The organism is Paenibacillus macerans (genome assembly GCF_050565405.1).
In the GTDB taxonomy this organism is placed as follows: domain Bacteria; phylum Bacillota; class Bacilli; order Paenibacillales; family Paenibacillaceae; genus Fontibacillus; species Fontibacillus macerans_B.
In genome coordinates, this window is the sequence record NZ_JBNYYG010000015.1 from 1 (window position 1) to 57,671 (window position 57,671).

Below are 57,671 nucleotides of genomic sequence, written 5' to 3' on the forward strand. Positions count from 1 at the left end.
TTGGATACCAAAACCATTACGGAATTAAACGCTAAGGTGGATGTCGATAAAGAAGAGTACGAGGATGTAGCTAAAGAGTACTACGCATAGTGGCCCTCGCCCTCCTGGAGGTGCGGCCAGATCCGCTTCTCGGCGATCAGCCGCATGAACGGATACGCCTCGAGCAGCCGGGCGATCGTATCTTCGTTTTCGCGGCGGTTAAACGTGCAGGTGGAATAGGCCAGCTGGCCGCCCGGCTTCAGCATCGCCACCGCATCCCGCAAAATGTCCCATTGCCGCGCCGCGCACAGTTCGACCGCCGCCGGCGACCACTCAAGCATCGCCTCGGGATCCTTGCGAAACATGCCTTCGCCCGAGCAGGGGGCATCCAGCATGATCCGGTCGAAGGCGAGCGGGAAGCGGACGGACAGCTCCGGCGGGGCCGCTTGCGTCACGACGGCGTTGCGGATGCCGAGGCGCTCCACGTTCTCCGCCAGAATCCGCGCGCGCTGCGGATGGATCTCGTTGCTGACGAGCAGGCCTTGTCCGGCCAGCTTGGCGGCGATTTGCGTCGTTTTGCCGCCGGGGGCCGCGGCCAGGTCGAGCACCGCTTCGCCCGGCTGCGGGTCCAGCAGCTCGACGGCAGACATCGCCGAGGGTTCCTGAATATAATAGATTCCGGCGGTATGATACGGATGCTTCCCCGGACGGGTCGGCTCTTCATAATAAAAGCCCGTCTCGCACCACGGCACCGGCCGCATGCCGAACCGTTCCGCCAGTTTGGCGGCCGCCGGCGAACCCGGCCGTATCTTCAGCGTATTCAGCCTCAGTCCATAGGTGCGGGGCATGGCATAGCTGTCCAGTACCGCCTCCGCTTCGGCCGGGCCGAGCATGGCCAGTACCGCCTCCTTGTAAGCGGCTGGCAGGGATGGGATGGTCATGAGGGTATGCTGCTCCTTCCTGATAAGAAAAGCCAAACCGAAATCCTCCTAATGGACCTGTGGGCCGTTATTACGGCGAAATCGAGCGGTTGTAGAATGTAACGGACCCCAGCGCCCTTATTCGGCAAATCAAAGCATGTTTTTAGCTATTTTCGGGCAAATAAGGTCTTCCCGGTCCGTTAGCGAACAAAGCAGGGCGGTTACTCGTTCCAACAGCCGGTCATCAAGCGCCGATTTTTAAATTAAGCCTTCCTTGATCTTTCAAAATTCCGGTTCACTTTTACTACAGCAGTGTACCATATTGCTTTTTATTCTCAAAAGGGGTAGTTCAAAAAGTCATCTTTTGAAGATATAAGAATGCATAGCATCTCGGCACCAGCTTCCTTATATCGCAAGAAAAACCACCGCTAAAGGCGGTCTGGCTTCTGAGCATTTTCATCGATCAAGTTTTTCTTATCACGAAGCTCATGCAAGGAAGCAGATTCGGCGTCGAATCTTGAATTCAGCCGGGCCCTGCGTTGCTCACGTAGCTTCCAGCTACGCTCCGCTACTTTCGTATCCAACCTTCTCGGTGCTCAAAACCTTACTTTTTGAACACTCACTAAAAAGGGGAATGGATGTTCCTTCCTGCCTATGGCATAATGGAAAAAGAAGCGGTCTTTTTCGCAAAACCAGAACGACATGCAAAGGAGAACCTCTATGAAACTGCTGCAGGCTTTATTCTTCCCGCCGGAACAGCCCGGGGGGGTATCTTCGATGATTCCGTACCTGCAAGAACGGTTTAATCCTCCCCATTGGGAGATGGAATTATTTTCTTTGCCGAAACGCATCCGCTCCAAAGGGAGCGACCCCGTCATTTTTCATACCTTCGATTGGCAGGAATTCGCGGACAGCCCGATCGTGCAAAAATACGTCCAAACGTACCGCGACTACTTATGGTGGACGAAGTTGCGCATCAAGCAGCCTTACGACCTGATCCACGCCCATCATCCGATCGCCGGGCTGGCGATGAAGGAGGTTTTTCCGCAGACCCCTTTGGTTCAAAGCATTCACTCCAGTTATGAAAAAGAATTGATCCTGAACGGCCGGATCCGGAAAAACGGGCCGGAGCACCGGTTCCTCACCTCGCTGTACCGGGAGCTGGAGCATCGCACCGACCGGCTGTTTACCGTGTCGCAGTCCTTTACCGAATATTTGGCTCCCTACGTGGACGATCCCGGGGCCATCGGGGTGATCCCGAACGGGTTCGACGAAAAGCGGTTTAAACCGATCCCGCATGAAAACGAGGTCGCCCAACTGGTGACCGTCTGCCGCCTCGTGCCGGCAAAAGGGCTGGATACCCTGCTGCATGCCTGCGCCGAGCTGAAGCGACGCGGCCACAATTACGTGCTGCACATTATCGGAGACGGTCCGATCCGCCAGGAGCTGGAGCAGCTGGCGCAGGAGCTGGGCATCTACGACGAGACGATTTTTTACGGGTATACGCTGCATCCTGAGGAATTCATGCCTTTCTTCGATATCTTCGTGCTGCCGTCGCGCGCGGAAGCGTTCGGCTCGGTGTTTGCCGAAGCGGCGCTTTGCAGCCTGGCGCTGGTCGGGACGGCCGTCGGCGGGATCGCCGAGCAGATCGAAGACGGCGCGAACGGACTCCTGGTGCCTCCGGAGGACGCGAAGGCGCTGGCCGTCGCCCTGGAGAAGGTCATCGTCGATCCGGACTATCGTTACCAGCTCGCGCGCAGCGGCTCGGAGAAAGCCAAAAACCATTATTCGCTCAACCGCGTCGTGCATGAGCTGAAAAAACTGTACCTGCAATTCAAATGAGAAAGAGTTGGATAAAAGTGAATTCATTTCGTTTTCTTCACGCGGCCGATTTGCATCTGGACACCCCGTTCTCCGGGATGTCCGGCGTGCCGGATCGGCTGCGCCGTTTTTTGCGGGAATCGACGTTTGCCGCCTTTGACCGCTTGATCCGGCTCGCCATCGCGGAATCGGTCGATTTCGTCGTGATCAGCGGGGACATTTACGATGCCTCCGACTCGTCGCTGCGCGCGCAGCTTCGGCTCCGGGAAGGCTGGGACAAGCTGGGCAAGCACGGAATTCCGGTCTATCTGATCCGCGGGAACCATGATCCGCTGTCCAGCCGGCGGCTGCGTTTGGCGCTGCCCGGGCACGTGACGGAGTTCGGTCCGCAAGCGGAAAGCGTGACCGCGGTGCGGCGCAGCGACGGTCAGCCGGTGGCGGTGGTGACGGGAACTTCCTACCCGACCCCGGCGGTCACGGAAAACCTGTCGCTGAAGTATCGCCGCGAGCCTGGCTCACCGCTGTATCATATCGCCCTCTTGCACGGGAACGTCGACGGCCAGGAGGGGCATGACGCCTACGCGCCGTGCTCGCTCCGCGATTTGCAGGCGTCGGGCTACGACTATTGGGCGCTGGGCCATATCCACAAGCGGCAAATTCTGAGCGAGGCCCCATGGGTCGTCTATCCCGGCAATATTCAGGGCCGGAGCTTGAAGGAAACGGGGCCGAAGGGATGCTACCTCGTCGATGTCAGGGAGAACGGCGAAGCGGAGCTCTCGTTCCGGCGGCTCGATGAGGTATTGTGGCTGGAAAGCGGCCTGCCGATCGACGGACTCGCCTCCGAAGAAGCCTGGAAGGCCCGCGTCGATGAGCGGATGGACGAGCTGCGGGAGGCTGAACCCGGTAAAATCACCGTCGTCCGGCTGACGTTTACCGGACGCGGGCCGCTGCATGCGCTGCTGCAGTCCGGCCAAGAGGCGGCGGAGCTGCTGCAGGAGCTGCGGCGGCGGGAAAGCCTGCGGCTGGAGGAAGTGTTCCAGGGCGCGGGAACGGAGGTACCGCCGGCAGGCATCGTGTGGCCGTCGGGTTTTAAGCTGGACACGGCGCTGGAGATGGATCGCGATTTGCTGCTGGAAGAGGACAGCTTTCTGGGCGAGCTGTTCCGGCTTGGCGGGAAAGCGGCTCGGGAGCCGGAGCTGCTCGGGGATATCGCCGAACAAGCGCTGGCCTCGCTGGCTGACAACCGCCAGCTGCGGCGGCTGCTTCAAGAACTCGGCCCGGAGGAGCGGCTCGATTTGCTGCGCCGCGCCGAAGAGCTGGCCGCGACTTTGCTGGACGACGATGGGCCGCGCGACGGGAGGACATCCTCATGAAGATCGAAAGACTGCAGGTGAGCGGGTTTGGTCATTTGAATGGCCTGGACGTGGAGTTGCCGGGCCAGGTGACCGTGCTGTACGGCCCGAATGAGGCCGGGAAAAGCACGCTGCTCGGCTTCGTTCGGGCGATGCTGTTCGGCATCCCGTCCCGGGCGCTGGCCGCGGAGCGGTTCGAGCCGGTGCGCGGCGGCACCCACGGCGGCGCGTTGACCCTTCTGGGCGACGATGGAGCCCGGTGGTTGATCGAGCGCTATGCGCAGCCGCCGGAGGGGCGGAATTTGCCGGGCACGCGCGGCGACCGGCTGCGGATCACGCGCAGCGACGACAGCGGACGGCTGCTGGAGGTCTCGCAGGAGGAGATGCGGCGCGAGCTGCTAGGGAGCTTGTCCAAAGCGATGTTCAAGCAGTTGTTTGCCGTCTCGCTCACGGAACTGCAGGAGGTGGGCGCCTTGCAGTCCGAGGAGCTAAGCCGATTCCTGTTCCACGCCGGGATCGGCGGCGGGGCGGCCGTGCTGCGCGGCGAGAAAAGATTGGTCCAGGAAATGGACAAGCTGTACCGGCCGCGCGGGCGGACGCAGGAGATCGCCCGGATCCTCCAGACGGTGGAGCGGCTGGAGCGCGAGGCCGAAGCGGCCAGGGCGCTGCTGCCCCGCTACAACGGCGTGCTGGAGGAGCTGGAGGCGCTCGCGGCGGAGCTGACAGCCTGCGAAGCCGAGCGTGCGGCGCTGGGCCTGGAGGCGGGCCGGCTGCACAAAGCGGCGGCAAGCCGGGCCGACTGGCTACAGCGCGAAGCGATCCGCGCGGAGCTGGCGGCCTTGCCGCCGGCCGCGCGCTTCCCCGAGCAGGGCGCGGCGCGCTGGCAGGGACTGCAGGCGGAGAAGGAACGCCTGCTGCTGGAGCGCAGCGAATGGACCCGGCGGCGGGAGGCGCTCGCGGCGGAGCTCGCGCGGCACCGCCCGGATGCGGCGGTGCTGGCGCGGGAGGCTGCGCTGCGGCAGCTGGCCGGCCGCCTGCCGGGCTACGAGGCCCGGCGGCGCGAGCTCGCGGAGCTTGCGGCGGAGGCCCTCCAGCTGGAGGGGCGGCTGGCCGAGTGCCTGCGCAGCATCAACCCGGCCTGGCGCGCGGCGGACCTGCGCGCCTTCGCCGGGACGGTCGGCGAACGGGAGAACGTTCGCCGGTTTGGGGCGCGGTTCGCCGCGTACGACAAGGAGATGGAGCTGCTGCGGAGCGAGCGCTACAAGCTGGAGCGGGCCGCGGCGAACGCGGAAACGGCCCGCGCCGCGGCGGCCGCGCGGGCGGAGGACAGCGCGGCTGCGGCGCGCCGGCAGTTCGCGATGCTCGTCCCGCAGCAGCGGGGCGAAATCCGCGCCTTGTGGAGCGAGCTGCGCAGCGAATTGGATCGCTGGCGCGAGCGCTCCGCGTCGCGGATGGCCGAGCTGCGCGAAGAAAGCGTCGAGGCGCTCGCCCGGACGCGCCTGCGCGCGCTGTACCAAAGGCTGTTCGCCGCCTGCGGCCTGCTCACCCTGGCCCTGCCCGCCGTCCTGTGGCTGGCGGCGGATTCGCCGTGGAGCGCCGCGGCTACGGGCGCGCTCCTGCTGAGCCTGGACGCGTACCTTGCCGCAGGCGCGTTCCGCGGCGAGCCGGCGGGGCGGCCGCGTCGCCGCCGCTCCTCCACCGCGCCCGGCCGCGACCTCGGCTTCGCCGGGGAGAACGCCGGCACGGAGGCGCGCCTTGCGGAGCTGCTGTCCCGTTTGGTCCGCCATCCGCAAAGCGCCGCCGCCGTTTCCCGGGGCGGCTCCTCCGCTCTCCCGGGGGCGGACCGGTGGGACGAAGAGGAGCGGCAGCTGCGCAGGCTGATGGAGGAATGGCTGCTGTGGGATCAGCGCCATGCCGCGTTTGAAGCGGACGAAGAAACGGCCCGCAGCCAAGCGGCTGCAGCCAAAGCAGAACTGCAGGGCCTCGAGCGGGAGCTGAGCCGGCGGGAGACGGCCTTTGCCGGCCTGGCCGCGGAATGGGAACAGTGGCTCGAAGAGCGCCGCCTTTCCCCCGACCTGTCGCCGGAAGCAGCGACGGACGTGTTCCGCCTGGCCGAGCAGGGCCGGGAATGGCTTGGCCGGATCGACGTCCTGACGGCAAAAACCGCCGAGCTGCGGAAGGAAAACGAGCATTTCGAGCAGGAGAGCTTGGAGGTTGGCCGCATGTTAGCCGGCCAAGGATTTGGCCCTGACGTTGACCTCGCCGCCGACAACGGCATTGGAGCTGGTGATGGCGAAGGCGCCGGCCGGCGAACGGATGCGGTTAGCGCGCTGCAAACCGCTTTGGCATGGCTGGATCGCGAGCTTGAGCGAAAGAGCGCGTACGATCAGCTATCCGCCCAGCTTCTGCCGTTGGAGGAGGAAGGGCAGCGCCTGGAGGATCGCCTGCGGCAGGTAGCGGTGTCGGAGCAAGACTTGCTTGCCGAAGCGGGTGCGTCAAGCGGAGAGAATTTGCTTCGCCTCGGGGCGGCGGAGGAACGCCGTGAGGCGCTGCAACGCGAGCTGCGGCAAACCGAACTGCTGTTGTATGCCGGCCTGGACGCGGCGAAACGCGGCGAACTCGAACGGCTGCTGGAAACGGCGGATGAAGCGGAGCTGGAGCAACGTTTGGAAAGCTCCCGTTTAGCCTTGCAGAAAGCGGAAGCCCGTTGGAAGGAACTGCAGGAGAAGCGCGGGAGACTGCTGCAGGAGCAGGAGGATTTGGCGGCGCGGGGCCAGCGGGAGGATCTGAAGCAGCAGCTTGCGGAGCAGCAGGCTGCGCTGGCGGAAACCCTCGATCAATATACGGTGATGGCCGTATGCCACGAGTTGATCGGACGGGTTCGGCGGATTTATGAGGAGGAGCGCCAGCCGGCGGTACTGCAGGCGGCGTCGGGGTATTTCGCCCGGATGACGGGCGGAGCGTACCGGAGAGTCGTGATGAAGATGGGCAGTCAAGAACTGATGGCGGAGCATGCGGTGCACGGCCCGGTCGAAAGCGCCTTTTTGAGCCGGGGTACCGCCGAACAACTGTACCTGTCGATGCGGCTGGCGATATCCGAAGCGGTGATGGGACAAAGCCGGTTGCCGTTGTTGCTGGACGACCTGTTCGTCAATTTCGACGCCGCCCGGCTCGAAGGGGCGCTAGCGGTGCTGCGATCGGTGTCCGACCGCCAGCAAATCATTATGATGACTTGCCACGAGCATGTCGTTGATCGGATTAAGGCGGCTCTGCCGACCGCGCATATCGTTCAGATGTAAGGGGACGGTTTGCTCGGGGACCTCGGGTTGTTACGGCCCGGGGTTTTCTTTGCGCCGGTACAGGGCCAACATCAGCGCCCACAGCAGGCTGAACAGGCCAAATACCGGATACAGCACGGACAGCAGCGAGCTGAAGCCGAATTGGCTGGTGATGTAGCAAATAAACAGGATCGTGATGGAGATCAGCATCGGCGGCACCTTGATCCGCTGCTGCAATTGCAGGGTTACGCCGTACACGTCGGCGACGAAGGTGCTGAAGATTTCCATGAAAATGAGCAGGACGTAGATCAACTGGATGGTTGTCCCGAGCTGCTGCGCAATGCTGCCCATCGGGATTTCGTACTGCCCGATGCCCGGCATGTAGGCGGACAAAGCAAAGTGACCGGCCATCAGCATAAAACCTACCCCTGCGCCGCCAAGGATTCCGCCCGTGATGATGACTTTGCGGCTTTCGGTGTGGCTGCCGATCGGGACGAGGACCGCCTGGGCCATCGAAAGGTTAAAAGCGGAATACATCAGCGGCGACGCCCAGGCGGCCAACAGGGGGAAATCCGTTTCCAAGGTCAGGAAACGCGTTGCCCCCGGCGAGCCGGCGGTATTGAAGATGATTGTAAGCGAGAGGATCAGCATCAGCGGCACGACGATCGAATTCAGCTGCAGCACCCCGTTGATCCCCCTGCCGAGCAGCAGGTAGGTAAAAATCAAGGTGATCCATAGGCCTGTCTGATAATGAAAGCCCAAATGCTCCATGAAGACAGAGCCGGCTCCCGCGAGCATGACGCTGTTGACGCCGATCAGCACGACCAGGGTAAACAAGCTGAGGGCTTGGCCGATGCGTTCGCCAAACAGCCGACGGTTCAGGTCCTCGTAGGAGCTTGCTTTGATGTCGCGGGCGAGCAGCATCATTTTCGTGCCCAACCAAATGAACAGCATCGTCGATAACAATATCGTCAATATTCCCCATTTGCCGTACCGGGTGAAAAACGTGAGAATTTCCTGTCCCGTCGCGAAGCCGGCTCCAACGACGGTGCCGATATAGGTGAAAGCGATCTGCAGAACTTTTACGGCGTTTTTCATGGTTTTCCCCCCGGTTCTTGTGCTATATATAGTACAAGGTATGTTGTCCACCAACGGGACATGACTTAAACCTATAGAGAGGTAGTTCAAAAAGTCATCTTTCGATCACGAAGCTAGTCCAGAGGCTTAATCGACGTCGAATCTTGAATTCAGCCGGGCCTGCCGTTGCTCACGTAGGTCTGCCTACGCTGCGCTACTCAGTCCCTAGCTTCATCCAACCTTCTCGGTGCTCTAAACCTGACTTTTTTAACCTTCATCGAAAGCTGTAGTTCAAAAAGTCATCTTTCGATCACGAAGCTAGTCCAGAGGCTTAATCGACGTCGAATCTTGAATTCAGCCGGGCCTTGCGTTGCTCACGTAGGTCTGCCTACGCTGCGCTACTCAGTCCCTAGCTTCATCCAACCTTCTCGGTGCTCTAAACCTGACTTTTTGAACCTTCATCGAAAGCTGTAGTTCAAAAAGTCATCTTTCGATCACGAAGCTAGTCCAGAGGCTTAATCGACGTCGAATCTTGAATTCAGCCGGGCCTGCCGTTGCTCACGTAGCTTCCGGAAAGCTAACGGACACCAGAAACGCTATTGGCCCGCTTTGGGGCAGTTTCCGTTTCTAACGGACCGAGGAGACCTTATTTCGGTTAGAAGCGGCTAAATGGCTGCCATGAGAGCCAAATAAGGTCGCTGGAGTCCGTTACAGCGGGAAATAGCCGGGAAATGGGCAAATAAGGTCATTACGGTCCGTTACGTTCTGTCGCGCTACTTTCGTCTCTAGCTTCATCCGACCTGAAGCGTTTTGAAAAAACGCACTTCGGAAGCATACGCTTTCGGTGCTCCAAACCTGACTTTTTGAACTTTCATCGAAACGGTTGTCAAAACCCGCCTTTTTGAAACACGCACTATAGAGATTGATCTGTGGAGGAAAAAATATGGAGCTGTTAAAACAAAAGATCGTAGAGCAAGGCGTCATCGTCTCGGACCAGGTGCTGAAGCTGGATGGGCTGATCAACCATCAGGTAGATCCGCAACTCACGATGCAGATGGGCAAGGAGTTTGCCAAGCGGTTTGCCGATGCCGGCGTCACGCGGGTCGTAACCGTGGAATCGTCGGGCATCGCCGTGGCGTTTGCTACCGCTTACGAGCTGGGCGTCCCGCTGCTGTTTGCGCGGCGGAAAAAAACGCTGCTGGCCGAGCCGGATATGCTCTGCGAGCGGGTTCCGTCGTTTACGAAAGGGATCGTCACGGACATTCTGGTGTCGCGCGAGTTCATCGGGGAACAGGACCGGGTTTTGTTCATCGATGACATTATTGCCAATGGGGATGCCGCTCGCGGGCTGATCCGAATCATTGGCCGCGCCGGAGCCGAGCTGGTCGGAGCGGGCATTATCATTGAAAAATGCTTCCAGCCCGGAGCCCAGGCTATCCGTGGGCAAGGCATCCGGCTGGAGACGCTGGTGCGCATCGCGTCCCTGGAAGGCGGACGAATTACGTTTGCCGACTAGCCGGACAAACGGGCAAAGAAAAAATCGCCAATTTACGGTTAATCCTTTGCAGGCCCCCTTTTTTTCGCTATAATGAGGATTACTAGGGAGAGGAGGCTTAAAGAATGGGGAAAGAATTGGCAGTAGACGCGGAGTTCTTTATTTCGAAATTGTCCGAAGCGAAGGTTACCTTTGAACGTGCCCTGGATTGCAAACATACGGAGTTTGATGACCTTTATCCCTATATGCTTGAACATCCCCAGTTTTTTTGGTACAAACGCTATGTAGCATGGTCGCAATTGTTGACGATAACCGGGCTGTGCCAAGAGCTCGATGTGCCCTGGAAGGATCAGTTCAGTCCGCAGCAGGTAGGGTATTTGGAACAAAGGGTTATGTCGGCCAAGGTGCTTGATTTCTGGTTTGAGAAGAACGACAGCAAGGAGCATGCCTCGCGTTAAGCGGCGGTTCGGAAATATTGCCAACCGGCATGCAATAGCTTCAAGTATAATGCAGGCCCCGTCAGGTTTTGACCGGCGGGGCCTTTTTTTGGTGGAGCATTGCTAGGGAATCATAAAGCATGGGACGGACGGTGAACTTCACCCGACGCGTATGGCATGTTGCATGACAGCTGGGGGAGCGACGCTGGTCAAAGTGCAGGACGGCTAACGGACCTAAACGCCCTTATTTGCCCGAAAAAGGCCAGGGAGACGTGCTAAAAAGCTAAATAAGGCGTTCCGCTTCGTAACTTCCGTTTGTTCGGCGTGCGCTTTATTATATAATAAGTCACAGGAGGTGGGTGTTTCGATGATCTCGGATGAGGAATTAAACGAATTCCGATTGACCGGCGAAAAGGTGCGGGTGGTGCGCGACGGGATCGAAGCCAACGATGTCCGGGGCATCGTCGTAGCTTGGGACGACACGCATGTGCTGATTCGCAAACCGTCCCGCAACGTGGTGAAGCTGAACCGGAACTACATTTATCAACCCTCGCGGGAGCCGCGGGTTTCGCCGGGGGATTAAGCATATTTTTGGCCGGGCGGGACATCGTATAAGTGATCCCAACAGGAAAGGATGTTCCGCTCATGTCGCTGGTCAGCGATAAAATAAAAGCCTACAAAGACGAGATCAACCGTTTCGGGGAAGCCATGCCGAAGGTGACGGAGGCGTACCATACGTTTACCGGAGAAAGCCTGTCGGAAGGATCCCTGGACGCCAAAACCAAGCAACTGATCGCCCTCGGCGTCGCATTATCGACGAACAACGAAATTTGTACGTTTTATCATGCGGAGGAAGCGAAGTCCAAAGGGGCCACGGACGCGGAAATTCTCGAGACGGTTGCCGTCGCATCGGCCGCGTTGGCGGGCAACGCCTTGTCGCAAGGCGTTACCCGGGTACAGGAAGCTTTGAGCGTACCGCCTATCCAATAACGCGGCTAAGTCAAAGAAGGGAATCTTTAAGGGAGTTGTCTCGCTGAGGGTTCCCTTTTTCCGTTTGCTCAGGTGGGGGATGAAACGTTCGGCGCTCCGTCCCGCGCAGCCGTCGGGGCCGGTGGAATATGCGCCTTACCCGTGCGGCTCCCGTTGCTATCGCCGCTGCCGCCCAAATAGGCGCGCATTCGAGAAGACACTTCCCGCTGCAATCCGGCCCAGAGAATTCGCATTTTGCCGTGGAAACCGCGGCACCGGTATTCGGCCTGGATGCCGTTCTCATCCTGGCTGATGCGGTAAATTTCAATGTCCCGTTCGCGGAATTTGCCGTGAATCTCCGCGAGTACGAGCGTCACCCGGCGTTCGCCGCCGCGGATGAAATCGACGTACGCCTCCGGACTCTTCAGCAGCCCGCTTTGCTCGAGAATGCGGGCGTCCCGCTGAAACACCTTTTGTAAAAATCCAAGCAGCAGCGCGCTCTTGATCAGCGCGAGCTCATCCTCTTTAAGGCCGGGAACCGCCATATGAAAACACCGCCTTTATACGAACTTATGTTCTTATCATACTCCAATCTGGCGGTTTTAATCAAGAGTCCCCCTAGGATGATTTAGGATTGACTTTCGTCCTTGCCCCATGTTAAGATATTTTTTGCCGCTGTGAAAATTATTTTCGATAAAGCGGATGTTATGCGGTCGTGGCGGAATTGGCAGACGCGCACGGTTCAGGTCCGTGTGGGCTAACCCCCCGTGGAGGTTCGAGTCCTCTCGACCGCATCGGTTTCACGATGAACAAGCTCTTAAATGGCCGGATGGCGATTTAAGAGCTTGTTCTTTTTTGGGCGTTAGTAAAATTCGGACAAGATTGGCTTGATTTCGCTTGGTCCGGCCATTTCCGGGCCGAAGCAGGCCTTGGGTTGCCGGTCGTTCGTCCAGGGCTCCAGACTGCATGCGTCTTTCACGCCCCGGATCATCCATGAGCGAACCTTCTCGAAGGAGATTCCGGTATTGTAGGCATGGATATGATTGATCCAGACCGGTTCCTTGAGATTGATAAATTCGTGAGGAACCTTTAAGGCGTCGCGCCAAGTGATTTTCGGCGATTGGCCCTGCAGATACTTTCCGACATGATGGATCGTTGCGCCGTAGCTCGGCAGCCAAAAAAAGAATTTGCCAAGCCGGTTTTGCACGGAGTCGTAAACGTACCCATATTGGGGCACGAGGGCTAGCGTATCTTTTTTCGGCGTAAAAGCGTGCAGTTTTTGGATGAACTCCTTGTGGTACATATCGTCGCTGGACAAATAGACGCGATAGAAGCTGGGATAGCCTGCAATGTCCTCCGCGACATGGGCATGATACGCTCTGGGCGTCACAAAGCGAACGTTTTTCGGCAGCGGCCCGTAACGGCTCAGAACTTCATGAACCGTTCGTTCGGATGCCGGATCGTACAGAACATAACAGGAGAAATCCTGGGAGGTTTGGAGCCGCAAGCTTTTTAGCGTATAGGTCATGAATAGACCCAGCCTGTTTTCGATCCACTTCCGGGTGAGCCGGTCCGGCGTTCCGCCCCAATTGTTAAAGTGAATTTCGATAATCATTTTCTTGGGTTTCCGTAGGTTTTCCTGCATAAAGTATCGGCCTCCTCCAATTCATGCGGTGTTGCAAAACCAAGCTCTCTAGCATCTTATGCTAGCATGCTATCTTGGCATGGACGCATTCGTAGATTCGGCGATGAATTCCGCATTTAGCGGGCAGACGCATTTCGACGGGGGGACGTCACGAAACTAAGGCTTGACACCTTTTTGATTGCATGATAATATAAATCTCGTTGCCGCAAAAAAAGGCGATAACGTAATGAGCGGTCGTGGCGGAATTGGCAGACGCGCACGGTTCAGGTCCGTGTGGGCTAACCCCCCGTGGAGGTTCGAGTCCTCTCGACCGCATTACCTTAACAATGAACGAGCTCTTGAATTTCCTTCTGTGGAGATTCGGGAGCTTTTTGCATTTTCGGGATATGCAAGGTACTCCTCATCACTTAAAGCCGTCTTAGGCGAAGAGTCAAAATAATGCACGCCAGCGGGTCGCCAAACTATACCGTGCTTCACTATCCCCCTTGCTACAATAAAACTCATAGAGGTAGTTCAAAAAGTCGTCTTTCGAAGTTATAAGAAAGATTTGGCCTCTTCAGCACCAGTTTCCATATATCGCAAGAAAAACTACTGCTAAACGCGGTCTGGCTTCCTAGAAGCTGCCTCGATAGGTGTTTTTCTTATCCCGAAGCAGGTTTGCTGGAGTAGCCTCCTACAAGCTAACGGACACCAGAAACGCTATTGGCCCGCTTTAGGGCAGTTTCCGATTCTAACGGACCGAGGAGGCCTTATTTCGGACAAAGGCGGTTAAATGGCCGCCATGAGAGCCCAATAGGGTCTCTGGAGTCCGTTACAGCGGGAAATAGCCGGGAAATGGGCAAATAAGGTCTTTACGGTCCGTTACGCAGCTCCGCTACGACCTAAAGCGTTTCGAAAAAACGCGCTTCGAAAGTATACGCTTAGCGTTTTGAAAAAACGCAATCGGAAGCATACGCTTGGGTGCTCCGAACCTGACTTTTTGAACACGCACTCCTAGAAGAATTCTGTGCTGAGCTCCGATTGTAGACAGGGGGATTTTCTTTTGAAGAAGGATGAGCAGTGCTTGGCAACACTGGAAACGGATATTTTGGTGGCCGGGGGAGGCGTGTCGGGGGTGTCGGCGGCGCTTGCGGCGGCCCGAAACGGAGTGAAGGTTGTTCTATGCCAGGATCGGCCTGTGCTTGGGGGCAACGCTTCTTCGGAAATACGGATGCATATTGTCGGAGCGGCCAACTCCAAACGAGGAAAGGCGCTTGAAACGGAGGCGCGGGAAGGCGGCATTCTGGAAGAGATCCTGCTGGAAAATGCCGTTCGCAATCCCCAGCGGAGCGCCTCGATGTTCGACTTGATCCTATACGAGAAATGCCGAGCCGAGCAGAATCTGACGCTGCTGCTGAATACTACGGTCATTGACGCGGAAGTGGAGGGGGGACGAATCGTTTCCGCTCTGGCGATTCGGGAGAGCACGGAGCATCGGTTTCGAATATTAGCCAAAGTGTACATGGATTGCACCGGGGACGGGCGGCTTGGCAAGGAAGCAGGCGCGTTATATAAAACCGGGCGCGAAGCGGCAAGTGAGTATGGAGAGACGCTCGCGAATGAGCACGCGGATTCGTATCGGCAAGGATCGTCGCTTTTGTTCACTACCCGGGATATGGGCTGGCCCATGAGCTTTACGCCGCCTTCCTGGGCGCGCAAATTCACGGAGGAGGATCTGAAATTCCGCGGCCACTCCACCTGGGAATACGGCTATTGGTGGGTCGAGTTCGGCGGGATGCTGGACACGATCGCCGATAATGAGGCCATCCGCGATGAACTGCTGGCGATTATGCTGGGCGTTTGGGATCATATCAAGAATAGCGGCAATCATCCCGATTCGGAGAATTGGGCGCTGGACTGGTTCGGGTTTGTTCCTGGGAAAAGAGAGTCGCGCCGCTTTATCGGAAAATACCTGCTGACCCAGGCGGATCTGGAGCAAGCGGTACACTTCGAGGACGTGATCGCGTACGGAGGGTGGCCGATGGATACGCATCCGCCTCAGGGCATTGATGCCACCGAGCAGAACCCGGCCCGTCAGCCGTTTAGCCGGTATGTATACGGTATTCCGCTCAGCGCGCTGATCAGCGCCAATGTGGAAAACTTAATGTTCGCCGGACGCAACATATCGGCAACGCATATCGCCTTCTCCAGTACGCGGGTGATGGGAACCTGCGCCGCCATGGGACAAGGCGCAGGCACGGCTGCCGCATTCGCCGTTCAAGCCGGCTTGACGCTGGATGACGCCCTCCGCGATAAGGAGTTCATCCAGCGGGTTCAGCAGCAGCTATTGAAACAGGACGCCTATTTGCCGGGCATCGCGCCGGTTAAGGACAACTTGGCGTTAAGCGCGACCCTCCGCGCTTCTTCGGAACAGCCGGAAGGCCAAGCCGCCCACGTCACCGACGGCTATACCCGGGCGATGCATGGAGCGGGCGGCGCCAGACCGGAGCTGGCCGTCCCCGGGACGCACCGCTGGATGTCGCAGCCGGGCGATCCTGCCCCGTGGATCGAGCTGGAGTGGCAGGCGCCGGTGTCGATCAGCGAAATTGTGCTCGTGTTTGACACGGGCATGCACCGCAGACTGACCCTGACTCATTCGGACGAAGTATTGAGCATGATGGAATGGGGACCCCAGCCGGAGACGGTTAAGGACTTCCGGGTGACGGCGTTTTTCGCCAATCCCGGGACTCCAGCCCGCCAGGTGCTGTCCGTTCAGGATAACTACCAGCGGCAAATCGCCCGCCGGATAAACTTGGAACAAGTCGTGAAGCTGCGCGTGGACATCGCCGGCACCAACGGCCTGGACCATGCCCGCATATTCGAGATTCGCTGCTACGAATAATCGATCCCTCTAAATAGGCCAACCGAAATCGGTTGGCCTATTTGGCCTGCCGGAGGCGGTGAAACAGCTTCTTGCCGCATCGGCAACCGAGCAGGTCAAAATATTGCACATCAAGGAGTCGGAAGGCTATACCGTAATCCCCAAAGCCTCTTGCTACAATAAATCCATAGAAGAACGGCAGGCGAAGCCAGGCAAGGTACGGCTGCCGGGAAAGAGAGGCTCACATGGATAGTTATACGTTGAAAAGCAAGGAAATCCCGCTCCATTCTTCTTTTGATGTCATCGTTGTCGGAGGCGGCCCGGCGGGCTGCACCGCGGCGGCTGCGGCAGCCCGGGAAGGAGCGCGCACGCTATTGATCGAAGCGACCGGAAGTCTCGGCGGAATGGGAACCTCGGGGCTGGTTCCGGCCTGGTGCCCGTTCTCCGATAAGCAGAAAATGATCTACCGCGGCCTTGCCGCCAAGGTATTCGATACACTGAAAGCGCAAATGCCGCATGTACAAGCAGATGCGCTGGACTGGGTTCCGATTGAACCGGAGAAGCTGAAGCGGGTATACGATGATCTGGTGACGGAGTCTGGCGCCAGCGTGCTGTTTATGACGGCGCTTGCCGATGTGGAGCGTGGCGAGGACGGCAACGTGACGGCGATTGTGGTGCTGAACAAGGGCGGGCTTCAGGCGTTTCGGGCCAAGGTCTATGTGGACTGCACCGGGGACGGCGATGTTGCCGCATGGGCCGGGGCGGAGTACCGGAAAGGGGACGCCGTAACCGGCGAGCTGCAGCCAGCTACGCATTGCTTCATCCTTGGCAATGTCGATGAATATGCGTATCTGACCGGGCCGAATCTTCACGCCGATAATCCCCAAAGTCCGATTCACGAGGTCTTCCAGTCGGGAAATTATCCGGGCATTCCGGATACGCACCTGTGCAACAACTTGGTCGCTCCGCGAGCCGTAGGCTTCAATGCCGGCCATCTGTGGGGCGTCGACAACACGGATACGTTCACCGTTTCGAATGCGATGATCGAGGGGCGCAAGATGGCTGCAGCGTACCGGGACATGCTGGCGGACGTTCAGCCCGCTACATTCGGAAACGCCTTCGTGATGAGCACGGGCACATTGATCGGCACCCGCGAATCGCGGCGGATCCTCGGCGACTATGTATTGACGGCGGAGGATTATATCGAACGCAAAAGCTTCGAGGACGAGATTTGCCGCAACAGCTATTTCCTGGACATCCACGGTACGAAGGAGGAGCAGCAAAGCGGTACAGGCTCCAGCCTCACGATCACGCTGTATGGCCCGGGCGAATCGCACGGCATTCCGTACCGCTGCCTTACGCCGCGGGGCTTGCGCAATGTTTTGGTGGCCGGACGCAGCATTTCGTGCGACCGCCGGGTGCTGGGAAGCGTCCGGGTCATGCCGGTATGTCTGGCGATGGGGGAAGCGGCCGGACTGGCGGCGGCGCTGGCCGCAGGTCAGGCGGAGAACGACGTTCACGCCGTGGACGTTGCCTTATTGCGCAAACGGCTGAAGGAAGAAGGCGCCTACTTGCCGGATATCGAAGCGAAAAGCCGCGGAGGTGAACGCGAGTGAGCAGTGAACAAGTCATTGTGCAGAAGAGGGTCGCGGCACCGAAGAGAACGTACTGGACGCGTAAAAGACGGGAACAGTGGGCCGGGTGGTTTTTTATCGCGCCCGAGGTCATCGGCATGATTATCCTCTCCGTATTCCCGCTGGCGGCCAGTCTTTTCCTGAGCCTCACCGAATGGAATCTGGTCGGCGGGCTGTCGGCGATCCATTTTATCGGGCTGGACAACTTCGTCAATCTGTTTAAGGATAATCACTTTATTCTGGCGCTGAAGAACAATGTACTGTTTACGGCCGGTACGGTGCCGCTGACCATGCTGCTCGGCATCATCCTGTCGGCGCTGATCCATAAGAAGCTGTATGGCAAGGCGTATTTTAAAGTGGCGTTCTTCATCCCTTATATTTGTTCGACGGTAGCGATTGCGGCCGTGTGGCAGGCGCTGTACCATCCGTCCAAAGGCCCGCTGAACCAGATGCTGATGCAGCTGGGGATTTCCAGCCCGCCGCATTGGCTGGTCGATACAAGCTACTCGCTGATTGCGATTATGATTATTTATATCTGGCAGATTTTGGGATACCAGATAATTATTTTCCTGGCGGGAATGACGAATATCCCGGAAGAGCTGTACGAAGCGGCGACGATCGACGGGGCTACGGGGATCCAGCAGTTCCGGCGCATTACCGTGCCGCTGCTCGGGCCGACGACCTTTTTCCTGGCGATTACGAGCACGATTTCGTCCTTCAAAGTGTTTGACATGATCAAGTTCCTGACGAACGGAGGCCCGAACTACTCCAGCACGGTTATTGTGTATCAGATTTATGAGGCAGGGTTCGAGCGCTTTAAAATGGGGTACGCCTCGGCCATGTCGTGGGTGCTGTTCCTGATTATTATGCTTGTAACGTCGATTACCTGGATTACGCAAAGCCGGAAAGTCCACTATTAAAGGTAGTTCAAAAAGTCATCTTTCGATCGCGATGCAGGTTCAAGAAGTTTAATCGACATCGAATCTTGAATTCAGCCGGGACTTCCGTTGCTCACGTAGATCTGTCTACGCTCCGCTACTCCGTCCCTAGTTTCATCCAACCTTCTTGGCGCTCCAAACCTGACTTTTTGAACCCTCATTGAAACGGTAGTTCAAAAAGTCAACTTTCGATCACGATGCAGGTTCAAGAAGTTTAATCGACATCGAATCTTGAATTCAGCCGGGACTTCCGTTGCTCACGTAGATCTGTCTACGCTCCGCTACTCCGTCCCTAGCTTCATCCAACCTTCTTGGCGCTCCAAACCTGACTTTTTGAACCCTCATTGAAACGGTAGTTCAAAAAGTCATCTTTCGATCACGATGCAGGTTCAAGAAGTTTAATCGACATCGAATCTTGAATTCAGCCGGGCCAAGCGGATGCTTCCGAAGCAGGTTTCCTACACAGCCTCCGGCAAGCTAACGGACACCAGAAACGCTATTGGCCCGCTTTGGGGCAGTTCCCGATTCTAACGGACCGAGGAGACCTTATTTCGGACAAAAGCAGCTAAATGGCCGCCATGAGAGCCTAATAAGGCCTCTGGAGTCCGTTACAGCGGGAAATAGCCGGGAAATGGGCAAATAAGGTTATTACGGTCCGTTACGCAGCCCGCTACAGACGTCTCTTGCTTTATACGACCTAAAGCGTTTTGAAAAAACGCACTTCGGAAGCATACGCTTAGCGCTTTGAAAAAATGCACACCGAAAGCCTAAGCTTCGGTGCTGAAAAGCCGGCTTTTTAAACACGTATTACACGCACAATTAGTCCTAAGTGAAAGGAACCCATGCGATGTCACTCAAAAAAATAAAGACAAGCAACCTGATTCTGACCGTTCTCTTCGCCGTTCTGTCCGTCTTTTTCCTGCTGCCGCTGATCTGGATGCTGTCCGCCGCCGCAAAAACGGAACGGGATGTCTGGACGTTTCCGATTCAATGGATTCCGAAGGAATGGAATCTGGTGGGCAATTTTAAAGAGGTATGGCTGGGCGACGTTTCTTTCGACCTGTTCTATATGAACTCGATCAAGATTGCGGTGATCTCGACTCTGGCCACGGTGATTATCTCATCGATGGCTGGTTATGCCCTATCCAAGCTGGAGTTCAAGGGCCGGGCCATCGTGTTCAGCATGATGTTGGCGTTCATGATGATCCCGGAGCAGGCCACGCTCGTCCCGCGTTATATCATGATCAAAGAACTCGGGCTGTACGACTCGCACGCCGCCCTGATTCTGATGGGCATGTTCTCGAGTTATTTCGCCTTCCTGCTGCGGCAGTTCATGGCAGGCATCCATAATGATCTGCTGGAAGCGGCCGAGCTCGACGGCGCCGGATTCTTCCGCATCTTCTGGAGCGTGATGCTTCCGCTGAGCCAGCCGATTCTGGCGACAGTGGGGATTATCAAGTTCATCTGGACCTGGAACGATTACCAGGGGCCGCTGATCATGCTGAACTCGACGAAGCTGTATACGATTCCGCTTGGCATGCAGTTCTTCCAGGAGGAGTTCGGTACCCGCATTTCGGTCATGATGATGGCCGCTGTTGCAGCAATTATTCCGCTGCTGGCGCTGTTCCTGGCGTTGCAGAAGCAGGTCATAGAAGGGATTGCCATCGGCGGAGTCAAGGGATAACACGCTTGATTCGCAAAATCGAAGGAATCCGGGGACAACAGCGATCGTAAGAACATTTCACACGGTTGCCCTAATCCGTACATTTAATTGTTCAACTAATATAGCAGAGTACCGGCCAAGGTCAAAAATGTCTACGCGCATACCGCAAATCTGTACACGGTACGGGCGAAGATGAGATAGTATAATGAGCCTGCAGCAACCATTACAAGAGGTTGTTCAAAAGGTCAACTTTTGATGACGAGGTAACTCGAGAAGCTGATTCGACATCGAATCTTGAATTCAGCCGGGCCAAGCCTATGCTTCCGAAGTATGTTTCCTGCGGAAACATTTCCGTTGCTCACGTAGGTCCGCCTACGCTAGCTACTCATGCCCTTGCTTCATCCGACCTCAAGCGTTTTGAAAAACGCACATCGGAAGCATACGCCTCGGTGCCGAAAACCTGACTTTTTGAACACGCACTTACAAGGGGGAATTGATTTTGAAGAAAACATCAATATTGCTGGTCTGTCTGTTCATGCTCCTCTCCGTTACCGCATGCGGAAGCAATAGCGGCGGCAACAACAATTCATCGGCGACGAACGCGCCGGGAGCCGCTGAGCAGACCGGACAGCCGGCGGGCAAGGAGAAGATCAAATTCTATACCTTCAAATCGAGCAAGCCGGATGAGCCGATCTACAAGGCCGTTCAAGCGTACAATGAGTCGCAGGACAAGGTGGAAGTGGAATATGTCTCCCTGGTGCAGAACAGCGACAGCACGGACTTCATGAAGAAGCTGGACATTCTGATCGGGAGCGGCGAAGTGGTTGACGTGTTCATGACCGGCAACGAAGAAGAATTGCTCGAACGCGCTTCGCGCGGAGTTGTGGAACCGCTTAACTCGTTTTTTGAGCAGGAAAGTGTGAAGCCCGAAGATGAATACAATAAGGTGATCAAGCTGGACGGCAATATCTACGGCCTCCTGACCAGCTCGACCCAATGGTTCACCGTATTTAACCGCGAGCATCTGGAGAAGGCGGGCCTGCAGCTCCCTGAGATGGGGTGGACATGGGATGACTTCCGCGAATATGCCAAGAAGCTGACGATGGACGGACATTACGGAACCTACTTCCATACTTGGGGCGAATACGCCAACATCATCGCTTATACCGAACGTCCGCATCCGCAACTTGATGCCGATCTGAATCCGATCTTCGATGATCCGTCCTTCAAGTATTTCTTCGAGCTCCGCCGGGCGATGGAACAGGAAGACAAAAGCGCGGAACCGTATGCGGACGTGTTGGCTTCCAACTACCATGTGCTGCAGCAGTTCTTTGCCGAAAACGCAAGTATGCTGGTTGTGCCAAGCTATGCGGTAAGAGCCGGTCTGAATCTGGAGAAATTCCCGCATGATTTCCAAATGGTCTATGCGCCGGTACCGCGTTCTGTAGATTCGAGTGAAATCGGCATGACCAATATTGCCGGCGGCGGCATGGCGATCGGCGCAAAATCGGAGCACAAGCAAGCGGCGTACGACTTCGTAAGATGGATGACGAAAGAGGCTTCCAAATATACGAGAGAAATCCCTGCCTACAAAGGTGCCGACGGCGCTGCGCTGATCAATGAGTTTTTCAAGGAAAACGAGGATCTGATCGACACCGAATCCTTGGCAAATACGCTCTTTGACCCGCGCAACAAAATGCCGGATGCCTTCAGCGTGCCTTACGGCTCCGAGCTGAAGACCATTGTGGAGAACGGCATGTCAAGCTATATGCTGGATAACCGCAGCTTCGATGAGGTCAAGACAGAGATGACCGATGAAGTAAAAAAAGTCGTCGAGGCAAACCAGTAAAAGATAATGTCAGGTAATCGCGGCGGTAAGGGATTATAATGAAAGTATAACTACGGATATTTCAGGACAAGGATGATTACATCATGGAATGGCTAAGAAGATTTTCTTTCCATCGCAAACTGCAAATTTCGTTCCTGATCCTGATTCTGTTTCCCTTTATCGCCGTAACCTTCTGGTCGTACTCCTCCGTGAAGCAAAACGTAAGCGATAAACTGGCGCGTTCCAATAAGGAAACGCTCACGGTCATTGCGAATCAGATCGGGAAGACGATCGATAGCATCTCCTTTGCTTCGGTCTATTTCTCTCAGACTCACAATCCGGATATTCTGGAAAGCTTTCGGCATCTGAAGGATGCTGAAAGCTTTACCAATTTTGAGCTGTACGATTATTACTCCAGGCTGAAGTCAATGGCCGATATTTTGTTGGTGCAGTCGGCGGATGCCAACCTGAAAATGATGATCGTCAACAAGCAGAACCGAATTATTATGGGAGACGGCTCCGCCCCGGTGTTCTCGGAGCTTACGGAGCAGTTTTTGCGGGAAAGCGGCAGGCTCGACGAGAACGAAACGACAACGCTGCAGTGGTTTCCCTCCGGTGAGGCCCACTCCGACCCCGAATACTATTATGCCGCACGCATCATCATCGACCCGCGCAACCATGAGAAGCTGGCTACGCTGTTCATCGGGATTCCGAAAGCGTATTTTCACAGCCTGCTGGAAACCGGCAACCCCGACATCTTCTTCTTGCTGGGCGACCGGTCGGGCGAGATCATTGCCGTTAAGGGCAAGAGCGAAGCTGCGGCTTCCGGCGACATGCTGGCAAGCAGAGTCTCGATTCCGAAGACCGGCTGGGTGCTTTCCGGCGAGATGCCCCGGGGATTCATCGACAGCCAAATCAACCGGGAATTTTTGGTAACGCTTTCAGTCGTTGGCTTGTTTTTTCTGGCGTTTTTGATCCTGTCCATGCTCTGGGCGGGGCATATCAACAGGCCGATCGGCCTGCTCCGTTCCAGCGTCAAGCAGTATGTCGGCGGGAAGCGGGATGTCCGAATTCCGGTGAAGGGCAAAGACGAGGTCGCCGTTCTCTCCGCTGCATTCAACCAGATGCTGGACGATATCAACGGGCTCTTGCATCAGGTGGAAGGCGAACAGGAGGAGAAGCGGCTGCTGGAGCTGCAGGCGTTGGCCGCGCAGATCCGGCCGCATTTTCTGCTCAATACGCTGAATTCGATCAAGGTCAGCTTGCTGCTGGCCGGAGATGAACCGCATGGCGCCATGATCGATGCGCTGATGAAGCTGCTTCGCGCGTATGTCCATGTCGACGAGCCGCTGAAGCTGGCCGAGGAATGCAAGGTGCTGGGAAGCTATGTTCAAGTCATGCAAATCCGCAACCGGTTGAACATTGAGTTCAACTATGAGCTGGGCGAGGGAACGGAGTCGATCGAGCTGCCGAGGCTGCTGCTGCAGCCGATCGTGGAGAATGCGATCTATCACGGTTTTTCCTCGCGTCCGGCGGACCCGGCTATCGAGCTGCGCGCGTCGCTGCATCGCCAGAAGCTTGAGATTGCCATCAGCGACAATGGCAGGGGCATGACGGAAGACGCGATTGTGCGGCTGAACCGGCGGCTGCTCGGAATGGAGGACGAAACTCCCCGGCAGCAGGATAAAGGCGTCGGCCTGATTAACACGGCGCGTCGGCTGCAGGTGCTGTTCGGGTACCAGGCCCGTCTGACAGCGGCGGCCCGCGAGGGTGGCGGCATGAGTTTCACCTTATTTATTCCGATAGCAAGCGGCAAGGAGGCGGTTATTCATGATGACGATAATGCTGATCGATGACGATGTTCCGATGCTGGAGTATGTGGCGCATTTGCTGGGTGCGCTTGATTTGGAGCTGCAGCTTGTCGCTTCGGCTTCCAGCAGCGGTCAGGCGCTGGAGGACTTTCATGCGACGCTGCCGGATCTCGTGGTCATCGATATCGGACTGCCGGGAATGGATGGACTCGAATTGGCCGAGGCGTTTCGGATCACCAAACCGGAGGTCCGGCTCATCTTCCTGACCTGTTATGAGGATTTCCAATATTCCAAGCGGGCGTTCCAACTCGAAGCCGACGATTATCTGATCAAGGATGAACTATCGCCCGAGCAGCTTAGGCTTAGTTTGGGCAAGGCGATAAGCCGCTACCGCACTCGGGAGGAACTGCTGGAGCGTTATTCGTTCCGGCAGGCGATCGAACGCAATAAAGAGGTGCTGCGGCAGAGCTTCCTGAAACAATTGCTGTCTCCGGGCAGCGATGCAGCCCAGACGCTCTTATTGGGCGAACGTCTGGGCATCTTCTGGAAGCTGCCCTATTTCCGCCAAGGCTTCTTCCATATCGACACCGCTTCCTTGACGGAGCGCTACAGCTATGGGGATGTGCCGCTGATTCATTTTGCCGCCAATAATATTGCCATGGAATTATCCGCGGGGACTGCGGCGATAACGCCGATCCTGACCGAGGATATGGGGATCTATCTCATTTGGAACGTGTCCGAACCGGATGCTTCGTATCAGCCCTTGATTGATTTCATGGAATCGGTCCGGGAAAAGGCGGAGCAATATTTGAAGATTAAGGTACGGGGGTTCTATTCGGCGCAGACCGTGTTGCTGCAGCAGTTCGATGCCGTGTATAAAACGCTGAGCGAATACCGGGACGACAGCTTCTACGATGTGTACCCGGAGGCTAAAGCAGTTACCGCTGTGGAGCCCCGGGCCGCTTTCCGGCAAACGACGGAACGGAGATGGGATAAGGAACGGGCCATGTTGTCGATGGCGCTCGAGGAGGGCAATGCCACGTGGATCGATTTGGCGGTCAATTCGTGGACCCAGCATGTCGCCTCCGAGCGGCTGCTGCCCCGGATGGTGAAGGAAATCTGCGGCAACTTCGTCCGTCAGATGGTGTTTGAATCGAGCGGTGTTACCGAGAGCGGCTTTTTCGCCTGTCTCAAGCAGGCCGTGCACATCGATGAAACCGCTCGCTTGACCAAGCGGGAGCTGCGGAATCTGTGGAGACAGAACACGCTGGCGCCGTCCCCCGCCCAGGGGAAGGATATCCGCCTGCAGGCGATCGACCGGTTTCTCGACGAGCATGTCGACCGGATGATTACCTCCGTGGATATGGCGGAGCATCTGCATTTAAATGCCAGCTATTTCTCCAGATACTTCAAGAAGCTGGCGGGCGTTAATTTCACCGATTACGTCAACCAGTACAAAATTAATATGGCGATTACGATGCTGGGCCGGCAGAACGAAACGGTGGAGAATGTGGCGTATACCCTCGGCTTCTCCGACCGGGCGTATTTTTCCAAAGTATTCAAGAAATACAGCGGCAAGAACCCCAGCGAATGCAAAAATCAGATTTTCGCCTGCAGCGAAACGGAGGATTAAAGCCGAAAACTGTGCATGCAAACAGGCAATCAGACTACGAGGAGTGATACAAGTGAAGGGAAAAAGCAAAGCGATGATGCCCCTGCTCATTCTCGTCAGCCTTCTGCTGACGAGTCTGGTGTCAGGCGCGGCAAGCCCGGTTGCTGAGGCGGCGGGCACCACGTATTACGTGGATTCCGCGCTGGGCAACGACGGTGCGGCGGGAACAAGCGAAGCGTCGGCATGGAAGACGCTGACCAAGGTGAACACGGTGACCTTTAACCCCGGCGACCGCATTTTGCTTAAGGCCGGAGGCGTGTGGAGCAATCAGTATTTAGACCTGAAGGGGTCTGGGACCGAAGGGAGTCCGATTGTTTTAGATCGTTATGGAAGCGGTTCCAAACCGTTAATCCATTTCGGAAATACGAGTGTGGGCGGGGAAGGGGTTGGCGTCCGGCTGCGCAATGTGTCTTACTGGGAAATCAACAACCTGGAGATTACGAGCGGCCAGCAGCCGACAGACATGAGACGCCACGGCGTCCTTGTGGCGGGTGAAGGTACCGGCGCCGGAAACTTCAAGCATATCTACATCAAGAACCTCGACATCCATGATATTTTTGGCACGGACCGCCGTACGGGTGGCATCAATTTCCATGCCAGAGGCACAAATACGGCTATCGAGAGCACGTGGGACGGCATTTTGATCGAGAACAACACGATCGTCAACGTAGCGGACACGGGCATCCAGACGATGACGGACGCGTTCTCGAACAGCGCCTGGACGCATAAGTTCGACGCCTTCAAGAACGTCGTGATCCGCGGCAACTATGTGGAGAAGATCCACCGGGACGGCATCCTGGTCCGGGCGGGCGTATCCCCGCTCATTGAGTACAATACGACCAGTGCCATCGGCAACGCGTGCGACGTGAACACCGGCATCGTGAGCTATCTCGACCATATCGCCGTGGTTGCGGCGCAGTGGGCCTACTATACGACGGGAGCGGTGTTCCAGTACAATGAAGCTTTCGATACCCGCAAGCTGGAAGGCGACGGTCAACCTTGGGATTTTGACGTTCAGGTCAAAGAAAGCGTTTACCAATACAACTACAGCCACAACAATCAGGGCGGTACGCTGCTCGTTATGAACGAGACGGACGAGAACACCTTCCGCTACAACATCAGCCAGAATGACCTCGACGGAAACGGCGCGTTTAACCTGATTAGCGGCGGGGGCAATCTGTACGTCTACAACAATGTCATTTACCGCTCCGGCACGCAGAACCGGGCGCTGACCCATGCCAGCAATACCGGAATGGCTTACTACAAAAATAATATTTTCTACAATGGGGCAAGCGGACAATATACCAACAGCCCGAGAATGGCCTACGATCATAACAGCTTCTACGGACTGAACTCCAGCGTTCCAAACGATCCTAACAAAATCGTCGGCGATCCGAAATTCGTCAGTCCGAATACCGCAACGGGCCGTGCCGCGGCGGACGGCTATAAGCTGATGGCAACGTCTCCGCTGATTAATGCAGGTACTGCGGTTGCCGTAAACGGCGGCAAGGACTTCTTCGGCAACCTGCTGTACAACGGTGCGCCGGATATCGGGGCATTCGAGTATCAAGGCACGGTTCCGCAGCCGGTTACGATCTTCTCCGATGACTTTGAGGACAATGATTTCGGCAACTGGACGGTCTCCGGCGGTTCATGGGGTTTGGCAACGGACGGCAGCCAGGCGTTGTCGCAAAATACGGCCTCCGGCGAAGCGCTGGCTTATACCGGGGATGCGTCCTGGAGCGACTATACGTATTCCGCACGCGTCAAGCTGCTCACCGCTACCGGCAACGCGGGGCTGGTGTTCCGTTACGCGGATAACTCCAATTATTATACGCTCCGCTTGAACGACGGCGGGGACAAGGTTGAGTTATACAAGAAAAGCGGCGGCACCATGAAGCTGGTCAGCAGCGCAAGCTACGCCGTCACCCCGGGCCAATGGGCGACGATGAAGGCGACGGTCAGCGGCAATGCGATTACCGGCTTCGTCGATGGCGTTCAGCTTCTCCAGTGGACCGATCCGTCGGCTTTGCCTGCCGGCAAAATCGGAATCCGCATGCATACCAGCACGGCCCGGATTGACGATGTGAAGGTTGATCAGTAATCGTTAGAATTTTCATACACAAGGAGGGGGAGGGGCGATGATTCGGACCGATCGCGGAAAGACCTATCTGTATCTGGCAGGCGGTTTAATCGTTCTGCTTGTTTTCGCGCTGCTTGGTTCGCGATGGTTCGGACAGCCGCCCGCTTCAGCTTCGGTTGGGGTTGCGGCACAGCCGCAAACTCAGGATGAAAGTACGGTGGTGGCGACGGTGGACGGCGCGCCTGTGACGCTGAAGGAGTTCAAAGCCCGCATGCCGGAGCTTCGCACCGATACCATAACGTACTGCCAGCAGACATACGGCTGCGATCCGGGCGATGCGCGTTTCTGGAGCGTACCCTGCGGAGGTGAAGCGCCGCTTGAGCGGCTGAAGGAAGCGACGCTTCGCTTTCTGGTAGAGGATCGGGTTCGTGAGCTGGCGGCGGGCAAGGCAGGGCTGCATGCAGCGGTTGGTTATGACGCTTTTCTCAGGGAGTGGGAAGCGGAGAACCGGGACCGCGCCGAGCGGCTAGCCGCCGGTCAAGTGATCTACGGTCCCCGCGAATACAGCGAATCGGCCTATTACCGGTATGTCGTTTCCAGCACCGTTCTCGGCCTGAAGCAGTGGCTGGCGGAGCATGACGGCCCGCCAACGGAGGAGCAGCTTAGGCAAGAATATGCCGGCAGCCTAGCCGGTGAGCCTAGTCCGCCAGCCTATGGGACGGTACGGGACGCCTTGGTTCAGCAGTGGGGCGAGAAGCGTTACGAGAACTGGTTCAAGGCGCAGCTGGAGCAGGCTGAGGTAAAGGTGAATCGGCAGGTTTATGAGGGAATAACGCTGTGAGATGCGGTTTGAGCCGATTCCGCCCATCGATTGGGGGGCGGGGCCTGTTTGCTGCAGGGATATGACACAAAGGAGGGTTGCGTAATGGAGTCTAAACATGTATTGCCTAAAGGCTTTAAGTTGATCTTAGTAGGATTCTTATTATTTGCAATACTGGGGATTTTACCGGCACGAACCTATTCTGCAACAGGCGATGGAAGTCCCGGAGACAGCAATATCCATTATTTTGGTCGTTGGGATAAAAGCGTTTCCACCCAATACACGAGCTACTGGCCAGGTGCCTATTTTAAAGTCAAATTCACCGGCACATCAGTCAAGATTAATTTAGGTGGGTCGGTTAATATGTACGCTTCAATTGATGGCGGCAGTTACATTGCCCATACCAATGTGAGTGGAATCGTCAATTTGACGCCGGTCCCCTTATCAGCCGGAACGCATTCCCTTGTCATAGCAGCAAAGGATAGATCCGATTTTATCATATTCAACGGCCTTCTGCTGGACGGCGGGGCTACGACACAACCTCCTTCTCTTCAGGGGAATTTCATCGAATTTATCGGCGATTCGGTTACGACCGGGTACTTGAGCACAAATGCCGCTTTATCCGCTTATGCTTGGATAACAGCTGAACAATTGAATGCGGAGCATTCGCAAATCGCTTATCCGGGAATTTGTTTAACAGACAACGTTGCCTGTTATTCTCCCAATTCCATAGGAATGAGTAGACAATATTTCAAACTGCAGACGGTAGCTTTCCCGAGTTCGCCGGATTGGGATTTCACACTCAAGCAACCGACGGCGGTCGTGATTAACCTTGGTTCGAATGACGACACGTTCAACGTTCCTGACTTTACCTTCCAAGATACGTATACGACATTTTTGCAAAATATTCGCGCTAAATATCCTTCAGCAAAAATCTTTGTCCTTCGGACATTTCGTGGTTTCAAGAGTGTACCGACACTAGCTGCGGTCAACACGCGTATCTCGGCAGGGGATGTGAACTTACATTATATCGATACTACGGGGTGGTTAGGCTCTGCCGACTACATTGATGGCCGGCATCCGACAGATAGGGGTCATCAGAAAGCGGCTAATTTACTCACAACCATCCTCCAACCGTATCTTGTTGTAAAACATCCAGGGTTTGAAATCGACCAATCCCATGAACTGAATGAAACGGGTAAAATGGATCATGAGTATCAAGATCGCGGCGGAAGATGACGTGTCGCTAAAATGGAACAAACTTCAATAGGGTAATTTTGTGCAGAATGGGAGTGATGACAGTTGCATATGCTCGAGCCCTACATCGATTCTTTACAGCTTCGTTTCCTGCATATCACACGCTACCACTTGACCGAACGCCACCGTATGCAACCGAGGCAACTGGAGCACAGCGTCATCTGGCTGGTGGAGGACGGGGTGCTGTTTGTCCGGGCGGATGGGCGGACATACCAGGGGCAGTGCGGCGATCTGTTCGTGATTCCTGCGGGAACGGAATTATTCAATCGTACCGGTATGGCGGCCCAGGTGGTTAGCATCAATTTTGAAGGGAATGTCCCGCTGTACGGCACAGGAGACTGGTTCGAGCTGTTCGGAATCCGGTCCCAATCGCAAGCGTCCGCCGAGGTTCGGGGATCGGTGGGCCGGATGCTGGGGCATCGGGAGGAGGAGGGGGTGGGCCGGAAATTGATGCTCCAGTCGGACCTGCTGCACTTGATGGCGGTTCTGATCAAGGATGGCGTCGGCAGCCGGAACGACCCCGTCAGCGCCTGCGGCGATATCAGGGTCAAACGGGCCGTCGATTATATTCTTGCCCGGCCCGAACGGTTGCCGGAGGTGCGGGAACTGGCGGAAATTGCGGATGTGAGCGATTCTCATCTTCGCAAGCTTTTCCAGCAGTACACCGGACTGCCGCCGGCCCATTATATCCATTACGTGAAGATCGAACAAGCCAAACGGGTTCTGGCGGAAACCGACCGCCGCATATCCGAGATCGGGGCGGGGCTCGGCTTCTCGGAGCCCAATTATTTCGCCCGGCTGTTTAAATCCAAAACCGGGTATACGCCTACGGAGTACAGGCGCCAATTCCGGATCTGGGGGGAGGAGCGTTAAGCGGTCCGATAAGCGTTTTGTGCTAGTAATAATCGCTGCGCCTTCTGTCGAGGAGGCGCTTCTTTTTGTTAGGATAGTTTTATAAAAGTGCATATTCAAAAAGTCGGGTTTTCAGCACCGAAGCATAGGCTTTCGGTGTGCGTTTTTTCACAACGCTAAGCGTATGCTTCCGAAGTGCGTTTTTTCAAAACGCTTTAGGTCGTATAAAGCTAGGGACATCTGTAGCGGGCTGCGTAACGGACCGTAATAACCTTATTTGCCCATTTCCCGGCTATTTCCCGCTGTAACGGACTCCAGAGACCTTATTAGGCTCTCATGGCGGCCATTTAGCTGCTTTTGTCCGAAATAAGGTTTCCTCGGTCCGTTAGAATCGGGAACTGCCCCAAAGCGGGCCAATAGCGTTTCTGGTGTCCGTTAGCTTGCCGGAAGCTACGCAGGAACTACGGAAGCATCCGCTTGGCCAGGCTGTATTCAAGATTCGACGTCGAATAAGCTTCTTGACCGGCTTCGTGATAAGAAAAACTCTACCGATGAACAATCAAAGAGGACAGACCGCCCTAAGATGAAGCTTTTCTTGCGATTTAAGGAAGGAACGCTCCGATGTCTGTCCATTCTTAAATCTTCACAAGACGACTTTTTGAACAACCTCTAGCAGGAAGCACTACTGGCAGGAGGAGAAACGTAATATGACCGCTACATTTCAAGAGAGAACCTTGTCGTATGATTTTGTTGTAATCGGGGGCGGTATGGCGGGCGTTGCGGCAGCCGTTTCCGCATCCCGGAGAGGGCTTAACACCGCGCTGATCCAAGACTGTTCCGTCTTGGGGGGGAACGCCAGCAAAGAGGTGCGCGTCTGGCTGCACGGCGGCGACGGCGGAGGCAACAACGCCTATTTCCGGGAAACCGGGCTGATGGAAGAGCTTAAGCTGGAAAACCTGTACTGGAACCCCGACGGTACGGCGGAGAGATGGCATATCATTCTTCATACCATGGTGATGGAAGAACCGAACCTGGATTTGTTCCTGAACACGGTGGTGACGGAAGTCCATATGGACGGCAGCCGGGTCCGAAGCGTCAAAGGTTTCACGTTGGCTTCTGAGATTTGGACCACCTTCACCGCTTCTTATTTCCTGGATTCCACAGGGGACGGATCCATCGGCTATCTTGCGGGTGTGCCTTATTCCTTAGGCCAAGAGGGCAAGGACGAGTACGGCGAGAGCCTTGCACCCGACTCGTATGAACCGGCTACCTTGGGCGGAACGATCCTATTTTTGGCCAAGGATGCGGGGCATCCGGTGGAGTTTGAGCGTCCGTCCTGGGCCCACCGGTTTGATGAGAAGGATTTGGAGCACCGGGAGCATTCCCGTAAACAAACGGGCATCTACTTCTGGTGGATTGAATACGGCGGCGAACGGGATACGATCCGCGACAACGAGGACGTTAAGCATGAGCTGTGGCGCATCGTTTACGGGATATGGGACCATCTGAAGAATGATCCGGAGCACCGGCCGGAAACCCGCAACCTGGAGCTGGAATGGGTGGGCACCATCCCCGGTAAACGGGAATCCCGCAGGCTGGCTGGACCGTATAAGCTGACGGAGCAGGACATCGTGAACCAAACGGAGTTCCCCGACGCGGTTGCCTATGGGGGCTGGAGCCTGGACCATCATCCCTCCGGCGGCTTCTGGGACAAGGAAAATGAGCCCTCCCACCACGTCCATCACAAAGGGCTGTACAACATTCCGCTCCGGTGTCTGTATGCCGTGAACGTGGACAATTTGTTCTTTGCGGGCCGGGACATCAGCGCTACGCATGTGGCCATGTGTTCCACCCGCGTCATGCTGACGGGCGCCCAGATGGGGGAAGCCGTCGCCGAAGCCGCCCATGAATGCTTGGCAAAGGGAGTATTCCCGGCCGATTTGACGGCGGATTCCATCAAGCGAATCCAGCAAAGCTTGCTGAAGGACGACCATTACATTGTTGGCGTACCTGGCAACGATCCGGCGGATCTGGCCCCCAAAGCCCGGTTGAGCGCATCCTCCGTGCATGCCGGCTGCGGAGCCGAGGAGTTTGAGCCGAAGCGCGCCATCCGCCTGGATTTGAGCGGAGAGGGCAACGATATCATGTTCCCGGTGATGGACGGCCGCTTGGAAGAAGTGAGCCTGATGCTGGAGGGTCAGGGTATCCTCGAGGCCGAGCTGTGGCAGTGCGACGAGAAGAACAATTTCTACCCGGCCTCGAGTATCGGAACCTTCACCTGCGACGTTTCGGCAGATGGCGGCTGCGAGTGGGTGACCTTGCCCCTGCGGATGGCGAATCTGATGAACGGTTGGTATTTCTTGCACGTGAAGGGCGCAGGCCTGATGCTTCTGGCTTCCGTGGACCGGCTGCCGGGCTTCCGGCTGATGCAATATTATCCCAGGGGGCGGAAGGTGTATGCCAAGTGGCCGCGGCTCGACCATGCGGGGGCTCCCTTCATGCGGCTGAAGCCGGAGCCGGAGCTTTACACGCCGGACAAAGCCGTCAACGGCTTCGCGCGGCCTTACCATGAGCCGAATCTGTGGGTGTCCGGCAAGACGGATTTTGCGGAGCCGGAAGTCTTGACCCTGAAGTGGCGCGAACCGGTACAACTGAACCGGATCCAGATCGCTTTCGATACGGACCTGGACAAAGACCTGCGAAATATGTGGGTGCCTTATCCGTTCCGCGTCATTGCCAATTGCGTGAAGGATTACACGATTGAAGCCAAGGTAGACGGGGTGTGGAAGAAGGTGGAAGAGGTCAGCGGCAACTATCAACGTTTTCGGATCCACAAGTTCGGCACGGTCCTGACGGATGAAGTCCGTTTGTCCATCCGCTCCACCTGGGGAACGCCGTACGCCGCCGTGTATGAGGTCAGAGCGTATTGCGAAAACCGCTAATGGGCGGATCAATAAGAATACGGAGGAGCGAAACATGGAATCTCAACCATACTTGGATAATCTGGCATGCGGAAAGCCGGTGCGGGCAAGCTCATTCCAAAATCCGTACATTCCTGAAAAAGCGGTTGACGGCGCCATATCCGAAGCGTCCCGATGGCTGAGCAGCGAGCTAAGCGAAGGGCCCCATTGGCTGGAAGTGGATTTGGGGGAACCGCTCCCGGTTGGCAGCGCTTATGTCTATACCAGCGCCGGGTACTGTTATACGAATAATTGGAATTACGAGCTGCAGGTTCAGAACGGCGCCGGCGAGTGGCTGGCCATTCCCGGAACCCGGATGACGAATTATAGAGTGGATTCTTGCTGGCTCAGGTTTGAACCGGTTACGGCGTCCAAGATCAGATTTTACTGCTATAACGAGGCCGCGTGCCTGGCGGAGTTTCAATTATACGCCCCCGGCAAAGCTGCCGTTGCGCCCGGCTTTATCCACGGCGCCGAACTGAATCGCGTATCGAAGGTTGATGATTATGTGCGCGGCGGGCGGGTCGTTTTGACCCAGTACGGGTTTCAGCCGGAGCAGCGGAAAAAGGTATTCTACCAATTCTCGGGCATCGACCCCGGCGAGGCCTTCGCCGTTAGGCGGGCCGATGATCATCGCATCGTTTTCGAGGGGCCACTTGCGACGGTAACCGATGACTTCGGCACCGTTCAGGTTGGGGATTTCTCCGTGTTCGCGGAAGAAGGCGAGTACTACGTTGAAATTGGGCGCTATCGGTCCTTCGGTACTTTCCGGGTCCGGGAGCGCTTGTGGAACGATTTGCAAATGCTATCGGCCATGCATTATTTTGGTTTGCGGAGAATTGGGGAAGACAGTATAGTCGGAAATTTCGGAGATCTGCTCGCGGTACGCTGGGACGATGGACGGTTCCCGGACGGAACCTACCGGTATATCGGGAAAAGCTTCGGAGACGGGGATGATCTGCGGCGGTATCCGAACACCTCGCTGATCGTGGCGCAATACTGCCTGCTAAAGCAGATGGATCCGTTCTGGGACAAAGCCGACTGGATTTACGATCAGGTTCGCTGGGGACTGGACGGCGTGCTGACCTTCCTCGGAAAGGACGGGCTGCTGGAGGTTACGCTTCAAGCCCATGCCGACGGCTTCCAACATACGGACGGTATTTTCGGAAGCGGGGACGAAGTGCTGCTGGCAGATCCCTTTGATTTAATCGGCGGCAGCAACGAATATAGTGTTTTGAACAAGGAAGCGATCTATACGTCTCTCTTGCTCGGCCCTGCCGAAGCCTGCCTGACCTTCTATGACAAGGATCCCGCCTTTTTCGAAAGAGTCAAGCAGTTGGTGCTGCGGGGCTATGAACGAATCGACGGCCTGTTCCGGCCGTTCCCGCAAAAATATTCGCTCAGCGCCTGGATTTGGCTGAACGTTCTTGTATTCGAGCTTACGAAAGATGAACGTTACAAGCGGCGGGCGATCCGGGAAGCGGACCGGTTTATGGAGCTGCAGGTGACGGAAGCGTTAGGGGATGGGACGGTTTCGGCCAAGGGCTGGTACCGCTACACCGGAGAGCCGGACAAAGACCCATGGATCGGGTACAGGGGGCGCTACGCCAAATTCACGGATTTGGACAGCGCGTACCGCAGTCCCTGGGGGGAAAAGCCCGAACAGGAAATTCTCCTTGTGCCATGGATTTACCAGGGCATGTTCCGCCTGATCGAACGCTTCCCGGATGAGCCCGGGAAACCGCGCTGGATTCAATCGGTCGAAAGCTACTGCAGGGATTATTTGCTGGCCGTTTCCAAGCAAAACGTTTATGGATTGACCCCCATGAAGGCGGGAAGCAAAGGACTGATCCGTCAAAAAGGAACACTGAGCTATCAGTACTTCGGTGAAATCGGACGATCGTTCCACCATTTGGCCAACGGAGCGCTGCTGCTGAAGACGGGGAAACTGCTGGATGACCAAGAGATGATCGATACCGCTTGGGAGCAGATGTTTTATTTCACCGGGGCGAATCCTGTTGGAATCGGGCTCATGTACGGGGTATCGACCAATATTCCGTCGCAGCAATATTCGAGCGAAACTTACGGAAGGGCGTTTCCGGGAGGGGCCAACAACGGGTTCATGTGCCTGTCCTCCGTCAATGATTATCCGAACTTCCTATATTTTGAGTACTACGGATATGCGAATTTGGCGGCGTTGTGGTTTGCGTCGGAAATTCCGGCGGACCGCTTCACGGGGCCGCTGGAGTTGTGGCCGAAGGAGCTGGAGGAAGCGCCGCACGCAAGCACCGATTCCGGCCATGCCTTGATTCGGTTTCCGCTCCGGATGAAAGGCGGGTTTACGTACCGCTTTGCGGCTCTGCTGCGAGATGAACCGGATGGCGTTATACGCTGGTACGTGAATGGCGTTCCGGGCGGGAACGAAGCAAGCGGATACGTGGATGAGCAGGGAGCGTACACGGCTCCGTTCGTCACGTGTGCAACGCCGTTCGTCATCCGGGCGGAAAGCGCGGCGAATCTTGAGCTGTACGAAGAAACGGGCATAACGGTCATGCCGGTGCCTGGCCAGGTAACCGGTCTGCGGGCCGAGCCGCTGGAGAAGGGCGTTCGTTTGAGCTGGAATCCGCCGGAGCCCCGAGTGAATATAAGCGGCTATACCGTCTGGCGCCGTCAGCCTGTTACTGCGTCCGAGGCCGGCACCATTTTCGAACGGATCGGGCATACGGATGCTGACGCCGTCACTTACGATTATCCGGAAATCGAGCCCGCCGGCACGGAATTTTTAGTCAAGGCTTATCACCGGAGCGAAGATGCCGTATACGGTTTCGGGCTGGAGTCGAATGTCGTAATTCTGTAGGAGGCAAATGAGAGCCCTGTTTTATGTTTACGTTCATGCTTTACTACGTTTTCGTGCCGGAGCGGGGATTTTCCTTGAAGTCTGGATGCATGGCTAGGAGGTTAAACGCGATGCAGCTTGCGATGCTCGGAAGGCGGCAAACCCAGCTTGGCGGTGAACACGCGGCTCAGGTAGAAGCCGTTCTCGTATCCGCATTGTTGCGCTATATATTCGAGCGGATGCGTCGTCTCTTCCAGCAGCCGGCATGCGCGCTCAAGCCGGAGACGCGTCACGAACTCCGAAGGCGTGATCCGGTAGGCTGCCCGGAATCGCCGAGTCAATTGCACTGGAGTGATGTCAAGCGCGTCCGCCAGCTCACGCATCGCCATCGGCGCATAGGCGTGCTCTAGCAACCACTGGCGCGCCGTTTGCATGTTCGGATCGGGACTGCCGCCTTCAAGTTGCGCTTCTTCCTCGGCGATGCTGCGTTCGAATTCGAAGAGCCGCCACAAATCCTCTATCATATGTTTCATTCGGCCAGAAGCGGGCTCTTCGCGTATGTTGTTTCCAATCTCCCGCATATAGCGGTACGTCGATAACAGCCGCTCCGTATCCTTGACGGTCCAGCGTCCGCTCAGCGTTGCGGCCCTGACGCCTCCAAATCATCCGGCGGCTGCAAATCCGGGTTATAGCGGTATAACTCCTCAAATCTTTTCTCTATGGCGTTCATTATTAACTACTCCTTAACAGCGCCTAATACAATCCCTTTCACGAAATATCGCTGCAGAAAAGGATAGACCGCCAGGATCGGAAGCATGGCGATAAAAATTTGCGCCGATTTTACGCTCCGGTTTGAAAGCATTTCCAAATTTTCCGGATTAATGCCGGTTTTGCTGAAGTCCTGGACCACGACAATGGTTTGCAGCAGCGTAGCGAGAGGCCACTGTTCCGCGGATCTCAAATACAGCATTCCATCAAACCAGCTATTCCAATGGCCGACCAGGGTAAATAAGGATAGGGTCGCGATAGCCGGCAAGGATATGGGCAAATAAATCGAAGCAAAAATTTTGAAATGCGATGCTCCGTCCACAATGGCCGCCTCATCCAAATCTTTGGGAATCGCCCGGAAAAAATTCATCATAAGAATCATATTCCATACATTGATCAGGTGCGGCAGGATGAGCACCCAGAAGGAGTTCACCAGACCGAGCTTTTGATTCAGCATGTAGTGCGGCACAAGTCCCGCGTCAAAGATCATGATGATCAGAAAAAACCAAACATAAAAGCTGCGGGCTCTGAATTCGATATTGTTTCTGGACAGGGAGAAGGCCGCCAGCATCGTTACCGCCATGCCCATGACCGTACCGATCGCGCTTCGCATAACCGAAACCCCGATTGCCGACAAAAAATTACCGTTTTCAAAGGTTTTTGCATAGCTCTCCAGAGTAAAGTCGATAGGAAGGAATGAGACCAGGTTGGAATCCGCGGCGGATTTTCCGCTCAGGGAAACGGCAAAAATATGAATCATCGGCAAAATGCAAAGAATGGAAACAAATATCAGTAGCACCAGATTGGAATAATAAAATATTCGATATGACGGACTTTTATAATACATGGATTTGCCCTCCGTTGTTGTTTCTTAAACGTTAAAAAATACGGTAATTCGCTACCTTGTACGCAAAGTAATAGCCACCGCTGATCAGAACGAAACCGATCACGGATTTAAAGATGCCCACTGCGGTCGCCAGGCTGTATTGGCCCCCCTGGAAGGTGCGGTACACATACGTATCGATAATATCCCCTTTCTCCAGAACCAGCGGATTGATCAAATTGAAGATCTGATCGAAGTTGGCGTTCAGCACATTCCCCAAGGACAAGGTGAATACGACGATGATGATCGGCAGCAAAGAAGGCAAAGTAATATAAATGGTCTGCTGAAATCTGCCGGCGCCGTCGATTTCAGCGGCTTCATACAGAGCGGGATTGATGCCGGACAATGCGGCCAGGAAAACGATGGCCGAGAAACCGAACTCTTTCCACAAATCGCTGACAATGACGGTTGCCCGGAACCAGTTCCCGTCACCCAGAAACATGACCGGCTCCAGATGAAGGGAGGTAAGCAAACGGTTGGCGATGCCTTCCAACGAAAGCAAATCCAGCAGGATCCCCCCCAGGATAACCCAGGACATAAAGTGAGGCAGGTATACCAAAGTTTGAACCGAACGTTTCAAGGCGATATTGCGGACTTCATTCAGCAGCAATGCAAAGGTGACCGGTACGATCAGGCCGAAAATAATTTTCAGAATGGAAATGGTAAGAGTGTTCCAAATGACCTGAACGGAATCATGCATGTCAAACATGAGATTGAAATTGTCCCAACCAACCCAGGAAGACCCGGTAATGCCGAGCCATGGTTTAAAGTCTTGGAACGCCATAATGATTCCGGGCATCGGGGCATATTTGAAGATAAGAGCGACCAGCACTGCGGGCAGCAGCATGAGGTGCAGTCTCCAGGTCCTGCGGAACGGACGCCGTTTATTTTTTAACTTTGGCGAAGCCTTAGGCGATGATATAATAGCGGTACTCTCCAATCGAACTCCTCCTCCTAGGGTGTTTATTGAATAAACACATTCTATTCTGTAAGCGTTTTATTGCATAGAATACATATTTAAGGTAGCTGTCAAAATATTAAGGGGGTTGTGCAATGAAGCGGCACAGGGCGATATTTCTGCAGATTAACGGGGTAATTCTCATTTTGTTGATTCCCGCTATTCTCCTATACGCCTACTTCAGCAGAGCCAGTATCAAGGTCATAGATTCCCAGATGACGAATTACAATGAAAGCCAGCTCACGTTCCTGAAAAACCAGATCGAATCCAACGTTGAGCGGCTTTCTCTGTCTTCCAGCGTCTTGGTGCGGGATTCGTCCGTTTTGGATCTGCAGCTCAGCATTCTCACCAAAAACTATTACCGGATGATAGACTTTCAGACTCATGTCAAAGAAAAGTTATACCTTCAGAGCTTCTCCAGCAATTGGTCCAATCAGCTATCCGTATACTTGCCCGATATTCAAACCCGGGTATCGACCGATCTGAATGACAGCTATGATCAGCGTGTCTTGGATGGGGCCGTCAACGGAAAATGGAGGTTTCATCCCGGAGATTCCCTGAATTCCGCATATTACCAGCTTTATGTTTGGGACCCCTTCTTATCGAAATACGGGTCCCAGACGGTCAACGCTGTCTTCGAGGTGCGGTTCGGTTTGGACAATATCCGCAAAATGCTGCAGCATTACAAGCCGGAAAGTCAAGGACAATGCTTTTTGCTCACGGCTGAGGGCAACGTATTCTCCAACTCCGCGGCCAATGACAGTGAATTCATGAAAATCGGAGCAAACCTGCTCAAGGAAGACTTAAGCGGAAGCGGGCACAGAAACGTAAAATTTAACGGCCAGGAAGTGTTTTTGAGTTACGCGTATCTTCCGGAGCTGGATGCCTATTTGTTCGATTACGTCCCCACCAACGTGTTTCACAAGCCGATTATCGAGAGCAGGAATTTGTTTTATTTCAGCATGATTCTGTTGATCATCCTTGGATTTGCCGCATCATATTTGCTGTATTTGAATGTGCAAAGACCGGTGGCCTTGATTATGAAAGGTTTGAAGCATTTTGAGATGGGCGATTATTCGTTCCGGATCCATCGGAGGTTTCATAACGAATTCGACTACATGATGCAGCGCTTTAACGACATGGGAACGAAAATTCAACACTTGATCCAAAATGTATACGAGGAACAAAACCGATCGCGGCTTGCTACTTTAAAGCAACTCCAATCCCAGATTAACCCGCATTTTTTGTACAACTGCCTGTCATTCATCGCCGGCTGCGCGAAGGTGGGCCTTACCGAAACGATCAAAGATATGGCCTATCATCTCGGAGGGTATTACCGCTATATCACGCGTGTCGAGAATCAGATGCCCTTGTTGAAAGAGGAAGTGGAACTGGTCGCTCACTATCTGGAAATCTATTCGTACCGGCTGGAGCGCCTTGAGTATCGGATCGATATTCCACAAGAAATGTTGAACGAGCCGGTGATGAGGCTGATTTTGCAGCCCGTCGCGGAAAATGCCGTCGTGCACGGGATTGAGCCCAAGCCCGGCTGGGGGACCGTCTTGATTACGGGCTGCCGGGAACCGGACTGGAACGTATTGCTGATCGAGGACAGCGGCGGCGGGATGACGGACTCGGAGATCAAAGAATATATGCTGCGTCTGGATCAGCCTATGGATGGCAGCACGGGATGCGGACTATGGAATGTTCACCAGAGGTTAAAGCAGCGTTTCGGCCCGGGAGCAGGCGTCTTCATCCAACCTTCGAAACGGTTGTCTGGGTTATGCGTGACGCTTCGATGGAAAAGGGAGCAGGAAACGAAAGGAGAGCTCGTATGATACATCTTCTGTTGGTTGACGATGAACCGGTGCTGCTGAAAAGCATGGTAGCCAATGAATGGGAGCGCATCGGCATTGAATACGTGTTTCAGGCGGCGTCCGGACCAGAAGCGTTGGAAATGCTGAAGCGAACCTCCATCGATATCGTCGTTACGGATATCCGGATGCCGGGAATGGACGGGCTGCAGCTATGCAAGCATATACAGGATCACTATCCGCGGACCAAGTGTATTTTATTGTCGGGATACGGGGAATTCGAGTATGCCCGGGACGCCATCCGGTACGGTACGTTGAACTATCTGCTGAAGCCCATCAAGGATGAAGAACTGATGGATGAGGTTGCCCGCGTCAAGTCGCTCATCGAACAGGAATGGGAGAAGATCGGTTCACTCGAACGGGCCCGGCAGACCCTTTACGTTCATTTGCCTCTGTTGCGATCGAATTTATTGACCGATCTGTTATCCGGGAGGGGGTTGCCAGATTCCGTGTTGGCGGAGAGGATGAGCGAATACCTTCTCCGGTTTGAACCGGGCATGGAATGCGCTATGCTGCTGTTGCGGTTGGACGGAGCTTTCGGAGAGTCCGATGAGGATTCCTTGTTGTATGAATTTGCCGTCCATAATATCGCCGGTGAGATTTTGGACACGGATTATCTTGTATGGTCGTGCAAGGATTCCTTTGGCTATTTGTGTTTTTTGCTGCAGGCCAAAACGGATAGTCCCGCAGACCCCGGCAACCGGATGAACGGCAAGGATTTGGAAAAGGCGGCCCAGGAGCTGCAATCCAAGGTTTCCGGATTTCTCAAGGTACAAATCTCCATCCTGATCGGCGGACGGAGCCGTTTTCCGGAAGAGACCGCCGAACAATACCGCAAGTCGTTGAACGCTTTCCGGAAGGTGCCCCGCAGCGAGCGGGAAATCGTCGTCAGAGCCGAAGAATCCCGTTCCCAATCCAGCTCGCTTCGCTCCTTGCACAGTCCTCCCAGTTTTCAACAGCTGCTGGAAGCCGGGCGTTGGGCGGATGCACGCACAAAGTTAAAAGACGTATTCGAGGAGATGAGGGCCAAAAAACTGGACACCGAAGAGCATATGCTGGAAATCGTCTGCTCATTGACGAATTCCTTTCTCTATATCGCCCACCTGCAGAGCAAAACATTGATGGAAGTATCGGGCCGGGAGGCGGATATGGCGGCGGATCCGCGAAAGTTAAGCCAATCCGGCCGGGTCATGGAATGGGCCGAGAATATGCTGGAGAGTCTGGAATCCGGCAGTGTTCGCGAATTCAGGGACGCGAAAAACCAGCTTATCGTAAAGATCCACCGTTTTATCGAGCACCGGATCGCCGAGGATGTTTCGCTGCAAACGATTGCCGATCATGTCAATCTTCACCCTGTGTATTTGTCCACTCTGTATAAACAGGAAATGAAAGAGAATATCAGCGACTTTATCATGAGGTACCGGATGGAAAAAGCGGGCATGTTACTCCGTACGACGGATATCAAGATTTATGAACTGGCAAGCCAACTGGGGTTCCAGAATCCCCCATACTTCAGCAAGCTGTTCAAAAATTATTACGGAGTCACCCCTCAGGAATACAGAGACCGCCACCTGGCCGAATCTTAAGAATTTCGCATATCACCTTAAAACTTTGTCTCTTACTCGGTTGTAAGCGCTGTAATAAGATGAAGTTGCAGCTTTTACTATATCGAATAGGGAGGTTCTGGATCAAAGATGAGAAAAAGACTGTCATTTCTGGCGCTTGCGCTGATCATGCTATTTGCCCTGACAACAGCCTGTTCCGGAAACAATAATAAGGGGAACAGCGGGAACAAAGCTTCGGAGAATAAAGGCAATGCAGCGGATCAATCGCAAACGGCCGCGGAATCGGAGGATTCCATTGCCGAAGCCATCCAAAAGGGGACTTATAAGTTTGAAACGCCCGTGACGATCACGACCGTGAAACCAACCGACTCCACCATGAAGTTCAAAAATGGGGAGACCGTGGAAAACAACGTGCACACGAAATGGGCACACGATCAATTAGGGATCGATATCAAATATTTGTGGCAGGTACCCGGTGACCAATTCGCCACGAAAATGAGGTTGATGCTGACATCGGGCGAGGATTTGCCGGACGTGCTGATGACAGAGGATATGACCTTATTGAACGAATTAATTCAATCCGGAAGGTATAAGGATATTTCGGAAGATTACGAAAAATACGCTTCTTCCACGATCAAGGAGATTTATAGTTCCCATCCGCTGATGTGGAGCCAGGTTACCTACGACGGCAAAAGGATGGCGTTTCCCAACTTTGCCCATGCCGGAAACGATAACGCTGTCATGTGGATTAGACAGGATTGGCTTGACCAACTGGGCATGAAGGCTCCGACAACCTTTGAAGAAATGGAAGCCCTTATGCAAGCTATGCTGGACAAAAAACCGGGCGGCTCCGACAATATCATCCCTCTCGGGGTAAGTCTCGGTTCCGGCGGTTCCAACCCTAATGTCTTCAGCGGCTGGCTTGGGGAGAGCACCTGGGTATTCGGGCCTTCGGGCACCATTCCTAACCAATGGTTGGAGAAAGACGGGGAACTAGTTCACGGCTCGACGCTTCCGGAGATGAAGGATGGCCTGCTCCGGTTAAGAGACTGGTATGAGAAAGGTTATATTTCGAAAGAAGCGGGTTTGCATGACGAAAACAAACTGGCCGAATTGATCGGGCAAGGACGTGTAGGCATTGCCGTTGCGCCTTACTGGCTGCCGAACTGGCCGATTCCCGACCTGGAGAAGAACGTGCCCGGCGCGACTATGAATCCTTATCCGCTGCCGACATTAAACGGCAAGGCTGCTGCTCGGGATTCCACCTTCCTTCGGGGCGGAATGATCGTCAAGAAGGATTTTGAGCACGTCGACGCCCTGTTCCTCTACCTGAACCGCATTTTTGAAAAAGGAAAGCCGGGAAGCGAGTTTGAAAACGGATGGTATGAAGATTATGACTACACCGTTAAAGCGGACGGAACCATCTCCGTAGATGATGCGGATATTCCGGGTGGAAAGGTCGGTCCGGCCAAATATGTACTGATGGAGCCGAAGGATCCGTTTGTCAATTTGAAATTGATGGCCAAATTGAGCAGAGGAGCTGCACCGAGCTCCGCATCCGAGGAGCGATTGTTGCTGTCGAACCCGAAAATTTTGAAAGCGTCCGAGTACGTGGATGACGGCTGGAACGCGGGCTCTTATATATCGCACGCATTCACGGGTTCGCCCACTAAAACGATGCAGTCCAAAAACGGCATCTTGGCCAAATTGGAAGGCGAGACGTTCATCGGCATCATTTACGGCAAAAAGCCGATTGACGATTTCGATAAGTTCGTTAAAGAATGGTATGAAATTGGCGGTGAACAAGTCACCAAGGAAGCCAATGAATGGTATCAGGATTCCAAATAATACACAAGCTTCGGGGAGCTGTGCGAAAGCGGCTCCCTTAACATGTTCGCATACCATCTTAAAATTTTTATCACTTCTATAAATGTAAGCGCTGTATTATTATGGAGGTGGGGATTCATTTACTCAATTACTTTGGGGTCTATGATCAGGGAAATGGGAGTGGTGAAGAGAAGATGCCGAAACATATTGGAGCCGAACACGAATGTGAAGTAGCCGGTTTTGTCAGGTCGGAGGGGACTAGGCTGGTGAACGGGGAAGGCCGTGAAATATTGCTTCGGGGCGTCGGCTTCGGCAACTGGCTGTTGCCGGAAGGCTATATGTGGAAATTTCCGAAGGAAGGGGACAGACCCAGACGGATCGAAGCGATGATCGAGGGTTTGATCGGTGCGGAGAAGGCCGGCCGGTTCTGGGAGCTCTATTACGAGCGCTATACTTCGGAGGCGGACATCGAGCGGATTGCGGCGGAAGGCTTCAACTCCGTACGGATTCCGATCAATGCGCGTTTTCTGATGGAAGACGAGGAAGAGCCCCTTCGGATCAAGGAGCGGCATCTTGCCCATATCGACCGGATGATCGGCTGGTGCAAGGATCACCGCTTGTATGTCATCCTGGATTTGCACGGCGCGCCAGGGGGCCAGACGGGAGCGAACATCGACGATTCGAAGCGGGATCATCCCGACCTGTTTGCCGATGAGAAGTATAAACGGCTGACGGTCCAACTCTGGCGGGTGCTCGCAGAACGGTACAAGGATGAATGGATCGTGGCGGGGTACGATCTGCTGAACGAGCCGTTGCCGGATTGGTTTGCGGAATACAATAACCGGCTGATGCCGCTCTACAAGGAGATTGTTAAGGCTATCCGGGAAGTGGACGCACGCCATATGATCATCCTGGAAGGCGCGCACTGGGCGACGGATTGGTCCGTTTTTATGGAGAAAATAGACGATAATCTGATGCTGCAATTCCATAAATACTGGAGCAATCCCGATACGGAAAGCCTGCGCCCCTATCTGGAGAAGCGGGACGAATGGAACGTGCCGATCTTTATGGGCGAAGGCGGAGAAAACAATAACGATTGGTACGCCGGAGCGTTTCAGTTGTTCGAGGATCATGAGATCTCGTGGAACTTTTGGCCGTGGAAAAAGCTGGACACCCGGAATTCTCCGTGTTCGATTCGTATACCGGACGATTGGCAGTTGCTGATCCGTTATTTGGAGGATGGAGAGCGTCCGGACGAGGCGGTTGCTGAACGTATCCTGTGGGAATTCTTGGATTGTCTTCCTTTAGAACGGTGTGTGTATCACGAGGATGTGGTCCGGTCCCTGTTCCGGAGAGCGCCGGTCCGGGTCCCAGCCCTATTTTACGGGTATAAAGGGGAAGGAGTCAGTTTTGCAGTAGGTGCTGCGGGGCGCAAGGAGAATCCTTGGGGGTTCCGCACACAGGATGGCACGGACATCCGCTCCATGGAGAGCGGGGAGGAGAGGCCTGCTTTCTGGCATGGACGGGGCAATTCCGACCAAATGTTGTTCGTTCAGTTGATGGAGGGAGATTGGTTGGAATATGATTTTTCGGCGTCTCCAAGTCAGGAGTCCAGAAAGATGGCGCTACGGATGAAAGCAGGTCCCGTCCATGGGGCGGCCGATGTGAAGGTTACGGTAAACGGACGGGAAGCCGGTAGCGTGGAAATAACCGGCGGCGTGGACAGCTGGCGGGAAACCGGTCTTAACATCGTAATTCCTACAGAACCGGGACGATTGAACGTGCGGATACGGGCGGAACGGCAAGCGGTCCGTTTGGAATGGGTTGAATTAATCGCATTGTGAACATAGAGGCGTGGACAGATCCCCGCAATACCTCTCCATTCTATTAGATGGGGTATTGGCGGGGATCGTATTGTTTATGGATTCAGCAGGCATCCCCTTCGTTAGCCGGACAAAATCCCGGATGTGCGGCGAGTTGTGCGGCGAAATCCGACTCCAAACGGCCCAACTGCGCAAAGTAGCTTCCGATGCCGTGATTGGAGGACAGCGACATGCTCGGGAAATCCAACGGGCAGGCCATAGCTACGTGGCTGTAATAGTACGTTTTCTCTTGATTCGGCAGCTTGAAAAGATGGGGCGGTGCATGCGTGACGACGTCGAACACATTAGCGATCCGATAGCTGTTCGGAACATGATTCGCGCACGCCTTCGCAAAGTCGGGATCGCCGGTGCGGGGCGAACCGAAGGTGAACAGCACGGGCACGCGTTCCGTGTTCGCCGCAATATCGAGAGCGCATAACGTGGCCAGCGCACCTCCCAGGCTATGACCCGTCACGTATAAGGTTTTGTTCTCGGGCAACCGGCGCAGCGCGGACATCACCTGCCTGCGGGCCGAAGCGTAGATCCCGGTGAATCCGCGATGGGTCAGGCAGGCCTCTTTGCTCCACTTGAATTTTTGCTGGGTCGCAATGACGTCGGCGATCCAGTTGGTTGTTGAGCTGGTGCCGCGAAAGGCGACCACGATCTCATCCGGCGAGTGCAAGATAAAGCCGAAGCGTTCCCATAAGCCGACCAGGGACTTGGCTTCGATCGTATCGTAAAGCGAATAGGAATCCGGGAGGACAAACGATCCGTCCGGGTTGGCAAATTGCTCGTACGTCTGGCTGCAAATCGCGGCCAATAAGAGGGCTCTTTGTATTTGGGCCGTATCCAATTGCATGGCGCACCCTCCTTTCTCTCTTACACTATACTAGGCTGCGGCGGGAAAGGTGCCTACTTGCAAGCGCGGCGGAACCGGGAAATTGAACATCACGGGCTACCGCGTTTACTGTAGCCTGCAGATTGACGCGCATCGTTTTACGAAGTATATTATAGATACATTATATCTATAATATATTCGAAGGAGAATGCCCATGAAAACGTTATTTGACCCGGAACTTTGGAAAAAGGCGTGGATCAACGACCCGGAGGCCAGCGTCAATCGCATGCGGCGCGCCGGAATGGAGCCGACGCGTTCATTTGACACCGACGTCAAGGCCCGATCTTTTCACGAAAAAGCATTTAATGAGGAGGGGCGGAAACGCAGCGCGAGAATCATGGGATGGCTCAAGGCTCAAGGGGTGGCGTTCGATCAGGCAGCCGTCTTGGACATCGGGGCTGCCTCCGGCGGCTTCAGCATTCCTTTTGCGGAGGAAGGAGCCTGCGTAACGGCGGTTGAACCCTCGGCGCCGCTCGCGGCTTTGCTGCAAGCGGGCATTACCCCTGCGCTTAAGGGGAACGTGGATATCGTTCAGGAGCCGTTTGAGGATGTATCGATTGAAGACAAAGGATGGCATGGCAAATTCGACCTGGTTTTCGCCTCGATGTGTCCGGCGATTTTCGGCTGGGACATGGTGGAGAAGGCGTTGTCTTGCGCGAGCCGCTATTGTTACATCAGCACGACGGCCGGTCCGAAGGAGCATAATCTCATCGAAGAGCTCCGTCCCGTGCTTGGCGTTCCGGCCCAGGAACCGACGTCCGACATGGCGTATATTACCCAGCTACTAAACCTATACGGCTACGCGTATCAGGCGCTGGTCACCCGCGAAACGCAGCCGACGGTCATGCCGCTGGATATGGCGGTGAAACATACGTTGGGCTCGTTCTCCTCCTTCGGGTTGCCGACCGATTCCGGGTCGCTCCGGGAAGCGGAAGCTTATCTGCGGAAAACCTATGCGGAAAGAGCGGTTCCGGTCGTACAGGGGGGACTGTTCGGCAAAGTACTGGTGCGGTTAAAGGATCAGCACATGGAATAACGTAGGCCCGTCTCCCGGATCGAATCAAGTTCATCCGCAGACATCAGTCCGCTTTGGAACAAGTTAAGGTATTCCTGCGAAACGCTTTGGTTGAAAATCAGAAGATCGTCCGTGTTTACGGTGACCGGGACACCGTGATCAAACAGCTTGCGTATCGGATGATTGGCATAGCCGTCCGCCACGCGCAACATGACGTTGCTGGTCGGGCACACGTTCAGCCGAATGCCGTGGTCGGCCAGCCAATGCATGACCGGGACGGACTTCGCTGCGGCGATGCCGTGGTGGACCTCATGCAGCTCCAATTCCTCCACGGCTTCCCGGACATCATCAGCGGTTCCGAATTCACCGACATGCGCTTTGAGCCGCAAGCCGGCGGATTTGGCAAGCCTGTACGCCGGTTTGAAATTACGGATCGGCTGGGCGAATTCATTATTGCAAATGTCTATGGATTTGAACCATGAATAAGACATAACCTCATCCAGCTCGCTTAAAATATCCTCGATCCGGCTTTCCCTTCCCAACGCCAACTCGGGAAAAAAAGCCGTGTTCGGGGCATAACGCCGCTGCAGCTCGTTTATGGTTGCGATGAACGCTTTCGTTCCGCCCAAAGCGCCGATTTCATCCAGGCCGAAACCCAAGGCCAGCACCTCGATGCAATCCTTGCCGGCTTGGGCAAAGGAAGCTTCAATCCGCTTTAAGTAGCCTTGGACACCCCGGAAATGAGCTTTGATATTCGCCTCAAACCAGGCCTGCATGTCGCCGAGAGAGTCGAAAGGCCGGTTGGGGGGCTCTATGGGGGCTTGCGCCCATTGTCGAATGTAATCGATGCTTCCGCCGCGGCCGGCATGACTGTGCAAATCACTTTTCGGTATGCGCTGCAAATCCGGCAGCGATGCCTGAAATAAAGCTTCCTCAAACTGACGTTTCATCCTCTTCCCCTCCTGATCCCGTTAACGATATACTAGCACTTGTAGGAAATAAGAGGAAGCAGGAGGGCCGACCGCGAATAAATAGCTCAAAACCAATAAAGAAAGAACGGGGGAGAGACCGTGAGCTTGGAAGTAAAGGCATTAAGTCCGGAGCATTTGGACGGCTTCAAGGATTACTGCAGGAGACATCGCAACGAGGTGGATGATTCCTTTCTGTACGAAGATGATTTGGCCGAATTCGGCATTCATGAGGAGCACCCGACGTATATCGCGGTGGACCGGAACGGACGCATCGTCGGCGCGGCTTCGATTATCGCCGATGCTTACCAGCGGAAGGGCAATCAGGCCCGCTTCCGCATTTTTCACAGCGAGACGGCCGACCCGGCCGTTTACCGCCGCCTGCTTACCGAGATCGTCAAGCATGGGGAGGGCTTGGAGAAGATGTTTATCTTCGTTCCGTCCGTAAATCCGGAGTTGATGGAGACCGTGGCGGGACTCGCTTTTCAGGTGGAACGGTATTCTTGCCTCTTGGTAAACGAACCTTTGGCTTCCGCAGCATATACTTTACCGGAAGGCTATGAGATCCGTGCTTTTCGCCCGGGAGAAGATGAGGCGGACTGGTGCCTGGTGCGAAACGCCGGTTTTGCCAAGCTCAAGGGCAGCGAGACCCCGATCGCGCCGGACATGGTGGCGAAGTATCCCCGGGAAGCGGACTACTTGGAGGGCGGCATGCTAATGCTCAGCTTCGCGGGCCGGCCGGTCGGCATCGTACGTTGCTCGGACGACGTATACAACGAAACGCCGATCATGAATATCGGCCCGCTGGCGCTTATCCCCGAATACCAGGGGAAGGGTCTCGGCAGATTGCTGCTGCGTAGGGCCTTGCAGTTCGGGAAAGACCAGGGCTATGCCCGGGCAATCCTGTGCGTCAACGCGGAAAATGAGAGAGCAAAGGCGCTGTACCTCCAAGAGGGATTCGCAGAAGCGGAGTATGCGGTGAATTACCGGCTGGATTTGCGCTGAACCGCATGGGTCCGGCCGGATTCCATCTAGACCAGTTTCAAATCGGCCAATAATCCCGTGCATTAAGCTCGCAAACGGCTCGAAAGAGCGATCTGCGGGCTTTTTGTTTGATGGAGAGCAGATTGCATTTTTAGCTATTGAATTGAGTACAATTTAATGTTATATAATATATATAACGAACTGGAGGTGCTTCGCATGCACAAAGCGATTGTGATCGGAACCGGTCCTGCCGGACTGACGGCTGCCATCTATTTGTCGAGAGCCAACCTGGAGCCTTTGGTGATCGAAGGAACCCAGCCCGGCGGCCAATTGACGCAAACGACCGATATCGAGAATTTCCCGGGATTCCCGGAAGGCATCCTGGGTACGGAATTGATGGATAACATGAGAAAACAAGCCGAGCGTTTCGGAACCCGTTTCCGGAGCGGCCGGGTCAACCATATCGATCTGTCGAAACGGCCGTTCCGGTTGATTCTGGACAATGGGGAGGAGTTGTTTGCCGAAGCGGTGATCGTTTCGACGGGGGCTTCGGCCAAATGGCTCGGCATAGAGAACGAGCGGGTAAATATCGGCAGGGGCGTAAGCAACTGCGCCACCTGCGACGGCTTTTTCTTCCGCGGCAAAAAGGTCATCGTCGTCGGCGGCGGCGACACGGCGATGGAGGAAGCGATTTTCCTGACCAAGTTCGCTTCCGAGGTACGCATCGTTCATCGCAGAAATGAGCTGAGAGCTTCGCAAATCATGCAGGATCGTGCCCGCCAAAACGGAAAGATCGTATGGAGCTTGAACCAAACGCCGCTTGAAGTCGTTTCCGGCGAGAGAGGGGTTACCGGGCTGAAGGTTCGTCACAGTGAAACGGGCGCAGTCGAGACGTTCGCAGCCGACGGGATCTTCGTAGCGATCGGGCATCACCCGAATACCGAGTTTCTGGGGGGCCAATTGCCTACCGACCCGCAAGGGTATTTGATCGTCAAACCCGGAACCGCGGAAACCGGAATCCCGGGCGTGTACGCTTGCGGCGACGTCCAAGATCCTAAATACCGCCAAGCCATTACGTCGGCGGGAAGCGGGGCGATGGCCGCACTGGATCTGGAAAAATTCGTGGAGGAACATCCGATTCAAGCGGAGGAACTGGTTACGCAATAATTTTTACTGTTCCGGGATGGGGTAGCCGTGGATCAAATTTCCGGGTTTCGCACCCGCGAGCCGTTGAAGGCATGGATCGACAGCAAGAAGAATTGATCCAAGTGAATAGGCCGACGATCGGCAAGCCGGAAAATAAGGAAATGCGAAATAAGGGAGCCGCCTTGGATAAAGCGCGGCTTCTTTTCCGTTTTATTAACTTGTGCTAGCATATATAATTTGAAGAACATACAAATCGATTTTCGATAATTGTAAGCGTTGTCATTGTGTGCTTTACGATGGATTCGCATGGGGAGGGACAGGGATGAGCGAATTGTGCAGGTTGCTGATCGTCGACGACGAGCTTCTCGTTCGTCAGGGGATCAAACACCATCTGAACTGGGAGCAGCACGGGTTTCGGATCGTCGGCGAGGCCTCGAACGGCAGGGAAGCGTTGGAGCTGATGGACCGGCTCTCGCCCCATATCGTGATTACGGATATCGTGATGCCGGTCATGGACGGGGAGGAATTCACCCGCGTGCTCAAGGCGCATTACCCGCGGGTGGAAGTGATCGTGCTGAGCAGCTACGGGGAATTCGATTATGTGCGCTCCACGTTCCAGAGCGGGGTGGCGGACTATATTTTGAAGCCGAAGCTGGAGACGAAGGAACTGCTGCAGGTGCTGCAAAAAACGGCGCTCAAAATCCCCGGACTCGTGCTGCAGGAGACGCCGGACGGCGTGTTGCCGGTAGACCGGCTGCTGGAGCGTCTGCTTGCCGGCTACGAGCCGGAGGAGGGGGGCGAACGGTTGGCGGACCGGTTTCCGCACGACGGCTTTCTATTGGCGGGGGCGGACCTTGGCCGGGGCGCCGGAGATTGGGATAGTTACATGACCGGGCTGGCGGACGGTTTGCAGGAGCTGCCTTTCCCGGTGGCGACTCAGACGATCTCCACCGGCGGCAACCGGCTGCTGTTGCTGGCGAATCTACCCGGCGGGCATATGGCGGAGGCGACGAGCGCGGTGCATCGATTCGCGCTGGCCAGATCGCAGGCGGTGCCGGAGATGGTCTGGGCCGTCAGCGGCGGATTTACGGAGCTGCGCAAGCTGGGAGAGATTTACCGGGAGGAGTGGCAAAAGCTGTTGTCCTACCGGTTTTATTTTCCGGACCGGATCGTGTTGCGGGCGGATGAGCTGCCGCCGGCCCCCGCGCTCCAGCCGTTTGACATGAAGGAATTGGCCGCCGAACTGAAAAAGGGACAAATCATGACGGCTTTCGGGCGGCTGCGGGATTACGCTGCCAAAGCCGCGGAAAATTACCGGCAGTCCCCGTTTGAATTCAAGTCGTTCCTGGGCAACGCGGTGTTTACCGTGACGATCATTATCGCGGATATCCAGCATGACGTGAAGGAATTGGACGAGATGAAATACGCCTACTTTAAAGCGATCGATGAAGCGGCGGATGCGGCCGGCGCGGTGAAGGCGCTGCGCGCTTTTCTGGGCGAGGCGGAGAAGCTGGCGTCCGCGCGCTTGCCGCAGTCCGGCGACGGCAATATGAAGAAGCTGCTGGAATACATCGATGAGCATTACGGCGAGCCGCTCAGCTTAAGCTTGCTCAGCCGGCATTTTCACTTTAACCCGTCGTATTTATCAAGCTATTTTTCCGCCCACAACGATGAGGGGTTCAGCGAATATCTGAACAAAATTCGGATTTCCCAAGCCGCAGCGCTGCTGCGTTCGGACGGACTGTCCATTTCGGAAATCAGCGGGCGGGTCGGCTATTCGGATCACAGCTATTTTACCAAGGTGTTCAAAAAGCACACGGGGATGTCGCCGAGCGAATACCGCAGGCAGTCTCTCGGCAAGAGGGGATAAGTTATGAATCTGATTGAAAAATTCCGTAACCAGCGGCTGATCTCCAAGCTGTTCGTCGTGATGACGGTAAGCATTGTCGCGGTTTGCCTGCTCACCTCGTTGATCACGATCCGCATGGCGGAGCGGTTGTTTGCCGAAACGTTCAGCATCACCAACGGCAAAGTGCTGAAGCAGATCAACACCAGCCTGGATTCCTTCAACGACTCCATCGTGAACGCGGTCACTTACGCGGCGCAAAGCGGCACGGTGAAGACGTATTTGACCGGCGGCGAGCAGGATTCGGTGGCGATGTCGAAGGTGTATTACCGCATGTCGGAGCAGATGGAGCAAATCGCGTCCAATCTGGGGGCGTACGACGTGGCCGTCACGATCATCGGGGTTAACGGGCGCAGCTACTCGACCGACCCCAATTACTGGCCGGTCCAGGCCCGGAAACTGGCCGGCGATCCGTTGACCCGCCACACCGCGGCCGAGCCGCGCCGCGTGATGTACCAATACGACGGGCGCGACGGCGGGGAGGGAGAGAAGCCGTTCATCATCGCCTCCAAGGCGCTGGTCGACCGGACGAGCGGGTTTAGTTACGGGATGCTGTATATCTCGATTCGGGAGGCGGAGTTCAAGCAATTTTACGCCAACTTTACGAGCGACGGCAACGATGTGCTGGTCCTGGATCCGTCCGGGACGGTCGTCTCCAGCAACCGCGCGGAGCTTATCGGCGGTTCGGAGCCGGAGCTGCTGGACGACGTCCGGACGATCGCCGGCAACTTACTGGACTATAAGAGCGGCTCCGTCTTCGATAAAGAAAAAATCATTCTCGCCGATTATTTGCCCTCGTACGACTTTTATCTCGTAAATCTGATCGATCGACAGTATACCGCCGGGCAGATCATCAACATTCGGTCGATCGCGCTGATTTGCCTGGGCATTATCGCGGCCGCGCTGCTGGTCGTGTTTGTCATCTCCCGCCGGCTGACCCTTTCGCTGACGCGCCTCGTCCGGCTGATGTCCACGATCACGAAGAAGGATTTCGGCAACTATATCGCGGTGAGCGGAAGCTTTGAGGTCAGGGAACTAAGCAAGGCGTTCAATTACATGCTGGACGAGCTGAACGAGTATATCCGCAGGCTGCTGGAAACGCAAAAGGAGCAGCGGAACGCCGAACTGGCCGCGCTGCAGCGGCAGATCAACCCGCATTTCCTGTACAATACTTTGGCTTCGATCAAGCTGCTGGTGCAAAAAGGCAGCAAGGAAACCGCCGCGGAAACGATCAATGCGCTCATCTCGCTCCTTCAAAACACGATCAGCAATGTCAGCGAAACGATTACGATCAAGCGGGAGCTTGAGAATATGAAAAATTACGTGTTCATCAACCATGTCCGTTACGGCGAGCGGATCAAGGTCAACTATTTCGTTTCTCCGGACTGCATCCGTTACGAGGTACCCAAGCTGATCATTCAGCCGTTTATCGAAAACGCCTTTTTCCATGCCTTCAACGTGAAAAACGGGGGAACGATCTATATTTTGATCTCCAAAACGGAGAGCTCGCTCGTCTGCGAGGTGGCGGATAACGGGGACGGCATGGAACTGGGCGAGGAGGAGGCCCGCTTGCTTCCGAATCCGAAAAGCGGGCGCCAGTTGTTTACGGGCATCGGGATCCAAAACGTCAATAACCGGATCAAGCTCCTGTACGGAGAAGCCTATGGCGTGCATATTTCCAGCACGAAAGGGGAAGGAACGAAAATTCGCATCGTGCTTCCGCTGATCGTGAAACCTGGGGAAACCGGGAATGCCATCTAAACCATTTACCAAAATCCAAAAAAATGACCATTTCCGCGAATCCGCTTTCCTAAGAAGGACAATAAAATCGCCAATCCGCGCAAAGATATTCCTAACGGCCCGTTTTGCTCCAATGCTATCCTAAATGCGGATACAGGAAGCGCTTTCTTGGGGGGCGTTTCAAAAACAAATCGAGCAGGGGGATGAAACCGAAAATGAAAAAAAGCTTGATGCTAATGCTTGTCAGCATGCTGCTAATGCTGGCCGTGTCCGCTTGTTCCGGTAATTCGGGCAACTCGGGAAGTTCGGGAAATACGGGGAATACGGGCGATACGACCGGCTCGGGCGCGGGAAATAACGGAGGCGGTTCCGCTGGCAGCCAGGAGATCACCGTGTGGGCCTGGGACCCCAACTTTAACATCGCCGCGCTGAACCTGGCCAAGGAAAGATACGAAGCCAAACATCCGGAAGTGAAGGTCAACATCGTGGAATACGCGCAGGACGACATCGTACAGAAGCTGAACACCGGGCTCAACTCGGGAACGACCAAAGGGCTGCCCAACATCGTGCTGATCGAGGATTATCGGGCGCAAAACTTCCTGCAGGCTTACCCCGACGCGTTCCGCGACATGACGAGCGTGATCAAGGCGGAGGATTTCGCGGAGTACAAAATCGGGCCGACGAGCTATAACAGCAAGCAATGTGGCGTTCCGTTCGATTCCGGCGCTACGGGGCTTTACGTGCGGACGGATTACCTGGAACAGGCCGGCTACACCGTGGACGACCTGACGAATATCGACTGGAACCAATACATTGAAATCGGCAAGAAAATCAAAGAAGTTACCGGCAAAGACATGCTGACCCAAGACCCCAACGACCTCGGGCTGATCCGGGTAATGGCGCAGTCGGCCGGCAGCTGGTACCTGAAGGAGGACGGCAAAACGCCGAACCTGGCGGACAATCCGGTGCTCAAGGAAGCGCTGGAAACGTATAAAGCGATGTTCGACGCCAATATCGTCAAAATGAACTCGGACTGGAGCCAATTCCTGGCGGCTTTCAACAACGGAGACGTCGCCACGGTGCCGACCGGCAACTGGATCACGCCTTCCGTCAAAGCGGAAGCTTCCCAATCCGGCAAATGGGCGGTCGTGCCGACGCCGAAACTGGCGAACAGCGCCGCTTCGGTCAATGCCTCCAGCCTCGGCGGCAGCTCCTGGTACGTGATGAACCAGGACGGTCAGGACGTGGCCGCGAATTTCCTGGCGGAAACGTTCGGCTCCGACAGCGAATTTTATTCCCAGCTGCTGGAGAACATCGGCGCGATCGGCTCGCTCAAGGCAGCTTCCAGCGGCGCCGCTTACGATAAAGCCGACGATTTCTTCGGTGGACAGAAGATATACGCCGATTTCGCCAAATGGACCGAAGAGGTACCGAAGGTCAATTACGGCCTGCATACTTACGCGATCGAAGACATCCTAGTGATTGAAATCCAGAACTACTTGAACGGCAAAGATGTCGACAGCGTCATTCGCGACGCCCAGGCACAAGCCGAATCGCAATTGCAATGATGAGAGCATCCGGCTCCGCCGCCTTGCGCTGGAAAGCTTCCGTCGTCGGCTGGCTGTTCGTGATCGCAGCGGTGCTGATGATCGTGCTGTTCTATTTTTATCCGATGATTCAGGCCTTGATCCTGTCGTTCCAAACCGGTACCGGCTCGAACTTAAGCTTCAACGGCCTCGGCAACTACCAGCGGCTGTTTACGGATTCGATGTTTCTGACGGCGGTCAAAAATACGTTTATCTACCTGCTGATTCAAGTCCCTTTGATGGTGCTGCTGGCATTGGTGCTGTCCGTGATGCTGAATGACCGGAATTTGAAATGGAAGGGATTTTTCCGGACGGCGATCTTTCTGCCCTGCATCACTTCGCTGGTCGCCTATTCGGTCATCTTCAAATATCTATTTGCGGGCGACGGGCTGGTCAATTCGCTGCTGCTGAACCTGCATCTCGTGCCGGAACCGATCCCGTGGATTACCGATCCGTTCTGGGCGAAGATGACGATCATCATCGCCATCACGTGGCGTTGGACGGGGTACAACATGATCTTCTATTTGTCGGGCATGCAAAACATCGATCCGTCGATTTACGAAGCGGCGAAAATAGACGGGGCCTCGGCGGTCAAGCAGTTTTTCCGGATTACGACCCCGATGCTGAAGCCGATCATTTTGTTCACCTCGATCACCTCGACGATCGGCACGCTGCAGCTGTTCGATGAAGTCATGAACATCACGAAGGGAGGACCGGGCAACGCCACCTCTTCGATTTCGCAATATATTTACAATCTGTCGTTCAAATATTCGGCGGATTTCGGGTACGCGGCAACGGTATCGTATTCCATCGTGATCATGATTATCGTGTTGTCCGTCATCCAATTCAAAGTGGCAGGTGACCGGGATGCTTAAAGTAAAACGACTTTCCATTTATCTGTTCCTGGCCGTCGCGGCGTTCGTTTCGATCTTCCCGTTTCTATGGATCATCGTCAGCTCGACGAATCCGTCCGTGGACGTGACCCGGGGCAAGTTGCTGCCCGGCTCCCACCTCATGGCGAACCTGCGTAACCTGTTGGATTCCGTCGATATCCTGACCGCTTTGAAAAACTCGCTGACCGTCTCCGTCTCCACGACTTTGCTGGCGCTGCTGATCGCTTCGCTGGCCGGGTACGGCTTCGAGATTTACCGCAGCAAAGCGAAGGATATCGTGTTCAACGTGCTGCTGCTGTCGATGATGATTCCGTTTGCTGCCTTGATGGTGCCTTTGTACCGCATGTTCGGCAAGATCACCAACCTCGTGCCGATCATCGGGATCGATACGCTCGCTGCGGTGGTGCTGCCGACGATGACGACGGCGTTCCTGATCTTCTTCTTCCGGCAGAGCACGAAGATGTTTCCGAAGGAGCTGCTCGAAGCGGGGCGTATCGACGGACTTTCCGAGTTGGGCTTGTTCTTCCACGTTTATGTGCCGACGATGAGAACGTCGTATGCGGCCGCGGCGATCATCACGTTCATGAGCAGCTGGAACAATTACTTATGGC

The 57,671-nt window shown here is 55.3% G+C and carries 40 protein-coding genes, 2 tRNA genes and 1 pseudogene (1 of these 43 running past the window's edge); 34 read left to right on the forward strand and 9 right to left on the reverse strand.

The genetic code is table 11. The annotated features are described in order from the left end of the window. Window positions 1-86 precede the first annotated feature (86 nt). Window positions 87-920 (reverse strand): annotated as a pseudogene (locus ACQ4N8_RS11555) (RsmB/NOP family class I SAM-dependent RNA methyltransferase); the annotation flags it as partial. A 699-nt stretch (window positions 921-1,619) separates the two neighbouring features. Here ACQ4N8_RS11555 and ACQ4N8_RS11560 point away from each other — a divergent pair. Genes ACQ4N8_RS11560 through ACQ4N8_RS11570 form a run of 3 tightly spaced genes read left to right on the forward strand, consistent with a single transcriptional unit; the run spans window position 1,620 to window position 7,371 of the window. Beyond that, entirely contained in the window at window positions 1,620-2,741 is a 1,122-nt protein-coding gene (locus tag ACQ4N8_RS11560; RefSeq protein ID WP_430704510.1) for a glycosyltransferase family 4 protein, read from the forward strand. Between the two features lie 17 nt (window positions 2,742-2,758). After that, window positions 2,759-4,093: a metallophosphoesterase family protein gene (locus ACQ4N8_RS11565; RefSeq protein WP_430704511.1), complete on the forward strand. Its 1,335-nt coding sequence runs from the start codon at window positions 2,759-2,761 to the stop codon at window positions 4,091-4,093. After that, window positions 4,090-7,371, forward strand: coding sequence for an AAA family ATPase (locus ACQ4N8_RS11570; RefSeq protein WP_430704512.1), 3,282 nt, complete (start codon window positions 4,090-4,092; stop codon window positions 7,369-7,371). Before ACQ4N8_RS11565 ends, ACQ4N8_RS11570 begins: the two co-directional genes overlap by 4 nt. A 30-nt stretch (window positions 7,372-7,401) precedes the next feature. On the opposite strand, the gene ACQ4N8_RS11575 is transcribed toward ACQ4N8_RS11570, so the two are convergent. Beyond that, entirely contained in the window at window positions 7,402-8,448 is a 1,047-nt protein-coding gene (locus ACQ4N8_RS11575) for a YkvI family membrane protein (RefSeq protein WP_430704513.1), read from the reverse strand. Between the two features lie 922 nt (window positions 8,449-9,370). Between ACQ4N8_RS11575 and xpt the strand changes: the two genes are divergently transcribed. The 4 genes from xpt (at window position 9,371) to ACQ4N8_RS11595 (ending at window position 11,349) form a co-directional block, all read left to right on the forward strand. After that, window positions 9,371-9,943: a xanthine phosphoribosyltransferase gene (xpt, locus tag ACQ4N8_RS11580; RefSeq protein ID WP_430704514.1), complete on the forward strand. Its 573-nt coding sequence runs from the start codon at window positions 9,371-9,373 to the stop codon at window positions 9,941-9,943. Between the two features lie 104 nt (window positions 9,944-10,047). Beyond that, the gene (locus ACQ4N8_RS11585) at window positions 10,048-10,380 is read left to right on the forward strand and encodes a hypothetical protein (protein ID WP_430704515.1); all 333 of its coding nucleotides are present in this window, start codon (window positions 10,048-10,050) and stop codon (window positions 10,378-10,380) included. 346 nt (window positions 10,381-10,726) lie between these two features. Beyond that, window positions 10,727-10,942, forward strand: a complete 216-nt coding sequence (locus tag ACQ4N8_RS11590) for a hypothetical protein (RefSeq protein WP_430704516.1) — start codon at window positions 10,727-10,729, stop codon at window positions 10,940-10,942. Window positions 10,943-11,004: 62 nt separating this feature from the next. After that, window positions 11,005-11,349 carry a carboxymuconolactone decarboxylase family protein gene (locus tag ACQ4N8_RS11595; RefSeq protein WP_430704517.1) on the forward strand — a complete coding sequence of 115 codons (345 nt, stop codon included), beginning with the start codon at window positions 11,005-11,007 and terminating at the stop codon, window positions 11,347-11,349. Between the two features lie 68 nt (window positions 11,350-11,417). On the opposite strand, the gene ACQ4N8_RS11600 is transcribed toward ACQ4N8_RS11595, so the two are convergent. Beyond that, complete coding sequence (locus ACQ4N8_RS11600; RefSeq protein WP_430704518.1) at window positions 11,418-11,873, reverse strand: hypothetical protein; 456 nt, start codon at window positions 11,871-11,873, stop codon at window positions 11,418-11,420. 164 nt (window positions 11,874-12,037) lie between these two features. Here ACQ4N8_RS11600 and ACQ4N8_RS11605 point away from each other — a divergent pair. Further along, window positions 12,038-12,122, forward strand: a tRNA-Leu gene (locus tag ACQ4N8_RS11605). Window positions 12,123-12,190: 68 nt separating this feature from the next. On the opposite strand, the gene ACQ4N8_RS11610 is transcribed toward ACQ4N8_RS11605, so the two are convergent. Then, window positions 12,191-12,973: a glycosyltransferase gene (locus ACQ4N8_RS11610; RefSeq protein ID WP_430704519.1), complete on the reverse strand. Its 783-nt coding sequence runs from the start codon at window positions 12,971-12,973 to the stop codon at window positions 12,191-12,193. Window positions 12,974-13,203: 230 nt separating this feature from the next. Here ACQ4N8_RS11610 and ACQ4N8_RS11615 point away from each other — a divergent pair. The 14 genes from ACQ4N8_RS11615 to ACQ4N8_RS11680 all read left to right on the forward strand — a co-directional run bounded on the left by ACQ4N8_RS11615 (window position 13,204) and on the right by ACQ4N8_RS11680 (window position 36,208). Next, window positions 13,204-13,288, forward strand: a tRNA-Leu gene (locus ACQ4N8_RS11615). Window positions 13,289-14,036: 748 nt separating this feature from the next. Beyond that, window positions 14,037-15,854: an FAD-dependent oxidoreductase gene (locus ACQ4N8_RS11620; protein WP_430704520.1), complete on the forward strand. Its 1,818-nt coding sequence runs from the start codon at window positions 14,037-14,039 to the stop codon at window positions 15,852-15,854. A 224-nt stretch (window positions 15,855-16,078) separates the two neighbouring features. Further along, window positions 16,079-17,449: an FAD-dependent oxidoreductase gene (locus tag ACQ4N8_RS11625; protein ID WP_430704521.1), complete on the forward strand. Its 1,371-nt coding sequence runs from the start codon at window positions 16,079-16,081 to the stop codon at window positions 17,447-17,449. After that, window positions 17,446-18,387 (forward strand): carbohydrate ABC transporter permease, encoded by a 942-nt coding sequence (locus ACQ4N8_RS11630; protein ID WP_430704522.1) that lies wholly within the window; start codon window positions 17,446-17,448, stop codon window positions 18,385-18,387. The genes ACQ4N8_RS11625 and ACQ4N8_RS11630 overlap by 4 nt, the downstream gene beginning before the upstream one ends. Before the next feature lie 865 nt (window positions 18,388-19,252). Then, window positions 19,253-20,089: a carbohydrate ABC transporter permease gene (locus ACQ4N8_RS11635; RefSeq protein ID WP_430704523.1), complete on the forward strand. Its 837-nt coding sequence runs from the start codon at window positions 19,253-19,255 to the stop codon at window positions 20,087-20,089. Between the two features lie 478 nt (window positions 20,090-20,567). Then, window positions 20,568-21,917 carry an ABC transporter substrate-binding protein gene (locus ACQ4N8_RS11640; RefSeq protein ID WP_430704524.1) on the forward strand — a complete coding sequence of 450 codons (1,350 nt, stop codon included), beginning with the start codon at window positions 20,568-20,570 and terminating at the stop codon, window positions 21,915-21,917. Window positions 21,918-22,000: 83 nt separating this feature from the next. Then, window positions 22,001-23,752, forward strand: coding sequence for a sensor histidine kinase (locus ACQ4N8_RS11645; protein WP_430704525.1), 1,752 nt, complete (start codon window positions 22,001-22,003; stop codon window positions 23,750-23,752). Beyond that, window positions 23,727-25,340, forward strand: a complete 1,614-nt coding sequence (locus tag ACQ4N8_RS11650; RefSeq protein WP_430704526.1) for a response regulator transcription factor — start codon at window positions 23,727-23,729, stop codon at window positions 25,338-25,340. The genes ACQ4N8_RS11645 and ACQ4N8_RS11650 overlap by 26 nt, the downstream gene beginning before the upstream one ends. Window positions 25,341-25,392: 52 nt before the next feature. Then, complete coding sequence (locus ACQ4N8_RS11655) at window positions 25,393-27,483, forward strand: family 16 glycoside hydrolase (protein ID WP_430704527.1); 2,091 nt, start codon at window positions 25,393-25,395, stop codon at window positions 27,481-27,483. Between the two features lie 37 nt (window positions 27,484-27,520). After that, window positions 27,521-28,303 (forward strand): hypothetical protein, encoded by a 783-nt coding sequence (locus ACQ4N8_RS11660; protein WP_430704528.1) that lies wholly within the window; start codon window positions 27,521-27,523, stop codon window positions 28,301-28,303. An 84-nt stretch (window positions 28,304-28,387) separates the two neighbouring features. After that, complete coding sequence (locus ACQ4N8_RS11665; protein WP_430704529.1) at window positions 28,388-29,521, forward strand: GDSL-type esterase/lipase family protein; 1,134 nt, start codon at window positions 28,388-28,390, stop codon at window positions 29,519-29,521. Window positions 29,522-29,590: 69 nt separating this feature from the next. Further along, window positions 29,591-30,412 carry a helix-turn-helix domain-containing protein gene (locus ACQ4N8_RS11670; protein WP_430704584.1) on the forward strand — a complete coding sequence of 274 codons (822 nt, stop codon included), beginning with the start codon at window positions 29,591-29,593 and terminating at the stop codon, window positions 30,410-30,412. 686 nt (window positions 30,413-31,098) lie between these two features. Continuing rightward, complete coding sequence (locus tag ACQ4N8_RS11675) at window positions 31,099-33,333, forward strand: FAD-dependent oxidoreductase (protein ID WP_430704530.1); 2,235 nt, start codon at window positions 31,099-31,101, stop codon at window positions 33,331-33,333. A gap of 34 nt (window positions 33,334-33,367) precedes the next feature. Further along, window positions 33,368-36,208 (forward strand): cellulase N-terminal Ig-like domain-containing protein, encoded by a 2,841-nt coding sequence (locus ACQ4N8_RS11680; protein ID WP_430704531.1) that lies wholly within the window; start codon window positions 33,368-33,370, stop codon window positions 36,206-36,208. Between the two features lie 101 nt (window positions 36,209-36,309). Here the strand turns inward: ACQ4N8_RS11680 and ACQ4N8_RS11685 are convergent, their stop codons facing one another. From ACQ4N8_RS11685 to ACQ4N8_RS11695, 3 genes are all read right to left on the reverse strand, one after another. Beyond that, window positions 36,310-36,720 (reverse strand): helix-turn-helix domain-containing protein, encoded by a 411-nt coding sequence (locus ACQ4N8_RS11685; RefSeq protein ID WP_430704532.1) that lies wholly within the window; start codon window positions 36,718-36,720, stop codon window positions 36,310-36,312. Between the two features lie 203 nt (window positions 36,721-36,923). Beyond that, window positions 36,924-37,568: a carbohydrate ABC transporter permease gene (locus tag ACQ4N8_RS11690; RefSeq protein WP_430704533.1), complete on the reverse strand. Its 645-nt coding sequence runs from the start codon at window positions 37,566-37,568 to the stop codon at window positions 36,924-36,926. Between the two features lie 265 nt (window positions 37,569-37,833). Beyond that, window positions 37,834-38,685, reverse strand: coding sequence for an ABC transporter permease (locus ACQ4N8_RS11695; RefSeq protein ID WP_430704534.1), 852 nt, complete (start codon window positions 38,683-38,685; stop codon window positions 37,834-37,836). Between the two features lie 206 nt (window positions 38,686-38,891). Here ACQ4N8_RS11695 and ACQ4N8_RS11700 point away from each other — a divergent pair, with 206 nt between their 5' ends. From ACQ4N8_RS11700 to ACQ4N8_RS11715, 4 genes are all read left to right on the forward strand, one after another. After that, complete coding sequence (locus ACQ4N8_RS11700) at window positions 38,892-40,634, forward strand: cache domain-containing sensor histidine kinase (RefSeq protein WP_430704535.1); 1,743 nt, start codon at window positions 38,892-38,894, stop codon at window positions 40,632-40,634. Continuing rightward, window positions 40,631-42,256 carry a response regulator transcription factor gene (locus tag ACQ4N8_RS11705; protein WP_430704536.1) on the forward strand — a complete coding sequence of 542 codons (1,626 nt, stop codon included), beginning with the start codon at window positions 40,631-40,633 and terminating at the stop codon, window positions 42,254-42,256. Before ACQ4N8_RS11700 ends, ACQ4N8_RS11705 begins: the two co-directional genes overlap by 4 nt. Before the next feature lie 108 nt (window positions 42,257-42,364). Then, window positions 42,365-44,083: a hypothetical protein gene (locus tag ACQ4N8_RS11710; RefSeq protein WP_430704537.1), complete on the forward strand. Its 1,719-nt coding sequence runs from the start codon at window positions 42,365-42,367 to the stop codon at window positions 44,081-44,083. Between the two features lie 173 nt (window positions 44,084-44,256). Beyond that, window positions 44,257-45,906: a glycoside hydrolase family 5 protein gene (locus ACQ4N8_RS11715; protein ID WP_430704539.1), complete on the forward strand. Its 1,650-nt coding sequence runs from the start codon at window positions 44,257-44,259 to the stop codon at window positions 45,904-45,906. Between the two features lie 82 nt (window positions 45,907-45,988). Here the strand turns inward: ACQ4N8_RS11715 and ACQ4N8_RS11720 are convergent, their stop codons facing one another. Continuing rightward, window positions 45,989-46,783, reverse strand: a complete 795-nt coding sequence (locus ACQ4N8_RS11720) for a lipase family protein (RefSeq protein ID WP_430704540.1) — start codon at window positions 46,781-46,783, stop codon at window positions 45,989-45,991. A gap of 193 nt (window positions 46,784-46,976) precedes the next feature. Between ACQ4N8_RS11720 and ACQ4N8_RS11725 the strand changes: the two genes are divergently transcribed. Then, entirely contained in the window at window positions 46,977-47,858 is an 882-nt protein-coding gene (locus ACQ4N8_RS11725; RefSeq protein ID WP_430704541.1) for a class I SAM-dependent methyltransferase, read from the forward strand. Here ACQ4N8_RS11725 and ACQ4N8_RS11730 read toward each other — a convergent pair. Then, window positions 47,843-48,787 carry a hypothetical protein gene (locus ACQ4N8_RS11730; RefSeq protein WP_430704542.1) on the reverse strand — a complete coding sequence of 315 codons (945 nt, stop codon included), beginning with the start codon at window positions 48,785-48,787 and terminating at the stop codon, window positions 47,843-47,845. The two genes, ACQ4N8_RS11725 and ACQ4N8_RS11730, sit on opposite strands and share 16 nt — an antisense overlap. 120 nt (window positions 48,788-48,907) lie before the next feature. Here ACQ4N8_RS11730 and ACQ4N8_RS11735 point away from each other — a divergent pair, with 120 nt between their 5' ends. The 7 genes from ACQ4N8_RS11735 to ACQ4N8_RS11765 all read left to right on the forward strand — a co-directional run. After that, window positions 48,908-49,810: a GNAT family N-acetyltransferase gene (locus tag ACQ4N8_RS11735; RefSeq protein WP_430704544.1), complete on the forward strand. Its 903-nt coding sequence runs from the start codon at window positions 48,908-48,910 to the stop codon at window positions 49,808-49,810. A gap of 195 nt (window positions 49,811-50,005) precedes the next feature. Beyond that, window positions 50,006-50,956, forward strand: coding sequence for a thioredoxin-disulfide reductase (trxB, locus tag ACQ4N8_RS11740; RefSeq protein WP_430704545.1), 951 nt, complete (start codon window positions 50,006-50,008; stop codon window positions 50,954-50,956). A 301-nt stretch (window positions 50,957-51,257) separates the two neighbouring features. After that, the gene (locus ACQ4N8_RS11745; protein ID WP_430704546.1) at window positions 51,258-52,805 is read left to right on the forward strand and encodes a response regulator transcription factor; all 1,548 of its coding nucleotides are present in this window, start codon (window positions 51,258-51,260) and stop codon (window positions 52,803-52,805) included. A gap of 3 nt (window positions 52,806-52,808) precedes the next feature. Further along, window positions 52,809-54,602, forward strand: coding sequence for a sensor histidine kinase (locus tag ACQ4N8_RS11750; protein WP_430704547.1), 1,794 nt, complete (start codon window positions 52,809-52,811; stop codon window positions 54,600-54,602). 194 nt (window positions 54,603-54,796) lie between these two features. Beyond that, window positions 54,797-56,149 carry an ABC transporter substrate-binding protein gene (locus ACQ4N8_RS11755; RefSeq protein ID WP_430704548.1) on the forward strand — a complete coding sequence of 451 codons (1,353 nt, stop codon included), beginning with the start codon at window positions 54,797-54,799 and terminating at the stop codon, window positions 56,147-56,149. Further along, on the forward strand, window positions 56,149-57,042 hold the full coding sequence (locus tag ACQ4N8_RS11760; protein WP_430704585.1) for a carbohydrate ABC transporter permease: 894 nt from the start codon (window positions 56,149-56,151) through the stop codon (window positions 57,040-57,042). Before ACQ4N8_RS11755 ends, ACQ4N8_RS11760 begins: the two co-directional genes overlap by 1 nt. Next, window positions 57,035-57,671, forward strand: the 5' portion of a protein-coding gene (locus tag ACQ4N8_RS11765; RefSeq protein ID WP_430704549.1) for a carbohydrate ABC transporter permease. 188 nt of this gene lie beyond the right edge of the window; the window shows 637 of its 825 coding nt (coding positions 1-637); it begins with the start codon at window positions 57,035-57,037; the stop codon falls past the right edge of the window. Before ACQ4N8_RS11760 ends, ACQ4N8_RS11765 begins: the two co-directional genes overlap by 8 nt.

Bases quoted from the DNA above. Each gene is read 5' to 3' on its own strand.
- ACQ4N8_RS11560 (WP_430704510.1), top strand. From the start codon at position 1,620: ATGAAACTGCTGCAGGCTTTATTCTTCCCGCCGGAACAGCCCGGGGGG.
- ACQ4N8_RS11570 (WP_430704512.1), top strand. From the start codon at position 4,090: ATGAAGATCGAAAGACTGCAGGTGAGCGGGTTTGGTCATTTGAATGGC.
- ACQ4N8_RS11575 (WP_430704513.1), bottom strand. From the start codon at position 8,448: ATGAAAAACGCCGTAAAAGTTCTGCAGATCGCTTTCACCTATATCGGC.
- xpt (WP_430704514.1), top strand. From the start codon at position 9,371: ATGGAGCTGTTAAAACAAAAGATCGTAGAGCAAGGCGTCATCGTCTCG.
- ACQ4N8_RS11585 (WP_430704515.1), top strand. From the start codon at position 10,048: ATGGGGAAAGAATTGGCAGTAGACGCGGAGTTCTTTATTTCGAAATTG.
- ACQ4N8_RS11590 (WP_430704516.1), top strand. From the start codon at position 10,727: ATGATCTCGGATGAGGAATTAAACGAATTCCGATTGACCGGCGAAAAG.
- ACQ4N8_RS11595 (WP_430704517.1), top strand. From the start codon at position 11,005: ATGTCGCTGGTCAGCGATAAAATAAAAGCCTACAAAGACGAGATCAAC.
- ACQ4N8_RS11600 (WP_430704518.1), bottom strand. From the start codon at position 11,873: ATGGCGGTTCCCGGCCTTAAAGAGGATGAGCTCGCGCTGATCAAGAGC.
- ACQ4N8_RS11610 (WP_430704519.1), bottom strand. From the start codon at position 12,973: ATGCAGGAAAACCTACGGAAACCCAAGAAAATGATTATCGAAATTCAC.
- ACQ4N8_RS11625 (WP_430704521.1), top strand. From the start codon at position 16,079: ATGGATAGTTATACGTTGAAAAGCAAGGAAATCCCGCTCCATTCTTCT.
- ACQ4N8_RS11635 (WP_430704523.1), top strand. From the start codon at position 19,253: ATGTCACTCAAAAAAATAAAGACAAGCAACCTGATTCTGACCGTTCTC.
- ACQ4N8_RS11645 (WP_430704525.1), top strand. From the start codon at position 22,001: ATGGAATGGCTAAGAAGATTTTCTTTCCATCGCAAACTGCAAATTTCG.
- ACQ4N8_RS11650 (WP_430704526.1), top strand. From the start codon at position 23,727: ATGATGACGATAATGCTGATCGATGACGATGTTCCGATGCTGGAGTAT.
- ACQ4N8_RS11660 (WP_430704528.1), top strand. From the start codon at position 27,521: ATGATTCGGACCGATCGCGGAAAGACCTATCTGTATCTGGCAGGCGGT.
- ACQ4N8_RS11665 (WP_430704529.1), top strand. From the start codon at position 28,388: ATGGAGTCTAAACATGTATTGCCTAAAGGCTTTAAGTTGATCTTAGTA.
- ACQ4N8_RS11670 (WP_430704584.1), top strand. From the start codon at position 29,591: ATGCTCGAGCCCTACATCGATTCTTTACAGCTTCGTTTCCTGCATATC.
- ACQ4N8_RS11675 (WP_430704530.1), top strand. From the start codon at position 31,099: ATGACCGCTACATTTCAAGAGAGAACCTTGTCGTATGATTTTGTTGTA.
- ACQ4N8_RS11680 (WP_430704531.1), top strand. From the start codon at position 33,368: ATGGAATCTCAACCATACTTGGATAATCTGGCATGCGGAAAGCCGGTG.
- ACQ4N8_RS11685 (WP_430704532.1), bottom strand. From the start codon at position 36,720: ATGAAACATATGATAGAGGATTTGTGGCGGCTCTTCGAATTCGAACGC.
- ACQ4N8_RS11690 (WP_430704533.1), bottom strand. From the start codon at position 37,568: ATGCGAAGCGCGATCGGTACGGTCATGGGCATGGCGGTAACGATGCTG.
- ACQ4N8_RS11695 (WP_430704534.1), bottom strand. From the start codon at position 38,685: ATGCTGCTGCCCGCAGTGCTGGTCGCTCTTATCTTCAAATATGCCCCG.
- ACQ4N8_RS11700 (WP_430704535.1), top strand. From the start codon at position 38,892: ATGAAGCGGCACAGGGCGATATTTCTGCAGATTAACGGGGTAATTCTC.
- ACQ4N8_RS11705 (WP_430704536.1), top strand. From the start codon at position 40,631: ATGATACATCTTCTGTTGGTTGACGATGAACCGGTGCTGCTGAAAAGC.
- ACQ4N8_RS11710 (WP_430704537.1), top strand. From the start codon at position 42,365: ATGAGAAAAAGACTGTCATTTCTGGCGCTTGCGCTGATCATGCTATTT.
- ACQ4N8_RS11715 (WP_430704539.1), top strand. From the start codon at position 44,257: ATGCCGAAACATATTGGAGCCGAACACGAATGTGAAGTAGCCGGTTTT.
- ACQ4N8_RS11720 (WP_430704540.1), bottom strand. From the start codon at position 46,783: ATGCAATTGGATACGGCCCAAATACAAAGAGCCCTCTTATTGGCCGCG.
- ACQ4N8_RS11725 (WP_430704541.1), top strand. From the start codon at position 46,977: ATGAAAACGTTATTTGACCCGGAACTTTGGAAAAAGGCGTGGATCAAC.
- ACQ4N8_RS11730 (WP_430704542.1), bottom strand. From the start codon at position 48,787: ATGAAACGTCAGTTTGAGGAAGCTTTATTTCAGGCATCGCTGCCGGAT.
- trxB (WP_430704545.1), top strand. From the start codon at position 50,006: ATGCACAAAGCGATTGTGATCGGAACCGGTCCTGCCGGACTGACGGCT.
- ACQ4N8_RS11745 (WP_430704546.1), top strand. From the start codon at position 51,258: ATGAGCGAATTGTGCAGGTTGCTGATCGTCGACGACGAGCTTCTCGTT.
- ACQ4N8_RS11750 (WP_430704547.1), top strand. From the start codon at position 52,809: ATGAATCTGATTGAAAAATTCCGTAACCAGCGGCTGATCTCCAAGCTG.
- ACQ4N8_RS11755 (WP_430704548.1), top strand. From the start codon at position 54,797: ATGAAAAAAAGCTTGATGCTAATGCTTGTCAGCATGCTGCTAATGCTG.
- ACQ4N8_RS11760 (WP_430704585.1), top strand. From the start codon at position 56,149: ATGAGAGCATCCGGCTCCGCCGCCTTGCGCTGGAAAGCTTCCGTCGTC.